The 57671-nt window shown below is 46.9% G+C and carries 51 protein-coding genes (2 of these 51 only partly in view); 16 read left to right on the plus strand and 35 right to left on the minus strand.

Annotated features, from left to right (window positions below):
• The 10 genes from ACKX2L_RS01085 to ACKX2L_RS01130 all read right to left on the minus strand — a co-directional run.
• Window positions 1-844, minus strand: the 5' portion of a protein-coding gene (locus ACKX2L_RS01085) for a transporter substrate-binding domain-containing protein (protein WP_497552487.1). 59 nt of this gene lie to the left of the window's left edge; only the first 844 of its 903 coding nucleotides appear in the window; its start codon is at window positions 842-844; its stop codon lies beyond the left edge, outside the window.
• A gap of 438 nt (window positions 845-1282) precedes the next feature.
• Window positions 1283-1969 (minus strand): GntR family transcriptional regulator, encoded by a 687-nt coding sequence (locus ACKX2L_RS01090; RefSeq protein WP_497550779.1) that lies wholly within the window; start codon window positions 1967-1969, stop codon window positions 1283-1285.
• Window positions 1970-1979: 10 nt separating this feature from the next.
• Window positions 1980-2858: a 4-(cytidine 5'-diphospho)-2-C-methyl-D-erythritol kinase gene (gene ispE, locus ACKX2L_RS01095; protein ID WP_497552488.1), complete on the minus strand. Its 879-nt coding sequence runs from the start codon at window positions 2856-2858 to the stop codon at window positions 1980-1982.
• 89 nt (window positions 2859-2947) lie between these two features.
• A complete protein-coding gene (locus ACKX2L_RS01100; RefSeq protein WP_497550879.1) occupies window positions 2948-3679 on the minus strand; it encodes a GTP pyrophosphokinase in 732 nt (243 codons plus the stop codon).
• Between the two features lie 49 nt (window positions 3680-3728).
• Complete coding sequence (locus tag ACKX2L_RS01105; RefSeq protein ID WP_497552489.1) at window positions 3729-3998, minus strand: hypothetical protein; 270 nt, start codon at window positions 3996-3998, stop codon at window positions 3729-3731.
• Window positions 3982-4848 carry a TrmH family RNA methyltransferase gene (locus tag ACKX2L_RS01110; RefSeq protein ID WP_497552490.1) on the minus strand — a complete coding sequence of 289 codons (867 nt, stop codon included), beginning with the start codon at window positions 4846-4848 and terminating at the stop codon, window positions 3982-3984. Before ACKX2L_RS01110 ends, ACKX2L_RS01105 begins: the two co-directional genes overlap by 17 nt.
• An 84-nt stretch (window positions 4849-4932) precedes the next feature.
• Entirely contained in the window at window positions 4933-5910 is a 978-nt protein-coding gene (pfkA, locus tag ACKX2L_RS01115) for a 6-phosphofructokinase (RefSeq protein ID WP_497552491.1), read from the minus strand.
• 66 nt (window positions 5911-5976) lie between these two features.
• Window positions 5977-9537 (minus strand): DNA polymerase III subunit alpha, encoded by a 3561-nt coding sequence (locus ACKX2L_RS01120; protein ID WP_497552492.1) that lies wholly within the window; start codon window positions 9535-9537, stop codon window positions 5977-5979.
• Window positions 9534-10391 carry a CPBP family intramembrane glutamic endopeptidase gene (locus tag ACKX2L_RS01125; protein WP_497552493.1) on the minus strand — a complete coding sequence of 286 codons (858 nt, stop codon included), beginning with the start codon at window positions 10389-10391 and terminating at the stop codon, window positions 9534-9536. Before ACKX2L_RS01125 ends, ACKX2L_RS01120 begins: the two co-directional genes overlap by 4 nt.
• 137 nt (window positions 10392-10528) lie before the next feature.
• Window positions 10529-11386 (minus strand): patatin-like phospholipase family protein, encoded by an 858-nt coding sequence (locus ACKX2L_RS01130; protein WP_497550786.1) that lies wholly within the window; start codon window positions 11384-11386, stop codon window positions 10529-10531.
• A gap of 318 nt (window positions 11387-11704) precedes the next feature.
• Here ACKX2L_RS01130 and ACKX2L_RS01135 point away from each other — a divergent pair, with 318 nt between their 5' ends.
• Window positions 11705-13165: a radical SAM/SPASM domain-containing protein gene (locus tag ACKX2L_RS01135; protein WP_497550787.1), complete on the plus strand. Its 1461-nt coding sequence runs from the start codon at window positions 11705-11707 to the stop codon at window positions 13163-13165.
• A 429-nt stretch (window positions 13166-13594) separates the two neighbouring features.
• Here ACKX2L_RS01135 and ACKX2L_RS01140 read toward each other — a convergent pair whose 3' ends face one another.
• From ACKX2L_RS01140 to ACKX2L_RS01175, 8 genes are all read right to left on the minus strand, one after another.
• Window positions 13595-14308: a glycerol-3-phosphate acyltransferase gene (locus ACKX2L_RS01140; protein ID WP_497550788.1), complete on the minus strand. Its 714-nt coding sequence runs from the start codon at window positions 14306-14308 to the stop codon at window positions 13595-13597.
• 69 nt (window positions 14309-14377) lie between these two features.
• A complete protein-coding gene (locus ACKX2L_RS01145; protein WP_497550789.1) occupies window positions 14378-16837 on the minus strand; it encodes a glycogen/starch/alpha-glucan phosphorylase in 2460 nt (819 codons plus the stop codon).
• Window positions 16838-17173: 336 nt separating this feature from the next.
• Window positions 17174-20365 (minus strand): isoleucine--tRNA ligase, encoded by a 3192-nt coding sequence (gene ileS, locus ACKX2L_RS01150; RefSeq protein WP_497550790.1) that lies wholly within the window; start codon window positions 20363-20365, stop codon window positions 17174-17176.
• 440 nt (window positions 20366-20805) lie between these two features.
• Window positions 20806-21330, minus strand: coding sequence for a DUF4190 domain-containing protein (locus ACKX2L_RS01155; RefSeq protein ID WP_497552494.1), 525 nt, complete (start codon window positions 21328-21330; stop codon window positions 20806-20808).
• Window positions 21331-21352: 22 nt separating this feature from the next.
• Window positions 21353-22375, minus strand: a complete 1023-nt coding sequence (locus ACKX2L_RS01160) for a glycosyltransferase family 2 protein (RefSeq protein WP_497552495.1) — start codon at window positions 22373-22375, stop codon at window positions 21353-21355.
• A 143-nt stretch (window positions 22376-22518) separates the two neighbouring features.
• Window positions 22519-23604 (minus strand): A/G-specific adenine glycosylase, encoded by a 1086-nt coding sequence (gene mutY, locus ACKX2L_RS01165; protein WP_497550793.1) that lies wholly within the window; start codon window positions 23602-23604, stop codon window positions 22519-22521.
• 8 nt (window positions 23605-23612) lie between these two features.
• Window positions 23613-24428: a pyrroline-5-carboxylate reductase gene (gene proC, locus ACKX2L_RS01170; protein ID WP_497550794.1), complete on the minus strand. Its 816-nt coding sequence runs from the start codon at window positions 24426-24428 to the stop codon at window positions 23613-23615.
• A 262-nt stretch (window positions 24429-24690) separates the two neighbouring features.
• On the minus strand, window positions 24691-25509 hold the full coding sequence (locus ACKX2L_RS01175) for an enoyl-CoA hydratase-related protein (RefSeq protein WP_497550795.1): 819 nt from the start codon (window positions 25507-25509) through the stop codon (window positions 24691-24693).
• 866 nt (window positions 25510-26375) lie between these two features.
• Between ACKX2L_RS01175 and ACKX2L_RS01180 the strand changes: the two genes are divergently transcribed.
• Both ACKX2L_RS01180 and guaB read left to right on the plus strand, forming a co-directional pair.
• Window positions 26376-27323: a ketopantoate reductase family protein gene (locus tag ACKX2L_RS01180; RefSeq protein WP_497550796.1), complete on the plus strand. Its 948-nt coding sequence runs from the start codon at window positions 26376-26378 to the stop codon at window positions 27321-27323.
• A 235-nt stretch (window positions 27324-27558) separates the two neighbouring features.
• Window positions 27559-29016: an IMP dehydrogenase gene (gene guaB, locus ACKX2L_RS01185; RefSeq protein ID WP_497550797.1), complete on the plus strand. Its 1458-nt coding sequence runs from the start codon at window positions 27559-27561 to the stop codon at window positions 29014-29016.
• A 231-nt stretch (window positions 29017-29247) separates the two neighbouring features.
• On the opposite strand, the gene ACKX2L_RS01190 is transcribed toward guaB, so the two are convergent.
• The 4 genes from ACKX2L_RS01190 to ACKX2L_RS01205 all read right to left on the minus strand — a co-directional run bounded on the left by ACKX2L_RS01190 (window position 29248) and on the right by ACKX2L_RS01205 (window position 31111).
• Complete coding sequence (locus ACKX2L_RS01190) at window positions 29248-29547, minus strand: hypothetical protein (protein WP_497552496.1); 300 nt, start codon at window positions 29545-29547, stop codon at window positions 29248-29250.
• 7 nt (window positions 29548-29554) lie between these two features.
• Window positions 29555-30061, minus strand: a complete 507-nt coding sequence (locus ACKX2L_RS01195) for a phosphatase PAP2 family protein (protein WP_497552497.1) — start codon at window positions 30059-30061, stop codon at window positions 29555-29557.
• A 106-nt stretch (window positions 30062-30167) separates the two neighbouring features.
• Complete coding sequence (locus ACKX2L_RS01200; protein ID WP_497552498.1) at window positions 30168-30479, minus strand: DUF3837 family protein; 312 nt, start codon at window positions 30477-30479, stop codon at window positions 30168-30170.
• 107 nt (window positions 30480-30586) lie between these two features.
• Window positions 30587-31111 carry a CarD family transcriptional regulator gene (locus ACKX2L_RS01205; protein ID WP_497550801.1) on the minus strand — a complete coding sequence of 175 codons (525 nt, stop codon included), beginning with the start codon at window positions 31109-31111 and terminating at the stop codon, window positions 30587-30589.
• Between the two features lie 616 nt (window positions 31112-31727).
• Between ACKX2L_RS01205 and ACKX2L_RS01210 the strand changes: the two genes are divergently transcribed.
• Window positions 31728-32606, plus strand: a complete 879-nt coding sequence (locus ACKX2L_RS01210; protein ID WP_497550802.1) for a LysR family transcriptional regulator — start codon at window positions 31728-31730, stop codon at window positions 32604-32606.
• A 636-nt stretch (window positions 32607-33242) separates the two neighbouring features.
• Here ACKX2L_RS01210 and ACKX2L_RS01215 read toward each other — a convergent pair.
• Genes ACKX2L_RS01215 through ACKX2L_RS01225 form a run of 3 tightly spaced genes read right to left on the minus strand, consistent with a single transcriptional unit; the run spans window position 33243 to window position 37569 of the window.
• Entirely contained in the window at window positions 33243-35813 is a 2571-nt protein-coding gene (locus ACKX2L_RS01215) for a methyl-accepting chemotaxis protein (protein ID WP_497552499.1), read from the minus strand.
• 41 nt (window positions 35814-35854) lie between these two features.
• Window positions 35855-36730: a hypothetical protein gene (locus ACKX2L_RS01220; protein WP_497552500.1), complete on the minus strand. Its 876-nt coding sequence runs from the start codon at window positions 36728-36730 to the stop codon at window positions 35855-35857.
• Window positions 36727-37569 (minus strand): hypothetical protein, encoded by an 843-nt coding sequence (locus ACKX2L_RS01225; RefSeq protein ID WP_497552501.1) that lies wholly within the window; start codon window positions 37567-37569, stop codon window positions 36727-36729. The genes ACKX2L_RS01220 and ACKX2L_RS01225 overlap by 4 nt, the downstream gene beginning before the upstream one ends.
• Before the next feature lie 251 nt (window positions 37570-37820).
• Between ACKX2L_RS01225 and flgB the strand changes: the two genes are divergently transcribed.
• Genes flgB through ACKX2L_RS01255 form a run of 6 tightly spaced genes read left to right on the plus strand, consistent with a single transcriptional unit; the run spans window position 37821 to window position 43178 of the window.
• A complete protein-coding gene (gene flgB / locus ACKX2L_RS01230) occupies window positions 37821-38207 on the plus strand; it encodes a flagellar basal body rod protein FlgB (protein WP_497552502.1) in 387 nt (128 codons plus the stop codon).
• 12 nt (window positions 38208-38219) lie between these two features.
• Window positions 38220-40382: a chemotaxis protein CheA gene (locus tag ACKX2L_RS01235; RefSeq protein WP_497552503.1), complete on the plus strand. Its 2163-nt coding sequence runs from the start codon at window positions 38220-38222 to the stop codon at window positions 40380-40382.
• A gap of 12 nt (window positions 40383-40394) precedes the next feature.
• Entirely contained in the window at window positions 40395-40880 is a 486-nt protein-coding gene (locus tag ACKX2L_RS01240; RefSeq protein ID WP_497550808.1) for a chemotaxis protein CheW, read from the plus strand.
• A gap of 8 nt (window positions 40881-40888) precedes the next feature.
• Complete coding sequence (locus ACKX2L_RS01245) at window positions 40889-41701, plus strand: CheR family methyltransferase (protein ID WP_497552504.1); 813 nt, start codon at window positions 40889-40891, stop codon at window positions 41699-41701.
• Window positions 41698-42282, plus strand: a complete 585-nt coding sequence (locus ACKX2L_RS01250) for a chemotaxis protein CheB (RefSeq protein WP_497552505.1) — start codon at window positions 41698-41700, stop codon at window positions 42280-42282. Before ACKX2L_RS01245 ends, ACKX2L_RS01250 begins: the two co-directional genes overlap by 4 nt.
• On the plus strand, window positions 42279-43178 hold the full coding sequence (locus ACKX2L_RS01255) for a C39 family peptidase (RefSeq protein WP_497552506.1): 900 nt from the start codon (window positions 42279-42281) through the stop codon (window positions 43176-43178). The genes ACKX2L_RS01250 and ACKX2L_RS01255 overlap by 4 nt, the downstream gene beginning before the upstream one ends.
• Window positions 43179-43297: 119 nt before the next feature.
• Here ACKX2L_RS01255 and ACKX2L_RS01260 read toward each other — a convergent pair whose 3' ends face one another.
• From ACKX2L_RS01260 to ACKX2L_RS01275, 4 genes are all read right to left on the minus strand, one after another.
• Window positions 43298-43729: a PilZ domain-containing protein gene (locus ACKX2L_RS01260; RefSeq protein ID WP_497550812.1), complete on the minus strand. Its 432-nt coding sequence runs from the start codon at window positions 43727-43729 to the stop codon at window positions 43298-43300.
• Between the two features lie 63 nt (window positions 43730-43792).
• On the minus strand, window positions 43793-44629 hold the full coding sequence (locus ACKX2L_RS01265) for a lytic transglycosylase domain-containing protein (RefSeq protein WP_497552507.1): 837 nt from the start codon (window positions 44627-44629) through the stop codon (window positions 43793-43795).
• A 3-nt stretch (window positions 44630-44632) separates the two neighbouring features.
• Window positions 44633-44989, minus strand: a complete 357-nt coding sequence (locus tag ACKX2L_RS01270; protein ID WP_497550814.1) for an EscU/YscU/HrcU family type III secretion system export apparatus switch protein — start codon at window positions 44987-44989, stop codon at window positions 44633-44635.
• Entirely contained in the window at window positions 44976-46409 is a 1434-nt protein-coding gene (locus ACKX2L_RS01275) for a hypothetical protein (RefSeq protein WP_497552508.1), read from the minus strand. Before ACKX2L_RS01275 ends, ACKX2L_RS01270 begins: the two co-directional genes overlap by 14 nt.
• Before the next feature lie 292 nt (window positions 46410-46701).
• Here ACKX2L_RS01275 and ACKX2L_RS01280 point away from each other — a divergent pair, with 292 nt between their 5' ends.
• The 6 genes from ACKX2L_RS01280 to csrA all read left to right on the plus strand — a co-directional run bounded on the left by ACKX2L_RS01280 (window position 46702) and on the right by csrA (window position 51826).
• Window positions 46702-47034 carry a flagellar biosynthesis anti-sigma factor FlgM gene (locus tag ACKX2L_RS01280; protein WP_497550816.1) on the plus strand — a complete coding sequence of 111 codons (333 nt, stop codon included), beginning with the start codon at window positions 46702-46704 and terminating at the stop codon, window positions 47032-47034.
• A 160-nt stretch (window positions 47035-47194) separates the two neighbouring features.
• The gene (locus ACKX2L_RS01285) at window positions 47195-47632 is read left to right on the plus strand and encodes a hypothetical protein (RefSeq protein WP_497550817.1); all 438 of its coding nucleotides are present in this window, start codon (window positions 47195-47197) and stop codon (window positions 47630-47632) included.
• Window positions 47633-47667: 35 nt separating this feature from the next.
• On the plus strand, window positions 47668-49662 hold the full coding sequence (locus tag ACKX2L_RS01290) for a flagellar hook-associated protein FlgK (RefSeq protein ID WP_497550818.1): 1995 nt from the start codon (window positions 47668-47670) through the stop codon (window positions 49660-49662).
• A 115-nt stretch (window positions 49663-49777) separates the two neighbouring features.
• Entirely contained in the window at window positions 49778-51013 is a 1236-nt protein-coding gene (locus tag ACKX2L_RS01295) for a flagellin N-terminal helical domain-containing protein (RefSeq protein ID WP_497550819.1), read from the plus strand.
• 53 nt (window positions 51014-51066) lie between these two features.
• A complete protein-coding gene (gene fliW, locus ACKX2L_RS01300) occupies window positions 51067-51552 on the plus strand; it encodes a flagellar assembly protein FliW (RefSeq protein WP_497552509.1) in 486 nt (161 codons plus the stop codon).
• Window positions 51524-51826 carry a carbon storage regulator CsrA gene (gene csrA, locus ACKX2L_RS01305; RefSeq protein ID WP_497552510.1) on the plus strand — a complete coding sequence of 101 codons (303 nt, stop codon included), beginning with the start codon at window positions 51524-51526 and terminating at the stop codon, window positions 51824-51826. Before fliW ends, csrA begins: the two co-directional genes overlap by 29 nt.
• A 183-nt stretch (window positions 51827-52009) precedes the next feature.
• Here csrA and ACKX2L_RS01310 read toward each other — a convergent pair whose 3' ends face one another.
• From ACKX2L_RS01310 to ACKX2L_RS01335, 6 genes are all read right to left on the minus strand, one after another.
• Entirely contained in the window at window positions 52010-52486 is a 477-nt protein-coding gene (locus ACKX2L_RS01310) for a hypothetical protein (RefSeq protein ID WP_497552511.1), read from the minus strand.
• A 14-nt stretch (window positions 52487-52500) separates the two neighbouring features.
• Window positions 52501-52905 carry a flagellar export chaperone FliS gene (locus ACKX2L_RS01315; protein WP_497552512.1) on the minus strand — a complete coding sequence of 135 codons (405 nt, stop codon included), beginning with the start codon at window positions 52903-52905 and terminating at the stop codon, window positions 52501-52503.
• A 16-nt stretch (window positions 52906-52921) separates the two neighbouring features.
• Window positions 52922-55435: a flagellar filament capping protein FliD gene (fliD, locus tag ACKX2L_RS01320; protein WP_497552513.1), complete on the minus strand. Its 2514-nt coding sequence runs from the start codon at window positions 55433-55435 to the stop codon at window positions 52922-52924.
• Window positions 55436-55612: 177 nt separating this feature from the next.
• Entirely contained in the window at window positions 55613-56311 is a 699-nt protein-coding gene (locus ACKX2L_RS01325) for a late competence development ComFB family protein (protein WP_497550825.1), read from the minus strand.
• 71 nt (window positions 56312-56382) lie between these two features.
• Complete coding sequence (locus tag ACKX2L_RS01330) at window positions 56383-57318, minus strand: chemotaxis protein (RefSeq protein WP_497550826.1); 936 nt, start codon at window positions 57316-57318, stop codon at window positions 56383-56385.
• A gap of 132 nt (window positions 57319-57450) precedes the next feature.
• Window positions 57451-57671, minus strand: partial view of a chemotaxis protein CheD gene (locus ACKX2L_RS01335; RefSeq protein ID WP_497550827.1) — the final stretch only. It continues 316 nt past the right edge of the window; only the last 221 of its 537 coding nucleotides appear in the window; its start codon lies off the right edge, out of view; the stop codon is at window positions 57451-57453.

Consider the following 57671-nt stretch of genomic DNA (forward strand, 5'->3'; position numbering starts at 1 on the left):
TGATCAGGGTAGCTTCGTAATCCTTGTGGAAGAAGTTGTCCTGGCCGAGGGTCTCAATCTCTTCGTTGATCCAGTTCTTCAGAGTGCCATTACCCTTGGTAACTGCAGGAGCGATGGTATCCTTCTCGCCGAGTTCTTTGATACCAACAGTGTATCCGGGATTCTCTTTTGCAAATGCGATAACTTCGGTGTTGTCGTTAGCCCAAGCTACGCCGGTGCCATTTTCGAAGGCGGACTTCGCTGCTGCATAGGTGTCGAACTTCTGGAGCTTGATCTCAGGGTTGTGCTTGGTGAGATAGGTCTCAGCAGTGGTACCGGAGATTACGATAACCTGATCATCTGCACCGATCTGGTCCAGGGAGGTAATAACGTTATCTTTATGAGATACAAGGCCAAGTGCTACATTCATGTAAGGAAGGGCGAAATCAACCTGCTCTGCTCTCTCATCAGTTACAGTAAAGTTTGCAAGGATCAGGTCAACCTTACCAGTCTGAAGGTACTCAACACGGGAAGCTGCTTCGGTAGATACATAGTTGACCTTAACACCGAGGTCTTCGCCGAGCTTGTTACCGAAGTATACGTCATAGCCCTGGTACTTACCATTCTCATCAACATATCCGAAAGGAGCCTTATCGGAAAATACACCGATGTTGATCTTGCCGGATTTCTTGATCTCATCAAGAGTTCTGAAGCCTGCATTCGAAGCTGTCTTTGTGGAAGCTGTTGCATCGGAAGACTTGCCAGCTGATCCGGTGCTGTTGCCGCATCCAGCAAGGAGGACTGCAAAAAGGCTTAAGGTAAGTCCCAGAGTTGCGATTCTCTTTACCAGATTCTTCTTTTTCATAATGTTTCTCCTCTTTTTTCTTTTTCTATAAAACTTTTTTCTTTCTCCCGCCGGTTCTATCCCGGTTTCCTGTCGTAATACAAAAAAATTCCGGAATCCGTAAGAATTCGGATTCCGGAACTTAAGAGCGCCAACGCTATCGTATTCTCACATCAAGGCATACAAGAAGGAATCCCGGAATTCTGTTTTGAATCGGAACAACAACATGACATATGCATTTTGATGTTGAATAAGTTCTGCATCGCTTTCTCCTTTCTTTTCTTACGATGATGATAATATATCCCACTATTCCTACTATGTCAATAGAGAATTAGGATTTTATTTCAATAAAGTTATCTCTTCCACCTTCTTGTAATCCTCTTTATCAATGATCCTTGGTATAAAAAGGGAGCTGGAAAAAATGATGATCTCATTTTTTCCAGCTCCCTTTCTTATTTTTTATTTCCCGTTCTCTTCATTCTGATTACGGATGGCATGCCGCACGCCCTCCATCTGATTTTCCAGATGGATGTGCATGATCTGCTTGACATAATCCTTGTCCTTCCTTTTCAGACCCTCCAGGATTCTCGCATGCTCTGAAACAAGTTTGTCATAATCCGCATTATCCTTGACATACTCGTAACGGTAACGGTACATCTGTTCTCTCAGATTGGAGACAATATTCTCCAGTTTCGGATTGTCTGTGATCTTATAGATCACATCATGGAAGTGCTCATCCATCTCGACGATCTTCCGAACATCGTCCTCTTTCACGGCCACTTCGAAATCTTCCATGGCCTTTTCCAGTTCCCGGTAGCTATTCTCATCGATCTTCTCACAGGCCTTGCTGACCGAAAGCTCATCCAGAGCATCCCGAATCTCCAGCACATCTTCCAGATCCTTCTCGGTCATTCCGGCGACCTGGGCTCCCTTTCTGGGAATGGTGATCGCCAGTCCCTCCTGCTCCAGCATCCGAATGGCCTCACGGATCGGTGTCCGGCTAACGCCCAATTTCTCAGCCAGATGCATCTCCATCAGACGCTCGCCCGGTTTCAGCTCCCCCTTCAGTATTGCATCCCTTAAGGTATGGAAAACCACATCCCGTAAGGGTAGAAAGGCATCCATATTCAATTTCAGCTCAGTCATTTTGATCTCCTTATGAAAAAGTTCTGCCGGTAAAATGCAGACCAAAGATTTCATATCCCGGATACCGGCTCTTCAATGTTTCTTTTGCGGCAAGCATTCGATCCTTCGATGCGAACAGCCCGAAGACCGTCGGTCCGCTGCCGCTCATCATGGCTCCATAGGCCCCCTCTTTTCGAAGAGCCTTTTCCAGCTCTCTTATGATGGGATGACGCGGTGCCGTTACTTCTTCCAATACATTTCCCATATGCTGGGCAAAAGACTGCAGATTTCCGGCCTCTGCCTTATTTAAGAGAAGCTCGGTGTCCGGATGCCGGATGGAAACGCAGTCGTCATAAGCCTGATAGACCTCTCTTGTACTGACAGAAATCGGTGGTTTCACCAGAAGGACGGATTCATTCAAGGGAAGTCCCTCTACCGGTGTCAGGATCTCTCCGATTCCCTCCGAAAGCATTGTGCCTCCATGGAGACAATAAGGAATATCCGCTCCTAAGCTGACCGCAAGCTCTTCCAGCTCCCTGTCCTTTACCTCCAGATTCTCCAGTTTCTCGATACAGTGAATGACTGCTGCAGCATCCGCTGAGCCACCGGCCAGTCCTGCTGCCATTGGGATACATTTCTCCAAATGGATCTGATAGAAATGATCCAGATGGAAGTGCTCCTTCATAGCTTTCAAAGCCTTCCTGCAAAGATTGGATTCGTCTACGGAAAGGGCAGGATCAGAGCAGGTCATGGAATCTGCCTTGTCACTATATGAAACTGTCACAGTATCATAGAGAGAGACCGTCTGCATGAGCATTCTCACCAGATGATAGCCGTCCTCCCGTCTGCCGGTGATGTCGAGGAAGAGATTGATTTTCGCCGGAACACGATAAGTAATTGCATTGTTCATCAATAGCACCACTTTTGTATGCAAGCCGTTTTTTGTATACACACATTGTATTGTAACACGAACAATTTAAAAAGACAAGTCTCAGCTTCTCAGCTTCCTTGATTTACTTTCTTGGCCTGGTCAAATTCATGAAGAAGGGTCAGTTCGTTTTCCTCGACCGGCGGTTTTCCGGATGGTTCCCAGGCCTCGGGGACCGGATCACCCTGCTCCCGTTTGGCCTCCAGGATCGCTTCATTCAGTGACAGCATTTTGGCGTCCAGCATGGAAACGATGCTTGCACACTCTCTTAAGTCCCGACTGATATAGTCCGGTGCATTGCCTTCGAATTTATAATAGATCTTATGTTCCAGGGATGCCCAGAAGTCCATGGCCAGTGTCCGGATCTGGACTTCCACCTTGGTATCTACGACCCGGTCGGAGAGGAAGATCGGGATGGTCACGATCATGTGATAGCTCTTATAACCGCTGGGTTTGGGATTCTTGATATAGTCCTTGGTAGAGAGGACTGTGATGTCATTCTGGCTCCGGATCATGTCAGCAAGGCGATAAATATCCGAAGTGAAGGAACAGACAATTCGGATACCTGCCACATCATTGATATATTTCACCATATTCTCAATGGTGGATGCATAGCCGTAACGCTTCAGTTTCTTCACAATGCTTTCCGGCTGTTTGATCCTCTTTTTAACGTATTCGATGGGATTGTATTGATGAATATGCTGAAACTCATCATTTAAGATCTCGACTTTGGTTCCCATTTCCTTCAGGGCCGAATGATATAACAGCATAAAGGAGTTCCAGGAGTCCACTCCTTCACTCATATATTCCTGTACATTCAAAAGAATACCTCCTCATTTTGAACCTGTCGGCTCAATATTCGTCTTCTTCCAGAACCTCGATCTCCAGATAGTCAAAATCGATCCCATCCTGGAAACAGTCCTGTGTAAAACGGGTCTTACTTCTTTTTTGAAATTCCCGGATGTTTGCATCCAGCCAGATCGGATGGGCCAGATCAAAAGCCAGACAGATCTGATCGACCGCCTGAAAAATTTTATGTGTCCGGGTCTCTTCACCACCAATCGTCACCGTAAGATCCCGGAGCATATGATTGTCTTTCCATTCCTTAAACCAGATTTTCATAGAGTCCTCTCCTCTGCCGTTTGGCTTCATACATAAGGATCCCGGCTGACATGGCGGCATTCAGAGATTCCAGCTTTCCTTCCATAGGAATCCGGATCTTCTGATCAGAGATTTCGGCGGTCTTTTCCTTCAGGCCACGTCCCTCATTTCCAATCAGAAATCCGGTGGATCCCCGATAATCCGCATCAAAGTAAGAGACGCTGCCGGGAAGCCAGGCCGCAAAGAGACGGACTCCTCTTTTTTTCAGGTTCAAGAGAAGCTCATACCAGTTTTCTTCCGACTGGATTGCGATAAATGGCATACGGAAGAGACTTCCCATGGTCGAACGAACCACCTTGGGCTGGAAAGGATCCGTGCAACCCGGTCCCAGAATCAGGCCATTTGCACCGGCGCCCTCTGCCGTTCGAAACATGGTTCCCAGATTTCCCGGATCCTGAATATCCTCCGGCAGGAGGAACATGGGGTGATCGCACGAAAACAGATCCTCGATCGAATAGGATGGCATAGCCGTCACAGAGAGGATACCCTGGGGATGCTCGGTATCTGCCATTTTCTGCATGACTTCATCCGAAACCAGAACAAGACTGCATTGGTCGATTTGCATCTGGTCTAAATTTCTCAAATTGGAAAGATCCGCCCGGTCAGAAAAATATGCTGAGAGTTTTTCCATATGGCCCGGATTTCGATAGAAGGATTCGGAAATATAGAGCTCTTCCAGAAGTTCCCCGGGAGTCTCTAATACCATACGGATCCCTTCCGAGACAAATGAAAGGCTGCTGTAACGGCATTTTTTCTTTTTTTCAAGCTGAATGATTTCCCGAACGCGGGCATTGGAAAGGCTTGTGATCATATTTTCCCCTAAAAAAGGACTGTGAAACCCAAAAGTTGTCACAGTCCTTCAAAGTTCTCATTAAAATTTCAAGGAAGAAAATCCTTAGTTATTGGCCAGAGTTCTGCAGATACCTACCTGGTATTCATCCATCTGCTTCTGCATTGCAAGAGCCTCATCCAGATCGGTGTCGACATATTCACCATGGCGATAGCCGATAACTCTCTGCTCTTTTCCTGCGAGAAGAAGATCTACTGCCAAAGCACCCATCGTCGATGCATAGACACGATCACGGGCAGTCGGAGAACCGCCACGCTGCATATGACCCAGAATGGTAGCTCTTGTCTCGATACCGGTCGCAGCCTCGATCCGCTTTGCCATAGAAGAAGAATGTCCGATACCCTCAGCATTGATGATCAGATGATGCTGCTTACCCTTCTTACGGCCTTCAATGATATGATTTACAATCTTCTGCTCATCATAGTCATAGCGCTCCGGAAGGAGGACATCTTCGGCACCGTTTGCAATACCGCACCAAAGAGCGATGTAACCGGCACCACGTCCCATAACCTCAACAATCGAACATCTCTCATGAGAAGTCGAAGTATCACGAATCTTATCAATGGCTTCCATTGCAGTATTGACTGCAGTATCAAAGCCGATGGTATATTCGGTAGAAGCGACATCCAGGTCGATGGTACCCGGCATGGAAACGGTATTGATTCCATGATTCTTCAGGTTTCTTGCACCCTTGTAAGATCCGTCACCACCGATTACAACAACGGCATCCAGACCGTGCTTACGGCAGATGTCTGCGGCTTTCTGCTGATACTCTTCCTGAAGGAACTCCAGGCAGCGGGCAGTCTGCAGAATGGTACCGCCGCGGGAAATAATATCGGAAACACTGTGCTGATCCATGGGTGCCATTTCCTCTGCCAGAAGGCCGGCATATCCTCTGTGAATGCCATATACCTCAAGTCCCTTCGCAAGGCCCTGCCTTACAACTGCACGGATCGCAGCATTCATTCCGGGAGCATCTCCACCGCTGGTCAGAACGCCAATACGCTTTACCTTATCTGCCATAATATCCTCCAATCAAAATACCAATCAGATCAATTCATTTTCATTAAAATTCATTCGGGTATCATTCTAATACCCTTTCCTGCCAAATTCAACAGGCTTTTCAACGGTTTCTATGTTATTTTCACCGAATTTTGCCTTTAACTCTGCCAAAAGTCCCCTATCATCTCGGAAACGGTACCGGCCTCTATTTTGCAGAATATTTTTTCCCTTTGGCTGGTCAGCGAGATAAATCAGCAGGCGATCCTCTCCATTCGGGTCCTGGGGCAGCTGAAGGAGGTCCTGCTTTGCCGCCTCATAGTCTTTCGTATGATCAAATCGAAGCCAGACCTGGATGGGCAATTCATCAAAACCTCTTAATTCCTCTGCCAGAAGCTGGGAATCCGCATCATCTTTCGTGGAGACTTTTCCGTAAATATAGACCTTCCGGTCTCTTTCCAGGAGATAGCGCCACTTTTCGAAAATACGAGGGAAGAGAGTCACTTCCACAGTCCCTGCCAGATCCTCGATCGTTACAAAGCCCATGAGCTGGCCTTTTTTTGTCGTGATGGTCTTCATTTCCGTAACCATGCCGCCAATCGTGACATACTGGCCGTCATGCAGGATCAGATCCTTGTCCTCCTGGCCGTCCTCCCGATGGAAGTCATAGGAATGAGCCGTCACCATCTTCTTCATCATCAAGAGATCGCTGTCCAGGGGATGTCCGCTGATATAGATGCCTAAGACCTCCTTCTCATTCTGCAGGAGGTCTGACCGGTCATATTCCGGTACATCAGGCATAGCCTCCTCCGCTCTCTTTTGTTCGCTGGCACGGATATTGGCCTTCTCCTCTTCCGGTACAACATCCAGAAAGCTCATCTGCCCTTCGATCTCGTTTTTACCCGCATGCTTTATGGAAGACAAAATGTCATCCACGATCCTGGAATAAGACATCATCATCTGACGGCGGTTTTTGGCCAGGCCATCCAGGGCTCCGGCCTTGATCAGATTTTCGATGTTCCTTTTATTCACTTTTCCCTCGTCTTTTTTCATCATGCGTTCGAGGAAGTCATAGAGCGAAAGGAAGGGGCCGTTTTCCTCCCGTTCGAGAAGAATGGCATCCACGACCTGGATCCCCATGCCCTTGACAGCATAGAGACCGTAACGGATCTTCTGATCCTTGGCAGAAAAGGTGCCTGTGCCCTCATTGACCGAAGGCGGGAGCACCCGGATCCCCATATCCCTGCAGACGGAAATATATTGCGTGATCTTCTCTGTCCGATCGACAAAGGATGTCATCAAAGCAGCCATGAATTCCGCCGGATAATAATGCTTGAAATAGGCAGTCTGGTAGGCAACCACTGCATAGCAGGCAGCATGGGACTTATTAAAAGCATAAGAGGCAAAATCCAGCATCTGGTCGAAGATCTTGTTGGCGGCTTCCTCCGAGATCCCGTTTTTTACACAGCCCGGTATGGACTTGTCGGGATCCTTTGGATCCGGCCTGCCATGAACGAAGACATCCCGGATCTTCACCATCTCATCCATATGCTTTTTGGCCATGGCCCGGCGGACATTATCGGCTTCTCCCAGGGAGAAGCCAGCCAGATCACGGACGATCTGCATGACCTGCTCCTGATAGACGATACAACCATAGGTCGGCCGCAGGATCGGTTCCAGTTCCGGTGTGATATAGGTGATACTGTTCTTGTTTTCCTTGCCTCGGATATAATCTCCGATAAACTGCATGGGACCCGGCCGATAGAGGGAGATCCCGGCTGTGACCTCTTCCAGGCTCTGGGGCTTCAACTGCTTCATGAAGGACTTCATGCCGCCGGACTCCAGCTGGAAGATGCCCTCGGTATGACCGTTTCCCATTTCTTCAAAAACGCCCGGATCATCATAGGTAAAGCCGCTGATGTCAATATGCTTTCCATAATTTCTTTCCGCCATCATGTCAGCATCTTTGATCACGGTCAATGTCCTTAAGCCGAGGAAATCCATCTTCAAAAGGCCGAGCTCTTCATCGATCGTCATGGTATATTGCGTCACCAGCGGGCCATCCGGTTCGTTTCTCGAAACCGGGACGAATTCCGTCATGGGCTTCTGAGCGATAATGACACCGGATGCATGGGTGGAAGTATTGGCGGGAAGACCCTCCAGGGCTCTGGCCTTATCCACCAGATCCCTGACTTTCGGATCGTTTTCATAGAGATCCCTGAAATCCGGGCTCTCCTCCAGAGCCTTCTTCAAAGTGATTTTCGGCGTGGACGGAATGGTCTTTGCGATCCGGTCTCTTTCTGCGTAAGGGACTCCCAGTGCCCGCCCGACGGCATGAATGGCATTTCTTGCAGCCAAGGTACCAAAGGTCACGATCTGGGTCACGCAGTCCTTCCCGTATTTCTCGACTACATAATCAATGACATCCTGGCGGCGGACGTATTCAATGTCCACATCAATATCAGGCATGGACTTTCTCTCTTTATTCAAAAACCGCTCAAAAAAGAGATCAAAACGCAAGGGGTCGATATCCGTGATCCCTGTCGTATAGCTGACCAGAGATCCGGCGGCAGAGCCTCGTCCGGGTCCGACCGCTATGCCATGTGTCCGGGCAAAATTAATGAAATCCCAGACGATCAGGAAATAATCTACAAAACCCATTTCATGAATCACGGAAAGCTCATAATCCAGCTGCTTTCTCGCTTTCAGAAACAGTTTTTCGTTCCCGCCATAGCGTCTCTTTAAACCGTCCGAACAGAGTTTATTCAGATAGGTCCAGGCATCATAGCCTTCCGGCACCTGATAATGGGGCAGTTTTTCATCATGAAATGTAAAGCTTACGTCACAGCGGTCTGCGATCTTCTGTGTGTTTTCCAGGGCAGAAGGTGCAAAAGGAAAGAGCTTTCTCATTTCCTCTTCCGACTTGACATAGAACTGCCGGCCCGGATAACGGCGGCGATCCGTATCCGTGATCAGATGATTCCCCTGCATACAGAGAAGGATATCATGGGCATCGGCATCCTCTTCTCTTGTATAATGACAGTCATTGGTGGCCACCATGGGAATGCCGGTCTCTTCATGAAGACGGAGGACCCCCTGGATCAGGGTCTTGTCATCGGAAATGCCATGGTCCTGCATTTCCAGGAAATAGTTGTCCGGGCCGAAGATCCCCTGATAGCGAAGAGCTGCTTTCTTCGCCTTCTCGTACTGGCCCTGGGTAATATTTCGTGCCACCTCTCCCGCAAGACAGGCAGACAGGCAGATAAGGCCTTCATGATATTTCTCGAGAAGCGAATCATCGATTCTCGGCCGATAATAAAAACCATCGATGAAGCCCTGGGAAACAATCTTTACCAGATTCTGATAGCCATGATTGTTTTCCGCCAGAAGGATCAGATGGTAATATTTCTCTTCTTTATTTTTTTCCAGGCGGGAACAGGGTGCGACATAGACCTCACAGCCGATGATCGGTTTGATCCCCTGCGCCTTACATTCCTTGTAGAAATCGATGGTGCCATACATCACACCATGATCCGTTATCGCACAGGCCGTCTGCCCCAGTTCCTTGACCCGGCGGACATAGTCCGGGATCTTATTCGTTGCATCCTTCAGGCTGTATTCTGTATGAGAATGCAGATGCACAAAGCTCATCGGCCGCCTGCCTTTCCGTCTCTTTCTATTCTCTTCTTCCCGCAGTTTTCAATCCATTTCATTCCGAGATAGCAGGCAGTCAGAGAAAGAAAGAGAACAATACAGAAACCGTAAGCATTGTTCGGCATCTTGAGATATTCCGAACAGAAAGCAGAGATCGCATTGAAAGTCATATGGGTAAGGATGGGGACAAGAATCGTATCTGTCTTCAGATAGAGCCAGCCCAAAATAAGACCCAGGGCAAAGGCATAGCTGAACTGAACAAAATTCATATGAACCAGACCGAAGAGAAGGGCCTGGATGAGATTTGCAGCCCAGAAGGGGAAGACCTTTTTCCCATAGTGCAAAGTCAGACCGCGGAAAGCCAGTTCCTCACAGATTGGGCCGAGACATGCCGCATAGACGATCGTTAACAGGTGAAAAGACTCCAGGCCGGATGCTTCCATAAGCTTGTTATAGTCAGAAACGGTAGACGGGAAAGCAACTGCATCAATTGCGACGATATAATTGGCCAGATACTGGCAGCTAAGTGCAATCAGGACGACACCGATCAGAAACAGAGGAGATAGTCCGCGTAAGCTTCTCTCTTCCTTTTTCGAATGCTTCCGGAAAAAGAAGAGGAAGAGACAGATACAGATCAGGGCATAGACCGAAGAAGCCGCCATCAGAAAATCCGTATCGGTCAGTCCTTTTTTTATGGTGTTCAGTAAATCATCCAGACTGTCGAAAGTCCTGGACGCATAGAGAAACAGTGCATAGAAGACGCCCCCGATCATGGTGACAATACTTGTTACAAGTTCAATTGCAACAATGGGGAACAAAATCTTCAGATAGTCGGATACTTTATACTTCATAAGACTCCTTCTCTTGTTTCAATCTAGTGATATCTGTCTGGTGATATCGGTTGATATCGGTCTGGTGGTATCAGTCTTGTAATATCGGTGCCGCAAAAATGACATGGACCATCGTGCCTTTCGCCACTCCCTTAGGATCACCGGGAAAGGAAGTCTAAGACCTCTGCCATTTTTTCTCTTCCACCCTTCAAGCCTTCCTCGTAAAGCATCTGGTTCTTTATCGGATCCTTGGTATAGGTCGTCATCCGGATCTTACCGGACGGACAGAAGAGATAGGCTTTTCCTTCTCTTTCCAGGCGAAGCAGCTCTTCCTTCTCCCGGTTATATTCCTCATGCCGGTGATTCAGAAGATCTACTATTTTAGGGAACTTTCTCTTCAGTGCAGCTGTATAGGCCAGCCGATTTCCCTGCGGTTCCATGACAAAATCTCTCGGCTTCGACATCACGGCAACGATCCTGTCACAGCCGTCGGCCTCCATTTTCTCCACCGGAATCGAAGCACTGACACCACCGTCGAAATAATAATGACCATTGATCCGAATCGGCTTTGTGATCACAGGTAAGGCACAGGTTGCCATAATCGGCCTATAATCATGAGGTCCGCAATCCCTGGATGTAAAGTAATGCGGTTTTCCGGTCTTCCCATCTGTTGCCGGAAAATAGAACTCGGTCGGACTGGAAGTCCATTTCTCAAAATCCGCCGGATCCGTTCCGCCCTCTTCTGTCATTTCTCCGTAAATATAAGTCAGGCCGAAATAATTTCCGGTCTTTAGGAAGGACTTCATCGAAATATAGCTGGGATCATCGACATAATCGACATAAAAGCGCCGGTTTCTGTCCCTCTGTCCGCCCAGGAAAGAAACAATATTGGCCGCACCGGCGGAAACTCCGATCGCATAATCAAAGTTCAAACCCTGATCCAGGAAGGCATCCAATACACCTGCGCTGTAGGCACATTTCATGCCGCCTCCCTCAACAAATAAAGCCGTCTTCATTTCTTTTTCCTCCATTTTAACACATCTGTCCGATAAAAACATTTGTTTGGTTTGGTCTATATTCATTGATGTATCATTATAGCGGTTTTCACGCGACTGTGGGGCATTCTTTATACAATCCCAAAAAACTGTATATTGAGGCAGACTTTCAATTCTCTTATCATCAATATTAAGTAGAAGGACTGGGCCTTAACTGCTTTATTTTGTATATTTCTTACAAAATAAAAGGGCTTTGTTCTCTTGCTTTACGGCTCGTACCGCATTTTACGGTACAGCCTATGTCACCAGATACATGAACAAAGGATTAGGGTGAGTAATATGGAACAGCAAGAAGTACAAGAAGGAACTTTTGACAAGGCAAAACATGCTGCCGAGAGAAAAGCGTTCGATGTTGCTATTACAGCAGCCTTGAAGCATATCGACAAGGACCGTGGCAAGGCAATGATCCAGATGGTCAATCTGGTAGAAAAGATCCTCGGTGATACATGGCCGGATCGTGCCTATGAGGCCCTGAGAAATGTATTCCGGGATCCGGATTCCAAGTGGATGAAATATACCAACGCCATGTTCGATGACATTGATCCGAAGCTAATCAAGATGGCAGCTTTGAATCTCGGCTATGAGGCAGGTTTCCGCGGATATAAGAGAACCAGAGAGCTTTCTGAGAAGTTGAATGCAAGCATTCCCTGGTCGATCCTGATCGACCCGACCTCCGCCTGCAACCTCCACTGTACCGGCTGCTGGGCTGCTGAATATGGTCATCAGATGAGCCTTACTTATGAGCAGCTCGATGATGTCATCACTCAGGGTGAGGCGCTTGGTATCTATTCCTGGCTCTACACCGGTGGTGAGCCTACCGTTCGTAAGAATGATCTCTTCAAACTCTGCGAGAAGCATCCGCACAGCAATTTCCAGTGCTTTACCAACGGAACCCTGATCGATGATGAGTTCTGTGAAAACATTCTTCGTGTCGGAAACTTCTTCCCCAATATTTCTCTGGAAGGATTTGAAGATGCAAATGACGGCCGTCGTGGCGAGGGCGACTTCCAGTCCGTTATGGCAGCCATGGATCGTCTGAAGGCTCACAAGTGTCTCTTCGGTCTCTCCATCTGCTACACCAGAGCTAACTACAAGACTGTAACTTCGGATGAGTTCCTGGATATGGTCATCGAAAAGGGTGCTAAGTACATCTGGTACTTCCATTATATGCCGGTTGGAAATGATGCTTCTACCGATCTCCTTCTGACTCCGGACGAGCGTGAATATATGTATCACAGAGTTCGTGAGATCCGTGGTTTTGAAGGTGGTAAGCCTATCATGGCAATTGACTTCCAGAACGATGGTGAGTTCGTCGGCGGATGTGTTGCCGGAGGCCGTGAATACTGCCACATCAACCCCAATGGTGATGTAGAGCCCTGCGTATTCATCCACTACTCCAGTGCTAATATCAAGGATAAGAGTCTTCTGGAATGTCTGCAGCAGCCGATCTTCCAGAAATATCGGGAAGGACAGCCGTTCAACGAAAACCATCTTCGTCCTTGCCCTATGCTTGAGAATCCGGAAAAGCTGAGAGAGATCGTAGCAGAGACCGGTGCAAAGTCTACTGATATGCAGTCACCGGAGAGTGTTGATGCTCTTTGTGGCAAGTGTGATCCTTATGCAGCAGAATGGGCTGACCGTGCTGCTAAGCTTTGGAAAGAAAGCCAGGAAGAGAAAGCAAAACGTGCCGCTGCTCCCCTCTCTGAAGCAGGAAAGGTTCGCGTAAGACCGGAAGCTTGAGCAATGAGCGATTGATTTTTTGGCTTGAACAAGCCTGCTCCTAAAGCTTTATCCTGAGTAAGGTTTGCACAAGACCGCTGGTGAAAAGGAAGCGGTCTGCAAGTTCATTTTTGATCTGCAAGTTCATTTTTAAAAAAACAGGGTGTATGGCATGCCATACACCCTGTTTTTCTTATCGTATGATATGATGATCGCCAAATATCGTAATACAGATCATTTTTCAAAATCGCGATAGTTGCACTCTGGAATGTGCCCCATTCTTAGGACATTTATCGTAAAATAAACCATTTTTCAAAAATCCGATAGTGAATCACGCCAATCCCTATCGTAAAATTCGAATCCCATTTATATTACGATATTTCTTGCTCCAGGCACCCGACAAACTATCATAAATTTCCATTCTCATTTCTATTACGATATTTGTTGGATTTATTTCTTCCCCCACTTCTTCTTGATTGCTCCTAACACATCCACCTTCTCTGCCTGGCCCGATGAAATCTGGCGGATGGCCGGCCAATGCTTAAGGAACATGAGGCCTGCCAGAACAAGAGCCAGGATCCCGGCTTCTTTCCCATGCAGGAGAAAGGCGAAGATGCAATATACCACCGGTATAAAGACCGCGCCAAGTCCCAGATACTGGCTGGCAAAGACGATCAGCATGCCCACGATCATAGAGACAAGTCCCGGTAAAGGATTCATGAGAAAATAGCCGGCGCAGGAAGTTGCCACTCCCTTGCCACCGTGAAAGCCTTGCCAGAAAGGATAATTGTGCCCCAGGGTCACGCCGATCACAGCATAGTAGACCACAAGGATTCCGATGCCATAGGCACCGGTGGATAAATGTAAAGCGTGGTTTACATTTACTCCGAAAAAGCGATAGAAAGGGGCCTTCGTGCTGTTCCCATAAAATAAGGTCGCTGTGACAAGAACCGCCAGGATCGTTTTTGTGAGATCACCGATCAGAACCGTGATCCCGGGGCCGAAGCCAAGATGAGCCATGACATTGGCCATACCGGGATTATGGCTGCTTCCGAGTTCCCGGCAGGGGCGGCCGGTCAGTTTCCGAGTCACCAGCTCTGCCGTAAGGAAGCAGCCAAAACCATATCCGATCAGTAATGTGAGAAGACGCGGTAAGATCTGCATTGGCCCTCCTTTCAAAATCACCTGCTCTGCCCGATGTAAAGCCCAAAGCACATCAGAAGCCCATCTCGATCAGAAATCCACCGTGATCTTGTCCAAGTGCCAGATATCATCCACATATTCCTGAATCGTCCGGTCGGATGAGAACTTGCCGACACAGGCAATATTGGTGATGGCCATTTTTGCCCATCGGCTCTTGTCCTCGTATGCCCTGACGATCTCTCTTCTCGCATTATCATAGGAGTGGAAATCCTTCAGTACGAAATAGGTATCTGCATACTGAGTGCACTGGGTATTGAGAAGGGAGTTATAGACATCACGGAAAAGCTCCGGATTTTCCGGGCTGTAGAAGCCATTGGTCATCTGATCCAGGACCTTTCGGATGCCTGCATCATTGTTATAGATCTCCATGGGATTGTAGTCCCGCTTCTCTTCATGAGAAATGACTTCATCTGCACTCATTCCGAAAATGAAGGCGTTCTCACGGCCCATTTCCTCCACCATTTCCACATTGGCTCCATCCATGGTACCCAAAGTGATGGCACCATTCAACATGAATTTCATATTCGAAGTACCGGAAGCCTCCTTGCTGGCTGTTGAGATCTGTTCGGAAATATCAGCCGCAGCGAAGATCCACTCGGCATTGGAAACCTTGTAATCTTCAATGAAAACTACCTTGATCTTGTTATGGATGGCAGGATCATTATTGATGACATTGGCGACATTGTTGATCAATTTAATGATCAGTTTGGCAATGTGATAGCCTGCAGACGCCTTGGCTCCGAAAATAAAGGTCCTCGGCGTGAAGTCCATCTCAGGATTCTCTTTCAATTCATTATAGAGATACATGATATCCAGGATATTCATGAGCTGACGCTTATATTCATGCAGTCTCTTGACCTGGACATCGAAAATGGAATTCGGATCCACTTCGATCCCGTTGTGCTCCAGAATATACTGAGCCAGTCTCTCCTTGTTATGATGCTTGATCTCCAGGAATTCTTTCTGAACCCTTGGATTATCGGCATAAGTCAGAAGGCCCCTGGTCTTATAGAGATCGGTCACCCAGTCTTTTCCGACATACTTTGTTACCCAATCTGCCAGTTCTCTGTCTCCATGGAGGAGAAAACGACGCTGGGTGATTCCATTGGTCTTATTCGAGAATTTCTCCGGATACATCTCATAGAAGTCCCGAAGTGTCTCCTTCTTCAAAATCTCTGTATGCAATTTTGCAACACCATTGACAGAATAGCTTCCTACAATGGCAAGGTAAGCCATCCTGACCTGACCATCCTGAACGATGGACATCCGGCGGACACGATCCTCATCTCCGGGGAATTTCTTCCGAATATCTTCGCAGAAGCGACGGTTGATCTCTTCTACGATCTGGTAAATTCTGGGCAGGAGACTGCTGAAGATATCGACCGGCCACTTCTCCAGGGCTTCCTGCATGATCGTATGGTTGGTATAAGCACAGCAGCGTGTGGTGATAGACCAGGCATCATCCCAGCCCAGATTTTCCTCATCCATAAGGATCCGCATCAGCTCGGCAACCGCCAGGGTCGGATGGGTGTCATTCATCTGGAAGGTAACCTTATCCGGAAGTCCGTGAATATCAATATGATGCTTATGATAGCGGTTGATAGCCCTTTGGAGAGAAGCCGAAACAAAGAAATACTGCTGACGCAGACGAAGCTCCTTGCCAAAAGGATGGCTGTCATTGGGATAGAGGACATCGACCAGATTCTGGGCCAATGTCTTCTCCTCTACTGCCTTCTCATAGGCGCCACGGTCAAAGGACTCCAGACTGAAGGCCTCCTTGGGCTCTGCATCCCACATGATAAGAGAATTGACCACATTGTTTCCAAAGCCGGTAATCGGCATATCATAAGGAACTGCCATAACACTATGGTAATTCTCCTGAACGAATTTATACTGGCCATCCGGCTGACGAACGGCCCGAACGGTGCCGCCGAACTTGATCTCATGGGCATATTCGGCTCTCTTCAGTTCAAAAGGATAGCCATTGGCAAGCCAGTCATCCGGCACTTCCTTCTGATAGCCGTCTTCGATCTTCTGACGGAACATTCCATAGCGGTAACGAATTCCACAGCCGTAAGCTGCATATCCAAGCGTTGACAGAGAATCCATAAAGCAGGCTGCCAGACGTCCCAGTCCTCCATTCCCCAGAGCCGGATCCGGTTCCTGATCCTCGATATCATTGATGTCAACTCCAAGATCCTCGAGATATTCCTTGAAATGATCATATTCTCCAAGATTCAGGAGGTTATTTCCCAGCGCTCTTCCAACCAGAAACTCCATAGACATATAGTAAACGATCTTAGGATCCTGCTTTGTCATGGCATCCTGACTGGCGATCCAGCGCTCGATCACTTCATCCTTAACGATCTGAGCAACTGCCTGATACTTTTCTTCCTTGCTGGCATCTTCCCAATGCTTACGGAAGAGGTTCAACGTATTGTGTTCCGCTTCCTCACGGAATTCCCGTTTTGACATATGTTCAAATCTCATGTAATTCCTCCATTTCGAGCTGAATTCAGAATATACTTGCATTCATTATACACTTATCCTGACTTCATTTTGTTAACTTTTTCGAATCGAATTGATTCATAAGCTGAATTTCACATGAATTCCACATGAATTACACTTGAATTTCAGAAGCCCAGGCAGATTTTATCGATGCAAAAAAGGGCCTCCGATGTTTATCGATGCAAAAAGGGCCTCCGATTTTCATCGATGCAAAAAAGGGCCTCCGATTCTTATCAATGCAAAAAAAGGCCTCCGATTTTCATCGGAGGTCCTCTTCATAACTTTTCTTTTAGCAGAGAATTCCAAACGGCCAAAACATTACAGTTTCCCAACCGATAGTTTCACATCTTCTCCATTGATATTCCAGTCCTTCTGATAGCCCTGGCCAAGAGAATCTGTGATCTCATCGCAAAGCGTTTCATTGGAAATGAAGTCTTTCCGCTTCTCAAAGACCTTCTTGATCTTGTCATTTCCTTCATAACCGATCCGGATATGATCCATCACTTCGAATCCGGCTTCCTTACGCATGGTCTGTATTTTGGAAATGATCTCACGGGCAAATCCTTCTTCGATCAGATCCGGTGTCAGATTCATGTCCATCACAACGGTAATGCCGTTGTCCTGCTGGGTCAGATAGCCTTCCTGCTGGGTCATGGTGATAAGAAGATCCTCCTCTTTGAGTTCGATCGAAGGGTCGATTTCAGGGAAGGTCAAAGCTCCATTCGCCTTCAGTTCTGCCATAGCCTTGTTTCCATCCAGCTCCTTCAAGGCCGCCTGGATCTTACCGAGGAACTTGCCATATTTGGGTCCGACCGTCCGAAGCTGGGGCTTGAAAGTATAGGTGGTAAAGTTCTCCACATCATCCGTGAAGACCACCTTCTTCACATTCAATTCATCCTTAAGGATCGCCGTAAAGCTGTCATCCAGTGCCTTCTCAGCCTTCACATACATGGTGCCGATCGGCTGACGGTTCTTTACATTGGCTTCATTCCGGCAGGCAGAACCTAAAACCTTGATCTTCAGAACTTCATCCATCTCGCTTTCGAGTTCCGGCTGGATATGGTCTTCGTTTACCGTCGGATAATCACAGAGATGAATGGACTCCGGCGCATTCTTATCAATGGAGCGAACCAGATTCTGATAGATCTCCTCTGTCATGAAGGGGATCATAGGCGCTGCAGCCTTGGAGATCGAAACCAGAGAAGTCCAGAGGGTCATATAAGCATTGATTTTATCCTGCTCCATGCCCTTTGCCCAGAAACGCTCTCTGGACCGGCGGACATACCAGTTACTTAATTCATCGACAAATGTAGACAGAGCCGAAGCGGCCTCCGGGATCTTATAATTTCCTAAGCAGTTGTCTGTCGTCTTAATAGCCGTATTGAGGCGGGAGATGATCCAGCGGTCCATAACGGAGAGCTTGTCATAATCCAGGCTGTACTTTGTTGCATCGAAGTTATCGATATTGGCATAGAGAACAAAGAAAGCATAGGTATTCCACAGGGTGGACAGGAATTTTCTCTGTCCTTCCACAACGGCCTTCTCATGGAACTTATTCGGAAGCCAGGGCTGGGAATTCGTATAGAAATACCAGCGAATGGCATCTGCGCCGAACTTGTTCAGAGCCTCCATAGGATCTACGGCATTCCCCTTGGACTTACTCATCTTCTGCCCGTTCTCATCCTGTACATGGCCAAGAACGATGACATTCTGATAAGGAGCCTTATGGAAAAGGATCGTAGACTCTGCCATCAGAGAATAGAACCAGCCACGGGTCTGATCGACAGCCTCGGAGATAAACTGTGCCGGGAACTGCTGTTCAAAGAGGTCCTTATTTTCAAAAGGATAATGATGCTGGGCAAAAGGCATGGCACCGGAATCGAACCAGCAGTCAATGACCTCGGGTACTCTTCTCATGGTCTTGCCACAGTGCGGGCACTTGTAGGTAAAGGCATCGATGTAAGGGCGGTGAAGTTCAACAGTCAATGCATCCTCACGGCCGGTCTTCTCCTTTAATTCTTCTCTGGAACCGATGGATTCCTGATAACCACAGTCCTCACACTGCCAGATATTTAAAGGAGTACCCCAGTAACGGTCACGAGAGATGCCCCAGTCCTGAACATTCTCCAGCCACTTTCCGAAACGGCCTTCCCCGATTCCCTTGGGGATCCAGTTTACGGTCTTATTGTTGGCAACCAGTTCATCCTTGACTTCCGTCATCTTAATGAACCAGGACTCTCTTGCATAATAGATGAGCGGTGTATCACAACGCCAGCAGTGAGGATAGTCATGCTCGAACTTAGGAGCTGCAAAGAGAAGCTTTCTCTCATCCAGATCCTTTAAGACTTCCGGATCCGCACTGATGGCGCCCTTATCGATCTCCTTCTGGGTCGGCTTGCAGCGCATACCGGCGAATTTACCGGTCTCTGCCTTTAATTTGCCTTCTGCATCCACGAGCTGGATCAGAGGCAGATCCCACTCACGGCCGATCCGGGCATCGTCTTCACCGAAAGCCGGAGCAATATGAACGATTCCGGTACCATCTGTCATAGTGACATAGGTATCAGACAAAACGTAGTGCGCCTTCTTATGCGCCTTCAAAGCGGCCTGTGCCGTGAAATCGTAGAGGGGTTCGTATTCCTTGCCCTCGAGGTCCTTACCGATATAGCTTTCCAGAACTTCATAAGCCTTTTCTCCTTCTTTGGCCAGAGGAGAAAGCACCTTCGATGCGAGGGCTTCTGCAATATAATAGGTATAACCGTCGGCTGCCTTTACCTTTACATAAGTCTCATTCGGATTCACGCAAAGGGCGGTATTGGAAGGCAGGGTCCAGGGAGTCGTGGTCCAGGCCAGGATGTAGGCATCCTCGTCCTTTACCTTAAAGCGGACGATGGCTGACCGTTCCTTGACGGTCTTATAGCCTTGGGCAACTTCCTGAGCAGACAGAGGGGTACCGCAGCGAGGGCAATAAGGAACCACTTTAAAGCCCTTATAAAGAAGCTTCTTATTCCAGATCTCCTTCAGAGCCCACCATTCGGATTCAATAAAGTTATCATCATAAGTGATATAGGGATGCTCCATGTCAGCCCAGAAACCGACCTGATCGGAGAATTGCTCCCACATGCCCTTGTATTTCCAGACGGATTCCTTACACTTCTTGATAAAAGGCTCCATGCCGTAGGCTTCGATCTGTTCCTTGCCATCGAGACCGAGCTCCTTCTCAACACCGATCTCAACCGGCAGACCGTGGGTATCCCAGCCGGCCTTACGGGGAACATAATGGCCTTTCATGGTCTGATAACGTGGGATCATATCCTTAATGACACGGGTCAGAACATGACCGATATGAGGCTTTCCATTGGCAGTAGGGGGACCGTCATAGAAGGTATAAGTCTCTCCCTTCTTCCTCGAATCCATGGATTTCTTGAAAATGTCTTCCTTGTTCCAGAAATCGATGACCTCATGTTCCCGGTCAACGAAATTCATGGAAGAGTCAACTTTCTTGTACATGTATTCCTCCTTTAAGCTCTGCCGGAAGGATCTCCGGCAAGAAAAAACGCCCTCTATCCGCATAGGACAGAGGGCATCTGCTTATAACCACCTATGTGTCGTGAACTTGACCAGAACCTGGCAATATTCATGCTCTTCGTAACGGGAAGAATCCGTCTTCCTTACTGACCGGCCCGGGGGCTGGCGTTCAGGTCGAGGCTCGGAAGGGATCTTCAATCTGCTGCTAATGGCACCGGCTCTCACCATACCCGGCTCGCTTTTGCTTTCGCCTGCAGACCTACTGTCTTCGTCAAAGCTTTTCGTATGGAATTCAAAACAGATCCGGTCATCAAAGAAAGACCGAACCCTGAGCGGTGCTTGAAAAGTCTTCACCGCCAACGTGAGAAATTATACCCACATTCATAATTCTTGTCAATATGGAGGTCAAAAGCTTTTCCACCTTACAAGAGCTCGGAAGAATGATCCAGTTTCAAAATCTCCCGATAAATCAGATCACCATTTCTTGCCGTCCCGATTCCAATCAAAACAAAAAGGAGAATGATCATGACAAAGGTCAAAAGAGATAGTGCTATGCCAAGGACGGCCATGCCTTTCTGTTTGTGGACACCGCATCTCTTATTCTTGTTCAGCTGGCTGATCCCCAGGATCAATGCTGCAATGGCAAAAGCCAGGGATGGCAGGATCATCCAGAAGAAAGTGACCGAGAGGATGCCAAGAATCATGGAAATGATCCCCTTCTTATTGTCCCAGACTTCTGCATACGGGCGGACATTCTGCCACTGGTTTCCATTGGGCCATGGATTCCCATTGAAATTCCCATTAGGATTCCCATTGGGATTCCCGTTGAAGTTTCCATTGGCATTTCCATTGAAGTTCCCATTGGGATTCCCATTGAAATTCCCATTGGGATTCCCATTGAAGTTCCCATTGGGATTCCCGTTAAAATTTCCGAAATTATTATCCATAAGTTCCTATCCTATCCTGATCTTAGTTGAATCCGACAAAGCGCTGGGCAAGGTGATAAGAACGTCTGGCAAATCCACGGCCGAATTTTCCCGGAATATTCATGGAAAAACCGAGAACACCATAGCGCAGACGGCGGTATACACTTGGATTCTTTGCCTTGATATATTTCCAAAGCTTATGGATCTTCTCGAAAATCTCCGGATCCTTGGAAACATAGCCCAGGCTGGAGGATACTACCGTGATCATCTCGAGATAGGACAGCATATACTTCCGAAGCATGGGCTCTGTGATCTCCTTGTCATGGGCGCAGAAGTAATCGACCATGCGATAGTTGACAGCAAGCTGCTGGTCGATCCGGCGGATCATGGTCTGCTCAGCCACCGACTGCCCCTCTCTTCCGATCAGATAGCGATAATAATCCACATCCAGATAATACATGGTCTTCACATAGGGAAGCGGTTCAAATACGAAGAGATTATCCACATAGAAAGTATGCTTGGGCAGAACCAGGCCGGAAGCTTTCAGCATTTCGGTCCGATAAGTCACGGAATGCATGAGGATGACATTACCCTTGATGACCCGTTTCAAGCCATCCCAGCCGATAATTTCATTCTCCGGCAGCATGTGGTGATAGATCATGCGGCGTTCATGATTTTCCGATGGCTTCTCATAGACATAGTTCGTAAGGAACATATCCACCGGGGTCTTCTTATCCACAAGTTCATGAAGTTTTTCCCGGACCTTTTGATAGGCATAGGAATCCAGCCAGTCATCCGAATCCACGACTTTGAAATATAGACCGGTCGCGTTCTTAAGTCCTGTGTTGACAGCTTCGCCATGGCCTCCGTTTTCCTGATGGATGGCCCTGCAGATGGTCGGATACTTCTTTTGGTATTCGTCTGCGATCTCTGCCGTAGCGTCCTTGGATCCGTCATCAATGATAAGGATCTCGACATCTTCTCCACCCGGAAGGATGGATTCAATGCACTTTCTCATATAGGCTTCCGAATTATAGCAAGGTATTGCAAAACTGATTAATTTCATAAGTAAATCTCCCTTTTCCAGACTCCCACTATTATACATAAAGATTCTTAAAAATCTATAAAGATGTCGTAAATCTTGTTCAAAATCCGGTTCAGACGTGATTTTTATTGTCTATCTGACAGATCCTGATTTCAATGTACTTTTTACCGAAAAGAATTGCTTCCTCCCCACAGAAATTCTGTATAAGCCTTAAAAGCGCTTGGTATCGCATAAATATCCCTTGCCTGGTCCAGTTCCGCCAGAAGCCAGGACTCTTCTTTCTTCTTATCGACATCCACAGAAGCTACCCGGATCAGGAAAGACCTCATATGCCATTCGACATGGGAGAAGATATGCTTTGCCTCCCGACCCTTCTCAATAAACAAGGGGTCCAGGCCAAGCTGTTTCGCATAATGCAAGGCCTCTTTTTCACTTACATATCCCTCCAGGCCAGGGAATTCATAGAGCCCTGCCAAAAGGCCCTTTTTCGGACGTTTCTTTAAGAGGACCCGGTCTCCATCACGGATCAAAAGGATGGTCCGCTCTTCGATTCGTCTGGCCTTGGCCTTCGTTTTCACCGGATAATCCTGCCAGGTCCCCCGGCTTCTTGACAGGCAGACCTCTTTCCAGGGGCAGATCTCACATTTCGGTTCCCCATTGGGGAGGCAGACCGTCGCCCCAAGCTCCATCATAGCCTGATTCAGATCCCCGGGCGAAAAATTCCAGGTCCGGCTCTGAATTGCCTCGTCCATGTCCTGCATGATCGATTTTTTTGTCTTTTCATCTCCGATATTCCTGTCATCACAAAGGACCCGGGTCAGAATACGAAGAGCATTTCCATCGACTGCGCTGTATGGCAGATCAAAAGCAATCGAAGAAATAGCGCCTGCCGTATAAGGCCCGATCCCTGGAAGAGACAAGATCGCATCATGATCCTTCGGCATGGCCCCGCCGAATTTTTCCTCGATCACTCTCGCCGCTTTCTGAAGGTTTCGAACCCGGCTGTAGTAGCCCAAGCCCTCCCACAGTTTTAAAAGCTTATCCTCCGGACATTCCGCCAGATCGCGGATCGTAGGCAGGTTCTTTAAAAAGCGCTCATAATAGGGGATCACAGCCTCCACCCGGGTCTGCTGCAGCATGATTTCAGAGATCCAGATCCGATAAGGGTCCCTGGTCCGTCTCCATGGCAGATCCCTGTGGCCCTTTTTGTACCAGTCCACCAGCGGTTCTAAGAGGGAAATGTAGACCATAGTGTAAATCAACCTCTTGACTTTTCAATGCTGGCTTCGACAGCTGCTTCAATGGAATGGCGGAAGCCAGTCTCTTCCAGCTTGGTCACACCTGCAATCGTAGTGCCTCCGGGAGAGCAGACGGCATCTTTCAGGGCTCCGGGATGCTCCCCTGTCATAAGGACCATCTTGGCAGAACCGAGTACGGTCTGAGCTGCAAACTTATAAGCCTGCTGTCTCGGCATACCTTCCTTTACAGCGCTGTCCGCCATGGCTTCGATCAGGATATAGATGAAAGCCGGAGAGGAACCGCTGACACCGGTCACACAATCCATCAGACTCTCCGGAACGACCTCTGCCTGGCCGAAGCTGGAGAAGAGCCGGCAGACATACTGCAAGCGATCTTCTGAAAGGAAGTGACCGGGAGTTATAGCCGTCATCGCTTCACCGACAAGAGCCGGTGTATTTGGCATGGTCCGAGCCAATTGAAGCTTTCCATCCAAAGCAGGCGTCCGGAAGAGACTCTCTAAGACATCGACCGACTTTGCAGCTACGACAGAAATCAGTAATGTTTCCGGCGAAAGTTCCTCCCGGATCTCCATTGCTACTTCTTCCAGCTTATTCGGTTTCACTGCAAGAAAAACAACATCGGCCTGAACGGCTTCTTTATTCTGATTGGTTGCCGTGATCCCATAGGTATCTTCCAGCCTTTTCTTCGACTTTTCCGTATGGCAGGAAGCAATGACCTCATCCGGATCAGCCAGCCCTGCTGCGAGGATCCCCTTTAAGATTGCAGATCCCATATTTCCACAGCCAACAAAACCGATTCTGTATTTCTTACCCATATCAAATGCTCCCTTTCTATTGACGTATGATTTCTGTTTTTCGCATGATTTGTTGTCACAAGTTTCTGTTATCAGTATACAGGAATCCACAGAAAAGAAACCAGAAGATTCGAATCTTTTTCAAGACAAATCCTCTGGTTTCTATAAATCTTTATGATATGGTGTCAATTGACACTGTAACCATACTTATGAAATCCTGGTCTACATTTTACATGGAACCCGGGTCTGCATTTTACATGGAATCCTGGTCTACATTTTACAATCAGAAATCATTCAGATCTGCAGGTCTTCTCTCGAGGAATGCAGCCATTCCTTCCCGATGATCATGGGTATCGCAGACAACACCGAAGAGATTTGCTTCATACTCAACTGCATTCTCAATATCCATATCATAGCCATTGTTGATAGCAGCCTTTGCAACGGATACAGCATAGGAGCCCTTGGAGATAATCTTCTTTGCCATCTCTTTGCAGGTCGGCATCAGTTCTTCCTTGGGAACAACATGATTTACAAGGCCGATCCGATAAGCTTCATCTGCCTTGATGGTATCGCAGGTAAAGATCAGTTCCTTAGCGCGGCCCATGCCAACCAGACGAGCCAGTCGCTGAGTTCCGCCAAAACCGGGGATGATGCCGAGGCCGGTTTCCGGCTGGCCGAAAGTAGCATTCTCGGATGCAACACGAATGTCACAAGCCATGGAGATCTCATTTCCGCCGCCAAGAGCGAATCCATTGACTGCGGCGATGGTAACCTGGCGCATCTTCATCAGTTTGAAGAAAGGCTTGCTTGCCCGCATACCGAAGGCACGTGCCTGCTTAGCATCGAAAGAAGCCATCTCCGCAATATCTGCGCCTGCAACGAAGGAACGATAGGGATCGTCCGCGCCCAACTTCTTGTTAAAGCAGGCACCGCCGGTCAGAATCAGGACTTTGATATCATCCCTGCCCTCAATCTCTATCAGGCACTGATCCAGCTCCTCCAGTGTCTCACTGTTTAAAGCGTTCAAAGCCTTGGGACGAGAAATCTGCAGAACAGCAATTTCATCTTCCACATCGAGAATCAGATTCTTATAGTCTCCCATCTTTTTTCCTCCTGAAAGAATTCTACACATACACTCTTTCGTGATAAGCGGTTTGATCGCTTTGATTAGATCCTTCGGTTTTCCTGTTGGATCACTTTGGCTTTCCTGTTGGATCACTTCTGCTCTCCTGTCGGATCACCTCTGCTCTCCTGTCGGATCACCTCGGTTTTCCTGTTGGATCACCTCGTATCTCATCGCAGATCATAACTCCCCTTATCTTCTCATAACAGATATATCATAGTGTTTTGTTAAAATTTTGTCAATCGTTTTCAAAAAATTCTGATAGGTTTTGGATCATCCCGAAGAGAAAACCAGGCAGCCAGATATCTAAAGATGATCCACGAATTTATAAGAATGTGTGATCCAAGATATGACATGAGTGCATTTTCACTTGTAATATTCGATATATGAAAACTTTTCAAAATCATGCGTGTTTCCAGCCTGAATCAAGCCTCTTGTTAGTGGAATTATTCGATATGCAGAATCTTTTCAATTTCATGCGTGTTTCCGGCCTGAATCCAGCCTCTTTTTCATTGAATTATTCGATATACGAAATCTTTTCAATTTCATGCTATAAAATTGCCCGAAAAACACGCATCATTTTGAAAAGAATTTATATATCGAATAAAAGGCCTGCATACCAGCACGTCACAAGCCAAAATCAAGCATCGTTTTGAAAAGTTTTCATATATCGAATAAAAAGCTTGCATACAGGCATGTCACAAGCCAAAATCACGCATCATTTTAAAAAGTTTTCCTATATCGAATTTCCTGGGCAGATTCTGCTAAACTACTTATAATGAAGTCAAGGGGAATGACGTCAGGGTCAAACTCCCTCATAACTGCATATCATTAGGAGGTAGCTCATGTCACAAAATTCCATCCGAACCTGCGCCCTGATTGGTGCCGGCGCAGTCGGTTCTTATTTCATCTATTGCCTGAGTGACCAGATGAAGGAGAATTTTTCCGTCGTCGCAAGCGGGGATCGGGCCGAGCGCCTGAAAGCCGGAATCGTGATTAACGGAAAAACTTATTATCCAAATATAAAGCGTCCCGAAGAAGTGCATGGAGTTGACCTTCTCCTTGTCGCCGTGAAGTATAGGGCACTGGAGTCCATCCTTCCTGACCTTACTACAATCATCGATAAGGATCATACGATCGTTCTGTCTTTATTAAACGGCGTAAACTCAGAGGATGTGATCCGGCAGACCATTCATCCGAAGAACCTGGTCTGGTCCTTCATGAAGATCCAGTCAACCCGAACGAAAGATTCCGTCATTTTTGATCCGGAGCGGACGCTTGGGCTCTATTACGGCATTCCCGGTTTCACCAATGAGGAGGACAACCCCGTGCTCTCGAATCTGTCTGCTTTCCTTTCCGCCACCTCGATCCGTTCCCATTTCTGCCCGGACATTCTTTCCGAACTCTGGGGGAAATTTTATCTCAATGTGACATCCAATCTGCCTCAAGCTGTCATCGATGTTGGCGTCGGAGCACTAGAAGACAGTCCCTATCTCAAGCACATTGCAGATGGGCTTGGAAGTGAGGTCATTAAAATTGCAGAAGCAAAAGGAATCTCGATCTCATCGGTTCTGACCGGTCCCGTGAATTCCCGGGTTGCCGAAAAAAGTGCAGCCTACTCCACCCTTCAGGATCTTCGTGCCGGAAGGCAGACCGAAGTGGATGTTTTCTCCGGCGAGATCATCCGGATGGGAAGAGAACTAGGAATTGCAACGCCCTATAACGAAGTGGTCTATGATTTCATCAAGGCCCTGGAAGAAAAAAATGAAGGCAAGTTCGATTATGCAAACTAGTTGACTCACACCAAGGCGCGAAATGATTGCAGGGGGCTCCCGGACTCTCGACGGATATGAGCAGTTGAATTACGCCAACGTGCGAAATGATTGTCCGACAATTCATCCCCTCGTTTTGCAATCCATAATTGAAGAAAAGACAGATTTTTGCTAGTATAGATACAATATAATTCTTTTTCATAAGTAATGTTACTATTCATACAAAACAATAGATAAAAAAGAAAGAGAGGAAAAAATGTCACAGATAATTGGCGAAGGGATTACATTTGATGATGTGCTTCTGGTACCTCAGTATTCAGAAGTTACACCCGATATGATTGACCTTTCCACACATCTTACGAATGCCATTCAATTGAACATTCCTATGATGAGTGCTGCCATGGACACCGTAACTGAGCACCGCATGGCCATTGCCATGGCTCGTCAGGGTGGAATTGGTATCATCCACAAGAATATGTCCATTCAGGCTCAGGCAGAGGAAGTGGATAAAGTAAAACGGTCTGAAAACGGTGTCATTACAGATCCTTTCTATCTCTCCCCTGATAATACCCTTCAGGATGCTGATGATCTGATGGCAAAATTCCGGATCTCCGGTGTTCCGATCGTAGATGATGAAAAGAAACTGGTTGGCATTATTACCAATCGCGATCTCAAATTCGAAGAAGACTATTCCCGCCCTATCAAGGAGTGCATGACCTCTGAGAACCTGATCACAGCCAAGGTCGGCGTTACCTTGGATGAAGCCAAGCGGATCCTTGGCAATGCCAGAAAAGAAAAGCTTCCCATCGTTGATGACATGGGACATCTTTGCGGGCTGATCACCATAAAGGACATCGAAAAGCAGATCCAGTATCCGAATTCTGCGAAAGATGATCAGGGCAGACTGCTCTGCGGTGCCGCAATTGGTATTACAAGCAATATGATGGATCGTGTCGAGGCTCTGACCAAGGCTCATGTTGATGTCGTTGTCCTGGATTCCGCTCATGGCCACAGCAAGAACATCATGACCGCCATTAAGACCATTAAGGCAGCCTATCCGGACCTTCAGGTCATTGCCGGAAATGTAGCTACCTATGAAGGAGCCAAGGCCCTCTTCGAGGCGGGCGCTGATGCAGCAAAGATCGGTATCGGACCCGGATCCATCTGTACCACCCGTGTTGTTGCAGGTATCGGTGTTCCTCAGATCACGGCAATCATGGATGCCTACAAGGCAGCTAAGGAATTCGGCCGTCCCATCATTGCCGATGGTGGTCTGAAATTCTCAGGTGACATGGTCAAGGCTCTGGCCGCCGGCGGTTCCGTCTGCATGATGGGTTCCATGCTGGCAGGCTGTGATGAGGCGCCCGGTGAATTCGAGCTCTACCAGGGCCGTAAGTATAAGGTTTACCGTGGCATGGGTTCCATTGCAGCCATGAAGAAGGGTTCTGCAGACCGCTACTTCCAGGAAGGTCATCAGAAACTGGTTCCGGAAGGTGTCGAAGGCCGTGTTGCTTACAAGGGACCTCTGGAAGACGTCATTTTCCAGCTGGTTGGCGGTATCCGTTCCGGTATGGGTTATAACGGTGCTCCTACCATTCCTGAACTTCAGGAGAAAGGCAAGTTCTTAAAGATCACTTCCGCTGCTCTTCGTGAGTCTCATCCTCATGATATTCATATCACCAAGGAAGCTCCGAACTATTCAACGGATGACTGATCACCTTTTCAACGGAAAACTGATCTCCTTTTCAACGGACGATCCATAAGCTTTTCATTGGACGACTGATCACTATTTCAACGGAAAATCCATAAGCTTTTCATTGAACGACTGATCACTTTTTCAACGGAAAATCCATAAGCTTTTCATTGGATGATCAATCACCATTCGTTAAAAAACTGCTGCAGATCTGTGGTCTGCAGCAGCTTTTTCTTTATGGTCTATATTTTATCAATCATCCCGATCCCGGAAGAAATTGGCCAGGATATCGAAGGCACACCAGATGCCACCGCCGGCCGTCGTCGCCATGGCAACGGATATGGCGACCTTAAGGATGTCTCCAAACGTCATGGTTCCCGCCTTATATTCCTTGTAAATGGCCAGCAGAGGGTGGAGAAACATAACCCAACCCGACACATAGACCGCAAGCACTGTGCCGCCGATCCCCAGAAGGAAAACCAGAAAATGGCGAAGTCTTGCGTGTCTCTGCCCTGCTTCAGCCTGGTCTCTTTTGTCTGTCACTTCTTTCATTTTTTTCTCAAAATACCACATAAAAACCAACGATCCCGCAGATTATTCCCGCACATGCTCCGGCCAGCACGTCTCTGATAAAATGGACACCGCCAAGGACCCGGATCAAGGCCAGGATTCCGCCCAGGATCATAAAATCAAACCCCAGCGTATGATCATAATAGAAAAAAGCCATTGCGATCATAAAAATGCTGAAAACATGCCTGCTCGGAAAACTGCAGCCAAAGGTTTCCTTATGTATGACCGGTGTGAAATGATACAGTTCATAAGGTCTTTTCGCATTGAGCTGCTTTCGAAAAAGGCTTACAGCCAAAAAAGAGACGGCAGGAACCGTGATCTCAGGGAGCATCAATGCTCTTTGATGAAAGGAAAGATAAACCAAAAGAAGTGGATAAGAAAGGAATGTGATCCATGTGATCAATTTATCTAATAAATTTAAAAATGTGCCGAGATACGCTTTCTTACGGATCGACTCGGAAAGGCTTAGATAGGTTTTTTCACTTAAATCTCTCATCATTTTTCCTTCCGGTCTTCCCATAAGCTCTTGCCTTTTTTCCTTCCGGTCTCCCCATAAGCTTTTGACTTTTTCCTTCCGGTCTCCCCATAAGCTTTTGATCCCTTTAAGCCTCTAAAGTTCCTTTTCCGATCTGAAACATCTTCTTCACATCATCCTGATAATCGTCCTCTGCTTCGTACCGGTCCAGAAGATAGGCCAGATATTTGTCTTCCAGAGTCTCCGGCTGCCAGGAAGACAAGGTTTCTCTTATTTTAGCCTCCAGCTCATGAGGGGGCAGATCCTCCCTAAGTTCCTGGTTTTTCAATATCGAGGCCAGGCGGCCTGCTGCATAATAATATTCGTAATTCCCGACCAGGGTAGACTCCTGTTTGGATACTTTCATATCCACGGCCATCTTAACAACATAGGGTACCATGTACTATCTCCTTTGACGGTCAGAGAACAAACGGATGAAAGTCAAAAGCTCTTCTTACGCCTCTATCCGAATGTCCGAATGTGCCAAAGCTTCCTTACAGGAATCATTCAGCACAGTGAATCCAATCCGCGGAAAAAGCGCTCCTCGACCGCCGAAATTTCAACCTTCATGGAGAAAGCCATCTCTTCAAAAAGTCGCTCTCCCGCCTGCTGAAGGATCCGGTCGTCGACAGACATAGACTTCTTTCCCGCCATAAGACGGCTCTTTTTCCTGAGATAAACCGTCTTCACAACACCGGCCAGAGAGGATGGCTCGAATTCTGCGATCTTTGCCTTCAATTTCTCCTGTCTCTGTCTCTCGTTTCTTTCCTGAACAACATCCAGATCACCAACATGCTCCATGATGGCCTTCATTTCCTCAGGTGACTTCACCGGACGGATCCTGTGATTCTTATCCTCTACAGGCGTAATGATCTGACCGTCCTTGTGATAGACCGGAAGCAGCTGATAGTAGAGCTTCTCGGAGCCCTTGCCCTGAAGTGCGAGCTCTTCGATCGCGCCCACCTTGCAGACGCCGGCACTTTCGTGCATCACATAATCACCAATATTGTACTTCTGTTCAGAAATATTCACATTAACACTTCCTTACTCAAAATTCAATACTTCTGTTATATTATAACACAGTTTCTCCATTTTTGTAAGGGAATCGTTTGTAATTTCTGAAGATTCAGAAAACATATGCCCAGTCCATTGGAACAATGGATACAGAAAATTATTCGAATGACAAATTTTCACTAGTGACTTCTCTAAGTTGAAGTGTTAAAATGAGAATCAAGATTATATTTCCTTTCGAGCAGCAGAATATCGGAAGGACAGGGAAAAAGATAAAAGATTAAAAAATGAAAAATGAATGAAAGGAGTCTAAAGATAAATGAAGGGGTCCTTTCTAATCATCTGATCTCTAGAAAAGATACTTCGAAACAGGAAAAAACACCTAAAAGCAGGAAAGAACGCCTAAAAACAGGAAAAAACGCCTAAAAACAGGAAAAGGCAGCCTCGCGGCTGCCGGAAAAAGAAAAAAGATTACTCAACATTTGACTGTCTGATTGTATTGTACTATGATGTCTCTCTGTGGTAAAGTTCTTTTATTTCAACTTATAAATGAATTCAGCTCAATTAATAATTGATGGATGACAGGGCATGCAATTACTACAGTCAAATCCAATGATTCTGCACAGGAGAAGCCATCGTGACCTTATTATCTTATGAAATTTTTCAAACTATCATTGAACAGGGCTCTTTTGCAAAAGCTGCTCAGCTTCTGCATTTAACCCCCTCTGCCGTCAGCCATTCCATCTCTTCCATGGAGGAGGAAATCGGCTTTCCTCTCTTTATCAGAAATAAGAATGGGGTTCAGCTTACCAGTGCCGGTGAGCAGATCAGTCCCTATCTCCAGAAAATCGTCCAGGCTAATACCAGCCTGTTACAAACGGTAGCTCAGATGAAGGGACTGCAGACAGGAACCGTCAAAATCGGCTGTGTCAATTCGGTCTGCATCGCCTGGATGCCTGCCATCATTGAATCCTTCTCTGAGCTCCATCCCCAGATTGAACTGGATGTCTATCAGGGATCTTATACTGATGTTGTCGCCTGGGTCAGAAATGGCGTCATAGATATCGGAATCGTCAGTGATGCGGTCGATGACGGTCTTCCCTTCATCCCGCTCTTCCACGATCCTCTGGTCTGTGTAACGCCCAAGGGTTATTTCCCTAAGAAAACGAAGACCATTACCCCGGCAGATTTAAAAAACCAGCCTTTTGTCATTCAGCAGGACAGCTGTGACGTAGATGTCATTAATTACCTCACTGACTACAAGCTGGACGTACGTGCTCACTGCCATATTCTGGATGACCAATCCGCACTGGCTATGGTGGAGTGTGGAGCAGGGATTTCGATCATGCCAGAGATGATCATCAAGAACATTGTCCGAAAGGTCGACATTTTCCCCTTGAATCCGGAACAGCACCGGACTCTAGGCATTTTGTCACTGAATCCGGACTTCCTGTCCCCGGCTTCCGCTGTCATGGTAGCTCATATCAAGAACATGCTGAAGGAAGGGAAGATCTGACTGAAAACAAACCCAATTCAGGGAAATAGGCCTCGATCCGGGGCCTATTATCGTAATACAGACTCTTTCTCAAAATCACGACAGTTTCCGATCCTTCGAGGCCCCAATCCGGAGCCAATTATCGTAATACAGACCCTTTTTCAAAATTACGATAGTAAAGCCCGGCTTTCACTATCGTAAAAATGCAGATCACTTCCTATTATGATAAATCCTCGCGGAAGGAGGTTTGAAACTATCGTATTTCCAAAACCTCGGTCCTATTACGATATTTACCGGCGATAGTCCTGCTAAAAACTTTTTAGCTTTCATAAGCTTAACAAAAACAAAGCCCCCGGCTTCAGACACCTTGAAGCCGAGGGCATTTTATATACTACATATCGTATGACGGGGGTGCAATAAGTCTTGCCACTAAGCATGTTTGGCAGCAGTTGACACTGTAATCATTGGTCTAGCCGCTAAACGTGCTTGGCAGCAGTTGACACTATAATCATTGGTCTTGCCACTAAACATGCTTGGCGGCAGTTGACACTGTAATCATTGGTCTTGCCGCTAAGCATGCTTGGCAGCAGTTGACACTGTAATCATTGGTCTTGCCACTAAGCATGCTTGGCAGCAGACAGTTGACACTGTAATCCTTTAATACTTGTCATCCGAGAAAGACCAGTTTGCTGCCCCAGCGTCGGCATTCTGTGCAGCATCTGCATTTGCATCTACAGATCCATCGAGACCTTTTCCGGAATTTGCTTCCGTTTTCATCTTTAGATCGTCCGGGTTGTATCCACCCATTCCATCCGTAAGATCCCTAGTATCCGAATCATTTGTGACAGCCGGATCATCCAAGCCATCCGTGACAGCCATAGCATCCGGATCATTCGTGACAGCCGGATCATCCAAACCATCCGTGGCAGCCATAGCATCCGATACATTCGTGACAGCCGGATCAGTCAGATCGTCTGAAGCAGGATTTTGATCCATCTCCCGGTCTGCTCCTTCAGCCGCATCCTTAGTCAATTTAAAAGTGCCAACCATGGCCTGCATGTTTTCCGCCTGAGCTGACAATTCTTCCGCTGCAGCTGCGCTTTCTTCTGCTGTTGCGGAGTTAGTCTGTACAACAGCGGAAATCTGATCCAATCCCTTGGTGATTTGACCGACGCCGGTGCTCTGCTCCTTCGAAGCAGTTGTGATCTCATTGATCAATTCGATGACCTTATTGGTATCGGTAGAAACAGACTGCAGAGATTCTGCGGTTTCTCTGGTGATCTCATCGCCGTTTGAAACGGATCTTACCGTATCCTGAATCAAAGCAGCGGTGGACTGTGCCGCCTGAGCGGACTTATTAGCAAGATTGCCAACTTCATCTGCAACTACGGCAAATCCTTTGCCGGCTGCTCCTGCACGGGCAGCTTCGATGGAAGCATTCAAGGCAAGAATGTTGGTCTGGAATGCGATATCATCAATGGTCTTAATGATCTTATTGATCTCCTCTGCCTTGGTTGTGATATCATTCATGGCAGCTGACATCTCTTCCATCTTTTCATTCGACAGAGCAACCGCTTTCCCGGCTTCCAGAGAGAGATTGGATGCCTCCTCGGCTCTCTTGGCCGTCTCGTTGATCTTGACAGAGATGTTGCTCATCGTGGTGGAAAGTTCTTCTACGGAAGAAGCCTGCTCCGTAGACCCCTGAGCCAGAGCCTGGGCTCCGGATGCAACCTGTCCTGCTCCTCCAGCCACTTGATCTGCCGAGTTTTGGATCTCATTCATCGTAGCATTCAATCCCAGCGTGATCATTCGGATAGACTCCAGCATCGGTCTATATTCACCAATGTAGATCTGCTCTTCTTCACTGCTGATTTCTTCTTCTGTTACGAGATCGCCGTCTGCAATACGATCCAGCTTGTTCTGCAGGTCCTCAATAATCTTCCGCAGTCGGTCAACCATGTTCTGCATGGAATCTCTGAGTCTTCCAATCTCATCATCCTTTTTGTAGGTCATAGAGATATCAAAGGAACCCTTGGCCATGGTTTCCGCAACTCCTGCGACCTCAGACAGAGGCTGTAAGGTACGCTTCAAAAGTCTGCTGATCAAGAAGAAGATCAGAAGGATGGCAACCAGTGCCAGAGCTGACATAAATACGCCAACCGTTTTCTCACTCTTTACATATTCGTCATAATTAATAGATGTCTGAACCCACCAGATCTCATCTCCGACCTTTACCGGGTTAAATGCTCTGACTTTATGATAACCGGCACTTTTGGTCTCTGTCATGAATTCCTTGCCAATCGACATTTCCGAATTGATGGATTTTGCGGTTGTTTTATCGAAAAAGGAATCGAATCTCTTTCCAATGGAATCTGCAAAACTGGAATATACCTCAACACCATTATTATTAATGACATCCAGAAGCATAGAGGAATAGGAACTTCCCTCACTGTCAATTTTAAAGGCATCCGCATTCAGGTCGACAAGCACAAGGCCAATGACCTTGTCTCCCCTGCCCACACTTCCATCCGGAGACATTTTCACGGGGATAGCTCCGGTTACCGTCTGCTGCTTGGAATACTGACTCTTATAGGGGTTTGAAAAAGTGATTCTGCCGCTCTTCAGCGCTTTGCTTGCATAATCATTTTTTTTGATGACATCCCCTGTAATCTCGCTGGCTTTCCCTGACTGGACTTGCGCTTTGGAAACAATCATGCCGTAATCCTTCAGCCCCTGAGAAGGGAAATCCGATGTGAGGTAGATGCCTGCGCTGCTGTAAGCCTGCTTCTCTTGCTTGAAATAGGAAAAGAGACTGGCGGAAAGGACAGACTCAGCCCTCTCTTCTGCCATATTGAGCATCCTTCCTTCCATGACTTCACTCGGAATGGTCCGATTGCTGTCATCTGCTGTCACAGCCTGACGGGCCACCTGATCCAGGCCAGCCTCCAGCGGTGTGGCAATGGAAATTGCAGAGGCTGTGACATTGGTGATCTCCAGAGCATTTTTCCTGGAAATATCGACCAGGCCCTGCCTCGTCTCTTTCCGGATCATATTGCCGGCCATGCCGACAGCAGTAGCAATCAAAAGCACAATCACGATCAAAAAGGTGAGGGAGATCCTCATACTGATCGTATAGCGAAGACTGTTTTTCAACTTTTTCCTTGTTTTCTTTCGTCCTGCAGACAACTGATTTACATCTGCTTTGGTCTTTTCTGACTTAAATTTCATGAATAGATCCTCCATATATGATATGCAAATATAGACCGTTTTTAAGAATTTCCGCTGCTCTGATCCCTATCATCGGAATCCATAGGATTCTCCATGCCTTCCTCAGCGCTTTCCTGGTTTTCAGCCTTCTTCCTCTTCCATCGTCGGATCAGGAAAATAACAGCAAAACCGTTCACAAGAATCAAAACAACCAAAATAATCAGAAGCATCCGTATCAGTGAGGAAAAATCCTGCGGTAATTTGGAAGTGATGCCGGTATTGGACTTCTTCCCATTCTGTGCAGAAGCTGCTTTCCCCTTCGAACTCTTCTTCTCTGTACTTTTCGAAGCAGATTTCTTTGCATCATTCGAAGAAGATGTTTTTTCGTCACTGGAAGACTCATTTTCCTTACTACTCTTTGTCTCAGCGGACGAATCTTTTTCTGAGTTGGAAGATTTCTTCTCGTCCGTATTGGATGTCTTCTTATCAGAAGTCTTCTGATCAGATGTCTTCTTGTCAGATGTCTTCTTGTCAGACGTCTTCTTATCAGATGTCTTCTTATTGGAAGTTTTCTTACCAGACGATTTCGATGCGGAATCTTTGGAATCCGAATTCGTAGATTTAGATGATTTGGCAGTTTTTGAACTATCCTTGTCCGATGAATCTGCATCGGACTTTTGATCGGATGAACTATCGGAATTGCCGGAGGAATCCGATGAATTCTCATCAGAATTTCCGTCCGAAGTTTTCCCTTCGGAATAAAAGGGCGTCTCGCCCTCGATCACATTCCCATCTTCATCCACAGTCTGAAAGTATTGATTGATCAGATTCTTTCGATCCTGGTTCGGATCTTCAGCGTGAACCGGAAGATCAAAAGCCAGAATCAAATTGAGAGACAAAAGGATCAGCCCAATTTTATTTGGGAGATTTCTTTTCATAGATTCGCCTCTTGGTCACTTGATTTGGTCTTTGAATCATAATAATTCTGAAACATCTGATTTGTCTTCTCCAAAGTCTTCTGACAGATCTCAGGCAGTTCCTTGCCCCAGGCTTCTTCTGCTTCTTTAAAGCCACGAGCAATGCCTTCCTGCATGGTCTTCATTTTATCTACATCATCTCCGGCTAAAGCACCAGCAAAGTCAAAAAGTCTCTGGGCTGTATTTTGAATTCCGAAATAGCCGTCCTCCGAAATACTGGCCTCTGCCTCTGCCTTGGTAGCTGCATCCACGGTATAATTTCCGCTGGCCAGAAAATGCCAGATACCGTTATTATCCACACTAGGCTGAGCATTGGCATTCTCATAAGCACTTGCCTGATAGCCGAGAGATTTCCGCACCATCTGAATGAACTGCTGCTGGGCAGCTTTCTGCTCTTCTTCCAAGCGGCTGACCAAATCTGCCCGTTCCGAGGCGGTCATCTTCATGACATCTCTTGCGCTCGTATTATTGACATCTGCAGCAATGGTCTGGTTTTTCCTGTTGGAATTCGATTCGAAAGCTCTTATATCAGACGTTTTTTCATTCTTTGCTTCTCCGATGGGATTTCCCTTCGTACTGTTTTTGGTATGAACCTGGTTCAGGTTCGAAAGGTCTCCCTCCTTATCGGAATCGGAGCGAATATAGACATCCTTAGGATCCGAAGGAGTCGTCCCTTTATGGCTTTCTTTCAGCTGAAGGGCGAATCGTCCATTGCTCTTCTTGGCCTCATCGTTTTCCTTCTTCTGAACCTTATTTAAATTGTATTCCGCATTTAAGTATCCGGCGATTCCTAATGACATACTTCCTGTCCTTCTTTCATTTCAAAGACGTCCTCATGAGTGAAACAAAGCTGTCAAAAGAGCCATTCCTGGCTCATCGCTTGTGAATATCAGTGCAGATATTCCGCATCTATTCACCTGCAAAATGAATTTATCTGTTATAATTATCGGCAGAAGCTGTCCATACATAAGCATTTAACAAGAAAAGATCATTTATAATCTTTTGACCACAGCCGATATTGAATGTGTGAATATCAACGAAAGGATCGAAAATGAACCATCTTTACGGAAATGATGTCAGCCTGACAGAGAAAACCTTGGATCTCCTTTGGGAGCGTCAGAATGTCACCGCCAACAATATTGCAAATGTGGATACTCCGGGATTTAAAGCCAGAAGGGTCACTTTTGAAAATGCCCTGGCCGAGTCCATCGGCAGCAGCAGTATGCGGGCAAATGCAAGCCACGTCGATCGTGCGATTCAGACTTCCGGGGCACGGATTCTGGAAGATCCGTCCGAGTCATCCCGTCTGGATGGAAATAATGTCGATATGGATCAGGAACAGGTTCAACTGGTGAAGACCAGCTATGAATATGAAATGATGGTCAATTCCGCCAACAACAGTTTAAAACGCCTGGACTCAGCTGCGAAGTCGTTCTAAGGAGGATAATGTATGGACAGCACAATGGAAGGTATGCTTGAAACATACCTTTTTGAGACCAACGATCTCCTCGATAAACTCGATGAGATGTTGATGAAGGATGAACAGGAGGGAGATTTCTCAACGGATGACGTAAATGAAATCTTCCGTATCATGCACACGATCAAAGGATCCTCGGCAATGATGGAATTTACATCCATCTCTGTTATTGCCCATAAAATCGAGGATCTCTTCTTTGTCATCCGGGATAAGGGAATCGACTTTCTGAAGCCCCAGGACAAAAAAGATCTTTTCGATCTCATGTTCCGGTCAGAGGATTATCTGAGAGGAGAAGTGGAAAAGGTCGAACAAGGCGAAGAATTGAATCAGGATACCAGTGATTTTGAAAAAACCATTGCCGATTTCCTGGTTCGCATTCAAAAAGATGAGGAAGAAAGCGAAGAAGAGGAGAAATCCCCTGCGAAGGCTCCTGCAGACGAAGCAAATGACAAGGCCAAAGAAACTGCCCCTGCATCTTCTGCCGAGGCAGCTCAGGGACTCCCGGATGATCCCACAGCCGTAAAGTTCATCCATATCGACCTCGAAGAAGGTATCGGTATGGAAAACCTGCGTGCCTTCATGATCGTGACTGCTCTCCGGGATTGTGATTTCAACTTCCGGGAATATCCAAAGGATCTTGCTACGAACGCAGGAACTTCACAGACCATTGCCGATAACGGTTTCTATCTGGCTTTTGACGACAGTGATCAATGTAAGAGCGCCCTTGAAGTATTAAAGAGCCAGGCTCATATCCGTTCTTTCGAAGTGATAGAAAAGGAAAAGTCCGAGAAAGAAGAGCCGGCTGCTTCAAACGCTGCAAATGCTTCAAATAAAAAATCTGCAGGTGCCCCTGTTGTAAGCCCTGCCAAAGCATCACAAAAAGCCAATAAGCCTGCACATAAGCCGGCACAAACTCAGCAAAATCATGCCCCGATCAAGCAGAGCCTGATCAGTGTCAATCTGCAGAAACTGGATGCATTACAGAATCTGGTCGGAGAGATCGTAATTACCGAATCCATGGTAACCTCCTCTCCTGTATTAAAAATGCTGCCCCAGGAAGCCTTTGACAGTTTCACAAAGTCAGCTAGACAACTTCGGAAACTTACCAACGATCTCCAGGATATTTCCATGTCCCTCCGAATGGTCTCTGTCTCCGGCGTCTTCCAGAAGATGAACCGAATCGTCCGCGATATGACAAAGAAATTGAATAAGGACGTCCGCCTGACTTTGGTCGGTGAAGATACCGAAGTTGACAAGTCCATCGTAGACTCCATTCAGGATCCGATCATGCATATCGTTCGGAATTCCATGGACCATGGAATTGAAGATACCAGGGAAGAGCGTATCGCTGCAGGCAAGGATCCCCAGGGCGAGATCGTGCTTTCGGCAGAACATACCAGTAACGAGGTCATCATCTCCTGCTCCGATGATGGCTATGGCATGGATCCTCAGAAAATGCTTGATAAAGCAGAGGAAAAAGGACTTCTGACCAAGCCCAGAAGCGAGTATTCGGATTCTGAGGCCCTGCATCTCATTCTTCTGCCCGGCTTTTCCACCAACAAGGAAGTCACCGAGTATTCCGGCCGTGGCGTCGGCATGGACGTGGTAAAGCGAAATGTCGAGTCCGTCGGCGGTACCGTGAAGATCCACAGTGAAAAGGGCAAGGGAACCACGATCACTCTTAAGATCCCCCTGACTATGGCCATTGTGGACGGCATGAAGATCACTGTCGGCGACAGCATCTTTACCATTCCGATCGCCGATATCCAGCAGTCCTTCAAGGTTACCAAGGACGACATCATTCTGGACGAAAACGGCAATGAAATGATCGAGCGCATGGGCGAGTTCTATCCTGTCATCCGCCTGGACCGTTTCTATGGTATTCCTTCCCTTTATGGAGACAATATCGAGGAAGGCATCATGGTCTGGGTAGAAAGCGGAGACCGGTCCTGTGTCCTCTATGTCGACGATCTGATCGGCGAACAGCAGGTTGTAGTAAAGCCTCTCCCGGTTTACTTCAACAGCTTCCGTCTCAAGGACAAGGGAATCAGCGGATGCTCGATCCTCGGCGACGGCAACATCTGTATCATTCTGGATATCGCCAACATCTATGCGGCATCCATTGAGAATGCCTGAAGGAGGTAGGCAATGGTAGAAAATGTAAACCAGCACGCACTCTCGGAAATTGACGACGAGGAAAGCGTTGAAGAAGAAAATCTGGATCTAAAGCGCTGTCTTTCCTTTGTATCCGGTGATATTCTCTTCTTCTTAAGTACGGAATATGTCACAGAGATCATCAATGATCACAATATTACTTCTCTTCCCGGTGTTCCACCTTATGTCCGCGGGGTCTTAAACCTCCGCGGCTCCATTCTCCCGGTCGTAGATATCGGTGTCATCATGGGGCATGAAGAGACTGCTTATTCGCAGAAAACCTGTATTATTGTCTTAAATATCGATGGTATGCCGGTCGGCATTATCGTGGACAGCGTTCGTTCCGTACTGGACATCGATATCAAGGAAGTACAGGCCCTTCCTTTAAAGAATCGTCACAAGCTTGCCAATGGCATGTTAAAACTCGCCAATGGCGAAATCGCCATGTCATTCGACTGCGAATCCCTTCTCAAGGAGTGAAAAAGCCTATGACTGCTCTGACGGAACAGGATTTTCTGAGATTAAGTGAATACATCCGCACCCATTACGGAATCAATTTATCAAAAAAACAGCAGTTAATCGAAAGCCGTCTTCATTCCTTTCTGGAAGAAGATGGCTATCGTGATTTTCATGCTTTTGTCGATGATATCATCAGCGGAAGAAGAGCCGACCTGATCTCTCCCATGCTGGACCACCTGACCACCAATTACACCTATTTTCTTCGGGAAGAGACACATTTTCAATTTTTCACGGAAAAAGTGATCCCCTGGATGAAGCAGATCCATCGCTTGGACAAGAGTCTGTCGATCTGGTCTGCCGGATGTTCTTCCGGAGAAGAAGCTTTTACCATTTCCATGTATTTAAAGGATCTCTTTGATCCCTCTTGGGACACACGTATCCTGGCGACAGATATTTCAACCGATATCCTTGACAAGGCAAAGAATCCGGTCTATGTTGAAAATCAGCTGGATAAGATACCAAAATCCTGGAAAAATAAATACTTTGTCAAAAAGCCCAACGGGACTTATACGATCTGTGAAGAGATTCAAAAAAATGTGATTTTCCGGCCCTTTAACCTGATGAACGATATCCACTTCAAGCGAAAGTTTGACCTGATCTTCTGCAGGAATGTCATGATCTACTTCGATCAAAAGACCCGGGAAGATCTGGTAGATCGTTTTTATGATGCAACAGTTCCCGGCGGATATCTCTTCATCGGTCATTCAGAGGGTCTGCAAAAGGAGCACACCCGCTATCAGTATATTCAGCCCGCCATTTATCAGCGTAGAAACGTATTATGAATCAGGAAAGAAATCTCATTGCAATCGGCGCCTCCACCGGAGGAACCGAAGCTATCATAAAAGTGGTAAAGGATCTCCCGCTTAACACGCCGGGTATTGTGATCACCCAGCATATGCCGGGCAATTTTACGCCTCTCTATGCAGAGCGATTGAATCGCCTTTGCAAAATGGAGGTTCGAGAAGCCCGCCACGGCGATCTGATCCACCCGGGGCTCATGCTTCTCGCTCCGGGTGGAAAGCAGATGCGTGTGGTCCGGATCGGAGATTCCTACCATGTCAGTGTCACAGAGGAAGAAAAATACAATGGGCATGCTCCATCTGTTGATGTTCTCTTCCACTCTGTCGCTCATGCTGCAGGAAAGCAGGCGATCGGTGTTATTCTGACCGGCATGGGTGCAGATGGTGCACGGGGTCTTTTGGAAATGAAAAAGGCCGGTGCCTATACCATAGGGCAGGACAAGGCCAGCTGCATCGTCTATGGTATGCCCATGGAGGCCTATGAGATGGGTGCCGTAACAAGACAGGCTCCCCTGGATCTCATCGAATCTTTGATCTTACATGAACTGGGAGAACATGCTTGAATTTGAACCAAAACTCTAAAAAAGACCTCTATTCCGGCTCCAAATCAAATTCCGGCAAAAGCAAAAAGGGCTATGAGGGCAGAACTTCCACAACTTCCTATCGGAGGCGGGAACGTCTGAAGGCAGAAAATGCACGGCTGGAAAAGAACCGTAGCAGAATCAGCCGTGTTTTTTTCCTTTTTATTGCACTCGGGCTGATTATTTCTTTACCCTTTCTCAGGGAAAAGGGACCTCTCTCTATGGACAAACAAAATCCGGCGAAGACGGAACAAGCTGCTACTGTACAGGATCCAAAGCAAGGCGAAGAAACCAAAGCCCCGGCTTCCAAGACAGATCAGGCTTCGAACTACAATATCATGCTGGATACCACTATGGGGCCCATGCTCTACTATAACCAGAGGGATCCCAACTGGGCTTCCTATCTCTGGGGCGGAAGTGATGATCTGGCCACCTATGGCTGTGGACCAACCTGCATGGCAATGCTTGTCAACGCCTTTGGCAATGCCGGTCAATATACTCCCATTACCATGGCCGAGTGGGAAGAAAAGAATGGGCAGTTTGCCAAGGGCAATGGCAGTTTTCATTCCATTGTCAATACCACGATGCAGTCTTTCGGATTTACGGTAAGATCCATGCGTTCGGAAATGACAGAAGATGCAATAAAGAATGAACTTCAGCAGGGTCATCTGATCATTGCATTAGTAGGAAAAGGATATTTTACAAGTGACGGACACTTTCTCATCCTTCGTTCGATCAATGAAGACGGGACCATCAACATTGCTGATCCCAAGAGCCTGGAAAATACACAGAAACCATTCACTGCCGACTTTCTGCTGCATGAAATCCATCAGGGTAAGAATCTGTACGGTGCTCCACTCTGGAGTATTTCCAAATAAAAGCATCACTCTGGAGTATTTCCAAATAAAGGGAGCAGGAATTGAAATCCCGTCAATTCCTGCTCCTTTTGATATCGCATCTGTTTGTTGTTTGTTGTTTGTTTCCTTTTGAGAAATTTTCAAGTCCTTTTTCGATAAGAATCCTTGACCTGCTGCTGAATCTCCAGCTCCTGTTTATAGGTATCTCTTCTGATCTGGTCAAAGACATAATTTCGAATCGCTGTCTCTCCGCCATTGGTCAGATCAACAAATTTACAGCCATAGACATTCTCGCTGCCCGGCTCCTCTTCTTTTTCCTTCTTACGAATCCGAACCACCTTGGTCCAAAAAGGCCGTTCCAGAGTCCGAAAAGCATAACGAAAAGTAACGATATCCCCTTTCTTCAACTTCGCATGGGTCTCAAGTGCCATGCCTCCGGCGCTGAGATCCACGATGGAGCCCTCGAAATCCCCAACCCCTTCGCAATGGAAGGTCAGGGGGATCCTTGTCACCGTTCTTACATCCTCTCTTCTGGATTTTTCCTGTTTTTCCAACTGATCCTTATCGCTCATATGAAAATCTTCCTTTTTTCAAAATTCGCTTAAAAATATAGTTTCAAATGACGCTTATATCACTTAAATCAAACGGTCCCCATCCTCATCATAGTCCATGGAACCGATTTGCCGGCTGGCATCTAACATGGCCTGCTGCCGCAAAAGTTCCAATAAGAGAAGCGTTTTTGTCGAATCAAGATCTCCCAGGCCGGACAAAAGAGAGCTGACCGCATTGCTGTCAGCGGCACTTTCGTCAGAAAGAGAGCCCGAATTTGTGAGATACTTGCTTTCGGAAGGAACCCCACTTCCCGAAAGAGGCTGATTCAATATAGGTTCTTCTTCCCCAAGCATCTTTTGAATCTTAGCAATATAGTTTCTTGTTTCTTTAAAGGGCGGGACACCGCCATACTTTCTGACATTACCTCCCCCAGCATTATATGCTGCCAGAGCAAGAGAGAGATCCCCCTGATAAGTCTTCAGGTTCGAAGACAGGATCTCTGCTCCCGCCATGATATTCTGCTCGGGATCATAGACATTCGTAACGCCATGAGCCCTGGCTGTAGATGGCATCAGCTGCATGATTCCCCCGGCTCCGGCAGAAGATCTCGCATCCGCCCGGAAATTAGATTCTGCTTTTGCAACTGCCTTTAAGAGTTTTTTGGAAATGCCATATTTCAAAGAGGCCCGTTCGAATATATCCTCCAGTGTCTGACTCCCGCTGTATAAATTGTCTGAAGAAGCCCCGGCGGCTGACTTCTTTGTAAGGGCACTTTGGACAGAGGAAGAAAAGCTCGTACCTGAAACCAATCTCGACGAATCCGTCGCAGCTTCACTTTTGCCATTCTTTCCGGTCCGGTTTACATTTTCATTCTCCATAAGATAAGACAGGAGATAGGAATTCATTCCATTGATTGCCATCTCTTATTCCTCTCTCGGTAAATCACCTGGGCCGGCAGATACTTTGCTCTCTTCATGATTTAAAGGCTCCTTAGAAGTCCCACTCACTTCATCCCCGGTAAAGCCAAGGAAATAGAGATAGATCTCCACAACGGCCTGATAGAGTTCTTCCGGGATCTCCGATCCTAATTCAAGCTGGGTCAGAAGTGTTGCCAGAGAATCGTCCTCATAAATCGGGACACCGGCCTGCATCGCAGTCTCTGTGATCCGTTCTGCCATATGGCCCATGCCGGATGCAACAACAATGGGAGCGCCGTTCTGATCCGGATCATACTTCAAGGCAGCAGCTTTTTTTGACAAAAGGTTTTTAAACTCTGACATTGATCGTACGCTCCTTTTCCCGAATCCCCGGAAAGACTTCCCGGACACTGATCGCCCTGCTGCGTGGCGACAGGCTGATATCAGCAGTCAGTCCGTTTCGTCTCAGGATCTCTGTAAGTGCTGTCTGAATCTTCCTCGGCTTTTCCGGCAGACCATCCGGCAGAAAGATCTGAAGATCCAGCTTTTTCGTTGTCTTTGCCATATTACCGATCATGTCGAAGTCACCCAGTTCCCGGATGCGGAATTTCAAAAAGAATCTTACGGATCCGCCGCCCCCTTCGCCTGATCCCTTCTTCGAATCCTTTTGACCGGCATTCGGATCGATCCAGATCTCGCTCGCAACTTCCCTTTTCTGATAGCGAAAAGGGATCAGCATATGAAGCAGGGGTAAATAGACGCTCTCATTATTTAAGAGGCTGTTCAAAACCGTATAATAGCGATTGACAGCTTCCGTTCCGGCCTTGCCCTCGGTCCCCTTTAAGAGGATCTCCGACAGATGTTCCGTAAGGCCTGCATTGGTCCTTTCCTTCAGGCTGCTCTGCATAGAACGGACCAGAGCCTCCTCCGGATCCGACTGGAAATACATATGGAAATCGCCATTCCGGGACAGTTTCTGATAAGCCTGAATCAGATGATCCTCACTTCCCTCTTCATACTTTACAGCATAGAGTGTCAGAAGCACAGCCGCCTTACGAATGGGACCGTAATCATGAGTCTTGGAAATATAGGACGAGAGGAAGGGGATCAGCTTATCGTTTAAAACGGCAGCATTTGTTTCGGTTTTCCCCGGATGAGCGGTCCAATCCATCTGATCCATTAAATTCTGAAAGTCATCCTGCTGTGACTGCAAAAGAAGATTCCTGATATCTTCGGTCAGATTTTCCATCTGCTGTAAGAGATGGCTTCCGGATGTATAACTATTATATGTTCTTGCAAACTGAAGAATGGCAGATCTGTAATTGTCGGATGTCGTTTCTCTCAGCAGAGAACGAAGAGAATCGAAGAATTCACCACTGTATTTAACCTGATTCCCCACCTGTTCCTTCAGAAAAGATTCCAGTTCTTTGGGATCATTCATCTGTATTTCAGAGAAAAGTTCCGAGAAATCCTTCGCCATTTCCGGATCTTTTGATTCTGCCAAGGCTTTTCCATCCCGAAATAAGAGATCCATGACTTCTTCCGGAATCATAGATGCTTCCTGCATATTCTGAAGGAAAGCCGAATAGTTCGAAGTAAAATCCACGACCTGGCCGGTCAGATTCTCTTCATTCAACAAGGCGTTTTCGTTTCCCGTCCGAATCTGGCCGTTCGTATTGACCCTTCCGGCATTGCCGGTCTGGTTTATATTTTGTGTATTGGTATTTAACCCCGGAGTCACGGATGTAAGATCCGGTGAACTAACCTGTAAGAGATTTGCCATAACTTGCTCCGTCTGTCTAAAGCAGAAAACAATTGATCCTTCCGTGGATCCCTTTCTGCCTTGTCCCTCTTCCCTGGGTTATAGAGATGTGTACTTTCACTTTTTCTATATAATTTCGGCAGAAACCATCCCGGATATAAGCGCTTTTTTATTTTATTTCTTTGCAAAATCTTTCTTATATTCTATCACAGAATGCCGATAAGGATAACAGAGGGAAATCGATTGGAAGAATCCAATCAGAGACAGTTATGGAATTGTCATCAAATGTCAGCTTTTGAAAGGACTGAAATCTATGAGCGTACATCTTACAAGAGATTATATCACGGATCTGAATATACAGAATTTAACCCGGCAGAAGCAAGCTTCTGTCAATACAAATACAGGGAGAGACTTTGTTTCCCGCTCTGCTTCCACACAGGTTTCTTATGATACGGTTTCATTCGAGCAGAAGTCTGCACGCCTTTCCGATCATGATTTTGCTTCTGCTTTAGCCAAGGCTGCCGGTGCAGAAGTACGGCAGGGTGTCAGCGATGAGAAGGTTGCTGAGATCAAGACCGCTGTTCAGTCCGGCCAGTATCAGCCGAACTCCATGCTGATTGCTCAGCATATTTTGGGACATCAGTGACTTATCACCATCGTAAGAGACAAGGAAGTCTTTTACGTCGAACACTCAAAAAATGGGATCAAAAAGACGTCTTTTTTTCAAAGGCGTCTTTTTGATTATTGAGTCAAAAATCTATCGCAAAGCAAAAGCAAAAGAATCGCAATAAGAGGTAATAAATCCCATGAAAAATGCCGAAATTTATAAAGAATATAAAAAGAATATGGAAGATCTGTCTGCCTGTCTCCACAATCTCCGTTCCATTGAAGATCAGATGGTTCTTGCTGCATCGAATGACGATGCCAAAGCTCTGGACGATCTGGTCCGTAAGTCTCAGCCCGATCTTCTCCGTTTTCGGGGCCTGGATCAAGAGAGGAACCGTTACGAAAAGGTACTTGGCATTACCGGCTTAACTTTTCGTGAGATCCTGGAAGGGCCTGAGCTTGACAGAGATTTTGCAGATCAGCTTCGTCCGGTTCTGGATCATCTCTCGAAAGAGCTGTCTCTTTTCAAAGAGTCCAAGGACAATGCAGACCGGATCATGAAGGTCCGCCTCTTAAATGTAAACCGGATCCTGGATAATCAGCCGCTGCCTGAGCCCTTCCACGAGACTTTGGCCTGAATTCATCCTGAATTCATAAAGAAAGGAAACAATCGATGATACGTGCAACTTTCGCAGGTTTTACAACCGCTTTAAGCGCGATCCGTACCAATCAGAAAAAACTGGATGTGACCGGTCAGAACCTGGCCAATATGAATACTGAGGGCTATACCCGCCAGTCTCTTCAGACATCCAGTATCAACTATGACAATCCGACATCCTTCTATATGAATGAGAATGATGTCAATGTCGGTTTCGGCGTCTCGATGGATAAGATGACACAGCTTAGGGACCAGTTTCTGGATGTCCAGTACCGGGAGCAGAACAGTAAAGTCAACTATAATCAGACCATTCAGGAAGGCATGAATAATCTGTCCGGATTCCTGGACGAATCCAATGCCGACGGCATCCGGAAATCCTTTGACAATATCCGAACAGCTCTTACCAATATGCAGGATCCTTCCAAGGTCAACGACCCGGTCTATGAAGGTGAGCTTCGTTCCCGTATGGAAGCTACTGCCAATCTCCTGAATAATGGTGCTGTCCAGATCCAGACGTCGATGACAAATGAATACCAGAAAATCGATGGCTCCGGCAGTTCGGAAAACGGTTATGCCGATCAGATCAATCAGCTTCTGGCTGATATCGGCGGATTGAATATCGATATCAAGAAGAATCAGCTGCTTGGAAATCCGGCTTTGGAACTTGTGGATCAGAGAAACCAGAAGATCAATCAGCTTTCGGCTTATATTCCAATCCAGGTTTCCTACTTTACTGAGAAATACCAAACCGTGGATGCGGCCGGACAGACAGTGACAAGAGACCGTGGCTTGAATTATAACAGCGCGGGTGTTGCTACCGGAAAATCCGGTTTCCCGGAAGATCTGAAAATCGAACTGGTCTATACAGAGACCGACAAGAACGGAAAAAATCCGGTGGAAAAGAAAATCACTCTTGTCAACGGTTCGGATGTCACCGATAAGAATGGAAATACGGTTGCAAACTTCGGTAAGGTCTCACTTCAAATCAAGAATCCCGGAAAGGATTATCAGAATGTCCATGATGACAGCGGTTCTACCCTGATCCGCTATGATGGAAAGGCGGATGCGGATGGAAATATTCAGAAGGTCCGCCTGCAATTTACCAAAGCGGACAGTTATGAAATCAGCAAGGCAGCTGACGGAAAGCTGACTGACAGTAACGGCTCACTTGTGGATGCTTCCGCCGCCAATGACAGCATGTATACGGATAATGAAGTCAGCACGGATGCAAACGGCAATATTACCGACCGGTCCACGACCCGCTTCTCTTCCGGCTCACTGCAGGCTTCTCTGGATCTTCTGGCAGATAAGACCAGCAGCCTGAATAACGGAAGCATCTACCGAAGCTATGATTACTACATGAAGCGGCTGGATACCCTGGCCAATACCTTCGCCCATGATATGAATGTCTATAATATGATGGGTGTAAGAAACGGATATCAGGATAAGGCTTCCAATCTCACTCTTACAGACGAGGCTCTGTCCAACCTGGAGGCCGGCAAGGCAAAAGACGGCGGGGCATCCACAGATGCAAACCAACGTTCCTTCCTCCTTCTCGTTAATAATGGAACCATTTCTGCAAAAGACAGTCAGACAGCAGAAAGGATCACAGCTTCCACCATTTCTGTTTCTCAGAAATGGGTCAATGGAAATACCAAGATTGGAACCTATGGGGATCCGTCCGAGGGAAACAGTTCTACCGATACGGCTCTGAATATGCTGGATGCCATGACTTCTACACATGCATCCATCGGAAACAAGTCTTATGCGGATGAAATGAACAGCATTTCGACCTATCTGGCAACGGATGCTTATAATAATGACAATGCTTTGAAGACCAACCAGGCGGTCTTGAAGGGAATCAGCGATAACCAGGATCAGATCTCAGGTGTCAGCCTGGATGAGGAAGCTGCCAACATGATGGCCTATGTTTCCTCCTATAATGCCGCAGCCCGTCTTATGACCACACTGGATAGTATGCTGGATACCCTTCTTGGCATCGCACGCTAGAAAAATACCGGCGCCAAAAGCCGCCTCCAGGCGGTTCCATAGCTGCCTTCGAAAATAATGGATTCCCGCTCACCAGCCTTTGAGGGAGTAAAATCAGATCAGAAAGGGAGTTTCAATGAGAGTTACAAGTTCGACCTACTATAAACAATATGCGAAGACCGTTCAGGATCTGCACAGCGAATTAAATAAAAGTATGCAACAGGTCTCCAGTGGCAAAAAGTTCGATTCTGCCAAGGAGGACCCCCTTTCTTACTATGGCGGAATGAAGATCGACAGCGAATACACTGATGCGGACACCAAAAACACAGTCATCAGTGATGTCAACAATCGGCTCTATCAGCAGGAAAGCGGCGCAACCGCAATTCAAACCGAAATGAGGACATTGAATACCGACATTCTCCGCCTTGCCAACGAATCCACATCCGGTTCTACTGCGGCGGTAGATACCATGAACCGGGATATGAAACAGCGTCTGCAGACCATTACAGAAGACCTGAATGCTTCTTATGAGAATTTCTATGTATTTGGCGGAAACGATATGTCGACCATTCCCTTTTCTCTGGATGTCGACAATGAAGAGAATCCTACCAAGTTCACCTTAAATTTCGATCACCATTTCCCTGGCGAAACAGATACCACGACTCGGATGTCCATCAGCTATGAGCTGAAGGATAACGGAGATCTCTCCCTGACTTTCAGCGGTAAAAGGACAGATGATACAAAAATCAATGACAAGGGCACGACCCTCTCTCCCAAAGAGACTCTGGATTATATCAAAAAGGCTATGTCAGAAGAAGGACGAATGAGCCTCGGCTATGGAAATCTGACAAACCGTACCACTCTTCCGGATACCTATACCGGCGGTCTGAATGTTCTGACCGGGATCTCTTCGGCGGGACTGAAATCCATGTCGGATTCTGATGCAGAGGCTCTGATCCGGGACCGGCTGGAAAAAACGCCGCTTGCCCTGACCAGCCAGGCAGTGCTTGCGACCAGCCGTTTCTTAAAGGCAGCCGGCGGAGTCACCGGTGACAGTGTCAGTGCAGCCGGCGAGGCGGAGCGGGCTAATATGTCTTCTACTCTGAAAAAAGTGATTGGGGAATGGGATTCCAGCGAACAACGTGTTGCAACCAGCTATCGGGAACTCGGTATCAAACAGAGCGTATTAAAGGATACCCAGAGTAAGCTGGATCTCATTAAGGATACTCTGCAGTCCAATTATGATGACCGTATGGGTATTGATCCCTATGAGGCCATCACAAAAATGTACAGCCAGCAATATGCCTATAATGCAGCCATTAAAGTCGGATCCAATATCATGCAGTCTTCCCTCTTCGATTATGTGAAGTAAGAATTTCAAAATCATTGATTTGTGACTGGCACGATTGATAAAAAGGAGCGAATATGCTAACCTTAGAAACAAAAGAATACGGTACATTAGAATACGAGAAGGAATATTGCATTCATCTTCCGGATGGTCTCTTTGGTTTCCCGGAACTGCATGATTATCTTCCTCTCTGCCTGAATGATGAAGAGGACAATACCCTTCTGGTTCTTCAGTCTGTGGAAGACAGTCATATCGGATTTGTTGTAATCAATCCCTTTGCTCTGGATCCGGACTATCAGCCGGTGCTCACTCCGGAAGAATTAGAATACCTGGGAGCAGATTCGGAAAGTATGCTGACCTTCTATGTCATCTGTGTACTCAAGGACAATTTTATGGAAAATACTGTGAATCTGAAATGTCCTATTGTTGTAAATCCGGACAGCCGGGTCGGCATGCAGGTCATTTTAAATAATTCCGCATATGACTTTAAGCAGAAGCTCAGCAGTTTTTCCATTCTGAACAAAGAGGCTGAACATGCTGATATTACGAAGGAAAAAAAATGAGAGCATTCTGATTGGTGACAATATCCGAATCACTGTTGTAGAATGCGCAAATGATGGTGTACGCCTTGCAATCGATGCACCGAAGAATATATCGATCCTTCGGGAAGAGCTGTCCCGAGCTGAGCAGGAAAATAAGGATTCCATTGCACCTGCCTACCATAAGATTGCAGATCTCCAGTCCGCCCTTCTCGGTAAAATGAAGGCCGTCCCTCTTAAGAAGACCCCATCGGAGCAGCAATCTGATGCGAAAACAAAGGATCAAAAACCTGAATAAAAGCTGACTTGTGTTTTTACCAGAGGTTATGGTCAGCTGTGGTTTTAAAAAGCTCTGTTCATAAAAGCTCTGTTCATAAAAAGACGTGCAAGGAAAAATCCTTGCACGTCTTTTTTTCTACTTCCGTTTTTCTATTGAAACCTTATTCGGAATCTTGTTTTAACTTATTTTTAAGTTTTTTACCTACCAGCCTTTTCGGGTCCGAAGATCCAAATGGTCCTGTTTCTTCTTCAGATCCTCTATCATTCGGCTGATGGCCTGACGTTCCTCCAGAATCATTGGAATATAATCCGATCTGCTTTTCTCCTCATCCGCGGTGATGAAAAAAGAATCTGAGGCAAGGGTCTCACTGGCTGACGAAGGAGCCATCTGATCCGGATGAAAGGCTTCCTTTGTCTCATTAAGCGGCCCCATCAGCTCCCGATAGACCCTTCCTGCCTCCTCGGACACTTCTCCGAGGAGATCCATCTCTTCCCGGTTTTCACCGAGGAGATTCAGCTTATCCTGGCGCATATCCAGAAGCAGATTTGCCGAAATGATATCCTGACGGTTCAATTCTTCCGAGATCTCATCCGTAAGGGAAATAATCTCTCTTAGGATATTCTGTCTCCTTTTCAGAAGGATCGCCAGTTTTTCCAGATTTAAATCAGAATTTTCCATAGGGATGGCCCATCCTAAACGATTACACGCTTCTCTTCTGCGATACGCTCTACATTCGTCTTTGTGCCGGCCTGCTTGAATCCGTCTCGTAAGTCACTTATGATCTCGATCAGGGCCGGGATCTCGTCCCTACGTCTCTCACGACTGGCAGAGATCCGCCCACAGTCATAGAGGATGTACTGATAGAGACGGTTTAGATCCGCCGCTACCGGCTGAGACAGATCCAGAGTGCGGACCAGATAACGGATAATGCGGGTGAAGTAGTCCATATGGGACTCAAAACCTTCATAGTCCTTATCCTCCAGTGCCAGGTCCATTCGTTTCAGATCCTTGATCGCTTCATCATAAAGGGTCAGAAGAAGTTCCAGCTGACTCATGGATTCAATGCTTTGGTTCTTATACTTCTGATATGGATTCATTTTTTTCTCCTTTTTATCAGCCTGACAGTCCTGAAATATAAGACTGCTGGGCATTCATCTTGGAAATCAAAGTCTCAAGAGAATCGAACTGGCTCTTATAACGATCCTTCTCTGTGGACAGCTGATCTTTTAAGGATGTAACTGCCTGCTGCATCTGCTTGATCCTGGTATAAGAACTGTTATTGACCAGAGATCGGCTCAAACGGCTGGATCCGGCCTCTTCCACCAGTCTACCGTAGGAATTCCCGTTTTTTGAGGAATAGCGGGTTGCAAAAGGTGTCAGGGTGTCTTCAATCACCTGGACCAGACCGGATTTTTGGCCATCACCGCTCATGACCTTGGAAACAAGATCCGGATCAGTCTCTAATGCGGACCGGAATTTCGTTTCATCGAAGACGATCTTGCCGCCATCGGAATAATCATCCGACATGCTGATACCGATCTTTGACATATCCTGATAGGAAATGCCGGAATTCATAGCCTTGGTGAATACCGTCTGCAGAGCATCGTTAAAATCAGAAAGTGTCGTATTATTATACAGAAGACCTGTCTTGGCTTTTTCTTCCCACTTTTCGATCTGCTTTTCCGACATTTCATCCTTCTGGGCATCTGTCAGAGGACTGTAGCCGGATTCCGGACGTGTGGTAAGCTCCTTCTGGGTTGTCGAAACAATCTTATTATAGGCATCGATGAATTTCTTCACCTTTTCCACTGCAGTATCCGCATTGGCCTTGGCAGAGAAACTGACAGCCTTGGAGGAATCCAACTGGCCGGTCTGACTGCCATCGTCATTTAACTTATAGCCGAAGGTCCCGCTGACAGAAACGGTCAGACCGTCAATTGAGAAACGATTGGAGGATGAAGACAGATTCTGACTGACGCCATTGCCATAGTCGTAGACAAGCTTAGCATTCTGACCATCCTTTTCAACAGCCCCATTCCCTTTGAAAATAGTATCCGCACCGCCACTCAGCTGAATGGTACGTCCGCTTCCGCTCTGTTTGGAAACCAGGACAAACTGGTTGGACTGCTGCATATAGGTCGCTCTGACGCCGGCTTCCGAGCTATTGATCTTAGACAGAAGCTCATTTACGGTCGTATTGGAATCCAGTCCGTTAATTTTCGTACCATTGATCGTAAAGTCCTTCAGAAGGGCATCGAAATCTTCCCTTGATGTGATCTTCGTCTTATCAAATCCCAGACGATCCAGATTGGTATAGAGATCAGTATTGAGAGAGAGATGATTGGAAGCATTCTCACTCAGACCTATATTCTTCCGAAGCTCTGCATCCTCAATATTCAAGGTGACGCTGGAAGCGGTATCCTTGCTGGAAAAGGCTAAGGTCTTTGTTGCTGCATCAAAAGAGACTACGACCTTATTTTCACCGAAAGCCTTGTCCACCTTACTCTGTAAAGCTTGTGCAAAGGCCTGGATCTTCTGCTGATCGCTTGCTGTAGTGCTTGTCACATCGGAAGGAAGCTTTGCTTCCCACTCCTTTTCATCCGGAAGGGTGATACGGGTACTGTCACCGCCGTAGCTAATCGAAAGTCCCTTTCCAGCCATCTGATCCAGGATCGAAGATTCTTTGACCGAAGCCTCAGCAAAAGTCTTTGTACTGTTTTTCATCAGACTGTTAAAGTCCGCAAGGCTTAATCCCTTGGTCTTCTGATCTTCCGTCAGGGTCTGGATCTGATCTGATGTCATGCCGAGTGCTTCCAGGACATCCCTGTCGGCCTTGATCTGATAATCATTGTCCGAAGTCTTAAAAGCTTCGGTATCAATAGAGATCCTCCCATCGTCTGAAAGAGCAAACCGGATCTTACCATTGTTCTTCAAGGACATGCCGCCGGAAGAAGCCAGGGCTTCATTCAATTGTTTTACCAGTTCTGCCTTATCCGACTGGGTATAATCGATGGTTACTGTCTTTCCCTGTGCATCGGTATAACTCGTTGGGAAAGTAATGCTTCCGCTTTCTACGAACTTTTTCGAAGAACCATTGTATTGACCAAAAGTCAGGGTCTTGCCGCGAAGATTGGACACGGAAGTTTGAATCAATTTTCCCTTCTCATCGAGAAGAGCATTGGTCTGTACTGCTTCTGTCGTTCCCTTACTTCCGGAAATGGTCGTCGCACTCGTTGCAAGCTGAGATACGCCGAGAATCCGGATATTATCGACCATACTCGATGTTCCCGAAGCCGAAACAAGAGCTGCGGAATCGGAATTTCCCATCGTTGTGATCTTCGATCTCGCATACAGGCTCGAATCCTTCAGAGAATCTGTGGAAGAATACATAAGATAGTTATCTTCCAGATCCAGAACAGAGTCCGTGATCGACCGGAGGGAATCCCTGGTCCACTCTTCCTTGGTAATAGCCTGATTCTGTTTATCGATCTTCGTCTGCGTGCCGCTGACCATTTGCTTGATCAGAGAATCACGATCCAAACCGGAAACCAGACCGCCGAAACCGGAAATACTGGTATCACCTAGTGCGGATGATGAACTTGTTGAACTAGTGGAAGAAACCTGCATTCCTTAGCCTCCTTTGTATTACTCTATCGATAAGGAAACGATCTTAGGAATCGATCGTCCCCGTCCATTCATTTTCATTTAGATTCATTTACTTTGATTCTGTTACTATATCGGCGAATTTTGCCGATAAAATAAGGCAAATCCAAGAAAGAAGACGAAACAAAAAGGAGCGGGGCCTTAATCCTCGCTCCTTTCATGATGTGGATTGGCAGCCACCTCTTTACAGGCTCGAAGGATGGCAGCCCTGATATCATTTCCAAACCGGGCGCCGTAATAGCTGATACGGGGTGGTTCGGAATTTTTCTGCATGACACAGTATTTGGGTTTCAAAGAAGACAAGGTCAAAGCCAGAACATCCGCCTGACAGCGTTCGCAGGTACACATGCCCATTTCTTCCATGGTCTTTTTAATATTGGCATGTTGAAGGAGGACAGCCGTCACATTGACAATATGATAGCCATCCAGATTACTGCCAGCTTCAGAAACCGACCCGAAGACACTTTTTTTCAGATTATCTTCCAGACCCTTCCGGATATCTGCAGAGATCCGGGCATTCTCCCGACTCTCATTTACAATCGTCACCTTGGTCCGGTTCATGCGGCTGAAATCGGCATGATGGGGACGTGTTTCCGGATTTTTTTCCAGATCCTTTTTTGAATCTCCTGCGCTTCGATTCGCAGTAAGATCCATGGAAGAATCTTTGTCTGTTTCTGTTTTATCACCACTGAGAAGACTTTCCAGAGACTGGAAGGCATCCGCGGGACTCTGGTTAAATAACTTTTCTCTCTCCGCCAGCAGTTGTTCCTGACTGAAGAGATCCTCCAGAAGGGCATTTCGGACAGCTTCGCTGCTCTTATCCTCTCTCTTATCTGACATAGATCAAAACTCCTAAACAATGAAACGATATGAAGATCAATAATAGCCTTAGTTCAGTTACATAGTCCGAATTACTTCTGCTTCTTGTAACGTGCCAGAAGCCCGTCTACGACCTGAACCAGATGTCCGATCTCCGGCTTACTCAGCTGATCGTCTGCTCCGACTTCCTTTCCCTTCCGATACATCTCTTCGCTGATCAGGGAGGAGAAAATGACGACCGGGATCTTCTGAAGCCTCTCATCATCCTTGATCAGTTTGGTCAGACGGTGACCATCCATCATGGGCATTTCCAGGTCCGTGATGACAAGAGAGACCTCATCGTAGAGATTGGAATCATCGCGAATGGCAGAAAGGGCATCCCAGCATTCCTGTCCATTGTCGAAAACGGTAATATTGGTATATCCGGCCTTCTCCATGGCCGCCTTTACCATCTTCTGTAAGAGAACGGAATCCTCGGCAATATAAATCGGATAAGTATTATTCTGACGAGGCCCTAAATCATCGATCTCTGAGATCTGTATGCTGGTTTCCGGAGCAATTTCCGCTACAATCTTCTCGAAATCCAGAATCGTCACCAATTCATTCCCGGCCTGAGCAATACCGGTCGCAACGCTTTCTCCGTCATTGGCCAATGTCCGGTCCGGCTTACTGATGTCCCTCCAGGACAAACGGCTGATGCCGGCAATGGAGTCCACACGGAATGCGACCATCATCTTGTTAAAATTGGTAACAATAAAGAGATCTCTGGCATTCTCCTTCAATTCAATGGGCTCTCCGGTCAGATAGGCAGCCAGATTAATGACTGTGATCAGATGTCCCCGCGGTTTAAAGAAACCTTCCACAGCCGGATGAGAATGCGGCATGGGCTTTACATGGCTTGCCATCATAATCTCCTTGACTTTGGCGACATTGATGCCATAGGACTCGTTTCGGACGGAGAATTTCATGATCTCGATTTCATTGGTACCTGTTTCCAGGAGAATCCCTTCTTTTTTCTTTGCTGTCATCTTGAACTCCTTTTCCATTCCAAAATCACTTCTGATTTATCTAAAAACTTCGCTGTTCCTTCAGCGATCGGTTTACTACGCATAGGTCTATATTTTAATCCATGATGATATCGTCTGCATACTGCAAGGCTTCTAAAGGACGATCTCCTTGCCGCCGGCCGGCCGGATCACTACCTTGCCGCTCCCGACATCCAGAGTCATTGTCCTGGCCGCCTCGCCTCCGACATCTTCTCCCTGAATTAAGAGACCTTTCTCGGCAAGAATTTCACGCACTTTTGCGATATTTTTTCTTCCGATATCGCCCAGTCCGCCTTCCTTCTCGTTGACCGGGAACATTCGGGCTCCGCCGGCGA

This window comes from Porcibacter vitabionis (assembly GCF_046263795.1).
Taxonomy (GTDB): Bacteria; Bacillota; Clostridia; order Lachnospirales; family Lachnospiraceae; genus Lachnocurva.

What these genes read in the sequence shown, in the direction of transcription:
- ACKX2L_RS01135 (WP_497550787.1), top strand. Translation starts at nt 11,705, where the DNA reads ATGGAACAGCAAGAAGTACAAGAAGGAACTTTTGACAAGGCAAAACAT.
- ACKX2L_RS01285 (WP_497550817.1), top strand. Translation starts at nt 47,195, where the DNA reads ATGAAAAATGCCGAAATTTATAAAGAATATAAAAAGAATATGGAAGAT.
- ACKX2L_RS01235 (WP_497552503.1), top strand. Translation starts at nt 38,220, where the DNA reads ATGGACAGCACAATGGAAGGTATGCTTGAAACATACCTTTTTGAGACC.
- ACKX2L_RS01090 (WP_497550779.1), bottom strand. Translation starts at nt 1,969, where the DNA reads ATGACTGAGCTGAAATTGAATATGGATGCCTTTCTACCCTTACGGGAT.
- ACKX2L_RS01325 (WP_497550825.1), bottom strand. Translation starts at nt 56,311, where the DNA reads ATGTCAGATAAGAGAGAGGATAAGAGCAGCGAAGCTGTCCGAAATGCC.
- ACKX2L_RS01125 (WP_497552493.1), bottom strand. Translation starts at nt 10,391, where the DNA reads ATGAAGTATAAAGTATCCGACTATCTGAAGATTTTGTTCCCCATTGTT.
- ACKX2L_RS01200 (WP_497552498.1), bottom strand. Translation starts at nt 30,479, where the DNA reads ATGGTACCCTATGTTGTTAAGATGGCCGTGGATATGAAAGTATCCAAA.
- csrA (WP_497552510.1), top strand. Translation starts at nt 51,524, where the DNA reads ATGCTGATATTACGAAGGAAAAAAAATGAGAGCATTCTGATTGGTGAC.
- ACKX2L_RS01315 (WP_497552512.1), bottom strand. Translation starts at nt 52,905, where the DNA reads ATGAATCCATATCAGAAGTATAAGAACCAAAGCATTGAATCCATGAGT.
- ACKX2L_RS01250 (WP_497552505.1), top strand. Translation starts at nt 41,698, where the DNA reads ATGAATCAGGAAAGAAATCTCATTGCAATCGGCGCCTCCACCGGAGGA.
- ACKX2L_RS01130 (WP_497550786.1), bottom strand. Translation starts at nt 11,386, where the DNA reads ATGAAGACGGCTTTATTTGTTGAGGGAGGCGGCATGAAATGTGCCTAC.
- ACKX2L_RS01220 (WP_497552500.1), bottom strand. Translation starts at nt 36,730, where the DNA reads ATGAAAAGAAATCTCCCAAATAAAATTGGGCTGATCCTTTTGTCTCTC.
- ACKX2L_RS01215 (WP_497552499.1), bottom strand. Translation starts at nt 35,813, where the DNA reads ATGAAATTTAAGTCAGAAAAGACCAAAGCAGATGTAAATCAGTTGTCT.
- fliD (WP_497552513.1), bottom strand. Translation starts at nt 55,435, where the DNA reads ATGCAGGTTTCTTCCACTAGTTCAACAAGTTCATCATCCGCACTAGGT.
- ACKX2L_RS01190 (WP_497552496.1), bottom strand. Translation starts at nt 29,547, where the DNA reads ATGAAAGAAGTGACAGACAAAAGAGACCAGGCTGAAGCAGGGCAGAGA.
- ACKX2L_RS01265 (WP_497552507.1), bottom strand. Translation starts at nt 44,629, where the DNA reads ATGGCAATCAATGGAATGAATTCCTATCTCCTGTCTTATCTTATGGAG.
- ACKX2L_RS01280 (WP_497550816.1), top strand. Translation starts at nt 46,702, where the DNA reads ATGAGCGTACATCTTACAAGAGATTATATCACGGATCTGAATATACAG.
- ACKX2L_RS01275 (WP_497552508.1), bottom strand. Translation starts at nt 46,409, where the DNA reads ATGGCAAATCTCTTACAGGTTAGTTCACCGGATCTTACATCCGTGACT.
- ACKX2L_RS01240 (WP_497550808.1), top strand. Translation starts at nt 40,395, where the DNA reads ATGGTAGAAAATGTAAACCAGCACGCACTCTCGGAAATTGACGACGAG.
- ACKX2L_RS01260 (WP_497550812.1), bottom strand. Translation starts at nt 43,729, where the DNA reads ATGAGCGATAAGGATCAGTTGGAAAAACAGGAAAAATCCAGAAGAGAG.
- ACKX2L_RS01310 (WP_497552511.1), bottom strand. Translation starts at nt 52,486, where the DNA reads ATGGAAAATTCTGATTTAAATCTGGAAAAACTGGCGATCCTTCTGAAA.
- ACKX2L_RS01155 (WP_497552494.1), bottom strand. Translation starts at nt 21,330, where the DNA reads ATGGATAATAATTTCGGAAATTTTAACGGGAATCCCAATGGGAACTTC.
- ACKX2L_RS01140 (WP_497550788.1), bottom strand. Translation starts at nt 14,308, where the DNA reads ATGCAGATCTTACCGCGTCTTCTCACATTACTGATCGGATATGGTTTT.
- pfkA (WP_497552491.1), bottom strand. Translation starts at nt 5,910, where the DNA reads ATGGCAGATAAGGTAAAGCGTATTGGCGTTCTGACCAGCGGTGGAGAT.
- ACKX2L_RS01180 (WP_497550796.1), top strand. Translation starts at nt 26,376, where the DNA reads ATGTCACAAAATTCCATCCGAACCTGCGCCCTGATTGGTGCCGGCGCA.
- ACKX2L_RS01100 (WP_497550879.1), bottom strand. Translation starts at nt 3,679, where the DNA reads ATGAGTGAAGGAGTGGACTCCTGGAACTCCTTTATGCTGTTATATCAT.
- ACKX2L_RS01175 (WP_497550795.1), bottom strand. Translation starts at nt 25,509, where the DNA reads ATGGGAGACTATAAGAATCTGATTCTCGATGTGGAAGATGAAATTGCT.
- ileS (WP_497550790.1), bottom strand. Translation starts at nt 20,365, where the DNA reads ATGTACAAGAAAGTTGACTCTTCCATGAATTTCGTTGACCGGGAACAT.
- ACKX2L_RS01225 (WP_497552501.1), bottom strand. Translation starts at nt 37,569, where the DNA reads ATGTCATTAGGAATCGCCGGATACTTAAATGCGGAATACAATTTAAAT.
- ACKX2L_RS01195 (WP_497552497.1), bottom strand. Translation starts at nt 30,061, where the DNA reads ATGAGAGATTTAAGTGAAAAAACCTATCTAAGCCTTTCCGAGTCGATC.
- ACKX2L_RS01105 (WP_497552489.1), bottom strand. Translation starts at nt 3,998, where the DNA reads ATGAAAATCTGGTTTAAGGAATGGAAAGACAATCATATGCTCCGGGAT.
- ACKX2L_RS01270 (WP_497550814.1), bottom strand. Translation starts at nt 44,989, where the DNA reads ATGTCAGAGTTTAAAAACCTTTTGTCAAAAAAAGCTGCTGCCTTGAAG.
- ACKX2L_RS01295 (WP_497550819.1), top strand. Translation starts at nt 49,778, where the DNA reads ATGAGAGTTACAAGTTCGACCTACTATAAACAATATGCGAAGACCGTT.
- ACKX2L_RS01110 (WP_497552490.1), bottom strand. Translation starts at nt 4,848, where the DNA reads ATGATCACAAGCCTTTCCAATGCCCGCGTTCGGGAAATCATTCAGCTT.
- ACKX2L_RS01145 (WP_497550789.1), bottom strand. Translation starts at nt 16,837, where the DNA reads ATGAGATTTGAACATATGTCAAAACGGGAATTCCGTGAGGAAGCGGAA.
- ispE (WP_497552488.1), bottom strand. Translation starts at nt 2,858, where the DNA reads ATGAACAATGCAATTACTTATCGTGTTCCGGCGAAAATCAATCTCTTC.
- mutY (WP_497550793.1), bottom strand. Translation starts at nt 23,604, where the DNA reads ATGGTCTACATTTCCCTCTTAGAACCGCTGGTGGACTGGTACAAAAAG.
- ACKX2L_RS01245 (WP_497552504.1), top strand. Translation starts at nt 40,889, where the DNA reads ATGACTGCTCTGACGGAACAGGATTTTCTGAGATTAAGTGAATACATC.
- ACKX2L_RS01290 (WP_497550818.1), top strand. Translation starts at nt 47,668, where the DNA reads ATGATACGTGCAACTTTCGCAGGTTTTACAACCGCTTTAAGCGCGATC.
- fliW (WP_497552509.1), top strand. Translation starts at nt 51,067, where the DNA reads ATGCTAACCTTAGAAACAAAAGAATACGGTACATTAGAATACGAGAAG.
- proC (WP_497550794.1), bottom strand. Translation starts at nt 24,428, where the DNA reads ATGGGTAAGAAATACAGAATCGGTTTTGTTGGCTGTGGAAATATGGGA.
- flgB (WP_497552502.1), top strand. Translation starts at nt 37,821, where the DNA reads ATGAACCATCTTTACGGAAATGATGTCAGCCTGACAGAGAAAACCTTG.
- ACKX2L_RS01160 (WP_497552495.1), bottom strand. Translation starts at nt 22,375, where the DNA reads ATGAAATTAATCAGTTTTGCAATACCTTGCTATAATTCGGAAGCCTAT.
- guaB (WP_497550797.1), top strand. Translation starts at nt 27,559, where the DNA reads ATGTCACAGATAATTGGCGAAGGGATTACATTTGATGATGTGCTTCTG.
- ACKX2L_RS01330 (WP_497550826.1), bottom strand. Translation starts at nt 57,318, where the DNA reads ATGACAGCAAAGAAAAAAGAAGGGATTCTCCTGGAAACAGGTACCAAT.
- ACKX2L_RS01120 (WP_497552492.1), bottom strand. Translation starts at nt 9,537, where the DNA reads ATGAGCTTTGTGCATCTGCATTCTCATACAGAATACAGCCTGAAGGAT.